Below are 56,485 nucleotides of genomic sequence, written 5' to 3'. Positions count from 1 at the left end.
AGAAGCCCTAGCCGGACGCCCCCTCGGGATTGTCCGGCTGGCCGGGCCTCACAGGTGGTGGGGTGGCTTCTCTTCCAGGAAGCGGGCCAGGTCCGCGGCGCCATCCGCGTGCTGCCCACCGGATGTGCCGCCCGCGGCGCCGCCTTCGCCGGCCCGGACTTCGCCCCAGCCGCTGTCGGTGTCGTCCGCGGAGCGGAGGCTGAGCGGATCGTCGAAGTGGAGCCGCGCGGCGGGGTCGGCGGGCTGCTGCGAACCGGTGGTCATGCATGAAGCGTACGGCGTCCCCGTACGCCTGGTATCCATGGCTCATGACTACTCAGGACGCTCTGACGGACGTACCGGGCGTGCGGGTCGGCCATGCACAACGGGCGGGAGACGGCCACCCGGGCTGGCTGACCGGCACGACCGTGGTCCTGGCTCCGGAGGGCGGCGCGGTCGCCGGTGTCGACTGCCGTGGCGGCGGCCCGGGCACGCGGGAGACGGACGCGCTCGATCCGCGGAACGTGGTGGAACGCATTCACGCGGTGGTGCTCACCGGTGGCAGCGCCTTCGGGCTCGACTCCGCCGCGGGTGTGGTGAGTTGGCTGGAGGAGCAGGGCCGGGGCGTTCCGGTGGGGCCGGATCCGGCGCAGGTCGTGCCCGTCGTCCCGGCGGCCGTCCTCTTCGATCTGGGGCGTGGTGGCCGCTGGCAGGCCCGACCCGACGCGGAGCTTGGGCGGGAAGCGGTCGAGGCCGCGGCGGCCACCGGGCCCGGATCGCCCGTCCAGCAGGGCAATGCGGGTGCGGGCACGGGCGCGGTGGTGGGTGGCCTCAAGGGCGGTACCGGCACCGCGAGCACCGTGCTCCCCTCGGGAGTCACCGTCGGTGCGATCGCTGCTGTCAACGCGGCCGGTTCGGCGGTGGACCCGGTCACGGGGGTGCTCTACGGCGAGATGTGGGACGGGCTTCCTCCTGTGCCGGACGAGGGCAGGCACGCGCAGGCACAGCGCCGGCTGGCGGAGGCGCGCGAGGAGACGGGCAGGCGGGCGGCGGGTGCGCTGCGTCCGCCGCTCAACACGACGCTGGCGGTGGTCGCCACGGATGCCGTGCTGACCCGCGCACAGGCGCGGAAGACAGCGGGCACCGCCCACGACGGGCTGGCCCGCGCGGTGCGGCCGGTGCACCTCATGCACGACGGCGACACCGTCTTCAGCCTGGCGACCTGCGAACGCCCCCTGGCGGACGGCGAGTTGAACGACGTCCTGGCCGCCTCGGCGGATGTTCTGACGCGGGCCGTGGCCAAGGCGGTGCTCGCCGCGGAGAGCGTGGACGGTCCGGGCGGCGTCTTCCCGTCCTACCGGGACCTGTACGGGCAGCGGGACTCGTAGGGACGGCGGGAGCCGCACGGGCGGTGCAGCCCGAGGGGGCGTCCGCGCCCTCGGGCTGCACCGCGGGGGCCCTCCCGACGGGGGCCCTCCCGCTCCGGCGCCGGCCCACAGGACCGGCGCGGGGCGGAAGGCTCCCGGGCGGGCGGCGTCCGGACAGGCCGCGCCCGGGTGGGCGGCGGTCAGGCGGCTGCGGTCGCGCCCGCCGGCTCCTTGCTCTGGTCCTGCGGCTGCCCGTCCGTACCGCGCGAGGCCGCATCCCCGCGGGAGCGGGCTCCCTTGAGGAGGACGACGAGCACCGTGGTGACAGCCGTGCCCGCCGCGATCGCGACGAGGTACAGCAGCGGGGAGCCGATGAGCGGCACGACGAACACACCGCCGTGCGGTGCCCGCAGCGTGCTCCCGAATGCCATCGTCAGCGCACCCGTCACCGCTCCGCCCGCCATGGACGAGGGGATGACGCGCAGCGGGTCGGCGGCGGCGAACGGGATGGCTCCTTCGGTGATGAAGGAGCCACCGAGCACCCACGCCGCCTTGCCGTTCTCGCGCTCGGCCGTGGTGAACAGCCTGCCGCGTACAACGGTCGCGAGAGCCATGCCCAGCGGAGGCACCATTCCGGCTGCCATGGCGGCGGCCATCACGGTCAGGCTTCCGTTGCCCGGGTCGGAGGTGGCGATGCCTCCCGTGGCGAAGGTGTAGGCGACCTTGTTGACGGGGCCGCCCAGGTCGAAGCACATCATGAGCCCGATGAGCAGGCCCAGCAGGACGGCGTTGGTGCCGGTGAGGCCGCCGAGCCAGTCCGTCATGGCCTTCTGGGCGCCGGCGACGGGCTTGCCGATGAGCAGGAACATGAGCGTGCCGACGACGGCCGAGGAGAGCAGAGGTATGACGACCACGGGCATGATGCCGCGCAACACCGGCGGGATCGCGATCCGTTGGACCGCCATCACCAGGGCGCCGGCCAGCAGGCCCGCGACCAGGCCGCCCAGGAAGCCCGCTTCGATCTCGACGGCGACGGCCCCGCCGACGAAGCCGGGCACCAGCCCCGGCCGGTCGGCCATGCCGTAGGCGATGTAACCCGCGAGCACCGGTACGAGGAAGCTGAAGGCGAGCTGGCCGATCTGGTTGAACAGGGCTGCCCAGCTGGGGAGTTCGGTCCAGTCGAAGTGGTCGGCGACGGACTTGGCGTCGGCGATCCCGTAACCGCCGATCGCGAAGGAGACCGCGATGAGCAGACCGCCCGCCGCGACGAACGGGACCATGTAACTCACGCCGGTCATCAGCCACTTGCGCAGCCGGGTGCCGTAGCCGTCCCCGGGCTCCCCCGCGGTGTCCACGGGCGAGCCGGTGCGGGCGGGCCCGGAGACCTCGCCGCGCTCGGCCTTGCCCCGTACCTCGGCGATGAGTTCGGCGGGACGGTTGATCGCCGCCTTGACTCCCGCGTCGACGGTCGGCTTGCCCGCGAACCGCTCCTTCTCGCGGACCTCCACGTCGTGCGCGAAGATCACTCCGTCCGCGGCTTCGATGACCGCGGGATCGAGGCGGTCGAATCCGGCGGATCCCTGTGTCTCCACGGCGACTTCGGCTCCCGCTTCCTGCCCGGCTCGCTCCAGGGACTCGGCGGCCATGTAGGTGTGCGCGATCCCGGTGGGGCAGGAGGTGACGGCGACGATGCGGAAGGGGCGACGCTCCCGGCCATCCCGGCCCTCCCGGCCATCGCCGCTGCCCTGCTCCGGCACAGGCGGCTGAGCCGGCGAGGATTCCCCGGAAGACGGCGGCTCTCCGGCCCCGGCTTCGGCCCCAACTGCCCCTGCTGCGGCTTCAGTCGACGGTGCGTCGCCGCGTATGAGGGCCGCGGCCCGCTCGGGGTCGGTGACGGTGCGCAGGGCTGCCGTGAAGTCCTCGTCCGCCAGGTGCCGGGCGAGGCTGGAGAGTATGCCGAGGTGATCGCTGTCGGCCCCGTCGGGAGCGGCGATCAGGAAGACCAGGTCGGCGGGCCCGTCCGCGGAACCGAAGTCGACGGGGCGGGCGGGGCGGCCGAACGCGAGCGTCGGCTCTGTGACGTGTGCGCTGCGGCAGTGAGGTATGCCGATTCCGCCTTCGAGGCCGGTCGGCATCTGGGCCTCCCGGGCGGCGACGTCCGTGAGGAACCCTTCGAGGTCGGTTATGCGGCCTTCCGCGAGCATCCGCTCGGCGAGCGAACGTGCGGCTTCTTCCTTGGTGTCCGCGGTCAGGTCGAGGTCGACCAGGTCCGCGTTGATCAACTGGCTCATCGCACGGCTCCATCGGCGCTGTCGGGCAGGGCAGGGCCCAGGGGTCGGCCCAGGGGGTGGTCCAGGGGAGGTTCGGTCGTCACGGCGACGTGGTCGGGGTGCAGATCCGCGGGGCGTGGCATGCCGCTCCCGGGCAGCTGCACGGCGGCCAGGCCATGTGCGACCGCCGAGGTGAGTGCCTGCGGACCGGCACCGCCCGCGGCGAGGAAGCCGGCGAGCGAGGCGTCGCCGGCACCGACGTCGCTGCGTACGGGGACGGACGGGGCAGAGCCGAAGTATGTGCCGGTGGCGTCGACCAGCAGCTGCCCCGTGACCCCGAGGCTGGCGAGGACCGCACCGGCGCCCGCGTACCGCAGGTCTTCGGCGGCCTTGAGTGCGTCGCCCACGGTGGCCAGGGGGCGGCCGACGGCCTCGGCGAGTTCGTCGGCGTTGGGTTTGACGACGTCCGGCCGCTCGCGCAGGGCGGCGGACAGGGCGGGCCCCGAGGTGTCCAGGGCGATGCGTACGCCCTGTTCGTGGGCGCGTGCGACGAGCTTCGCGTACCACGCGGGCGGCAGTCCGCGGGGAAGGCTCCCGCAGCAGACGATCCAGGCGGCGCCGGCCCCGGCCGCGCGTTCCCCGACGGTCTCCATGAGCGCCCCGGCCTCGTCGGAGCTGATCTCCGGACCGGCGGCGTTGATCTTGGTGAGGCTGCCGTCCGGCTCGGCGAGTGAGATGTTGACACGGGTCGACTCGCGTACGGGGACGCCCGCCACCTCGATGCCCCGCCGGCGCAACAGCTCGGCGAGCAGCGCCCCTTCGGGCCCGCCGAGCGGCAGCACCGCGACGGTGCTCCGCCCGGCGGCGGCCAGCGCACGTGAGACGTTGACGCCCTTGCCGCCGGGGTCGACGCGGTCGTTGGCGGCACGCAGCACGGCTCCCCGGGCCAGCCCGGCGATCTCGTACGTGCGGTCCAGGCTCGGATTGGGGGTGACGGTGACGACAGCCCCGGCGACGTCACCCGTGGTCGCGGCGGCAGCGGTTGCGGCGCGGTCGCCGGTGCGGCCGCCGGCGGCGGTCTGCGTCGCGGCGCGGCCGCCGCTCCGGCCGTCGCTCCGGCCGCCTGCCCGGTCGCCGGTCCGGTCGCCGGTCCGGTCGCCGGTCCCGTCGCCGCTCATACCCGCTTCACCTGCGGACCCTTGCGCTCGATGGCGTCGGCGTCGTCGGCGCTGAGGCCGGTGTCGGTGATGAGCAGGTCGACGTCGTCGAGGCCGCCGAAGCGGGCGAAGTGCTCGCGCCCGTACTTGGTGGAGTCGGCGAGCAGCACGACCCGTCGCGCCGCTCCCATGACCGCGCGCTTGACGGCCGCCTCGGCGAGATCGGGGGTGGTGAGTCCGCCTTCCAGGGAGAAGCCGTTGGTGGCGAGGAGGAGCAGGTCGGCGTTGATCTCTCCGTACGTGCGCAGGGCCCACGTGTCGACCGCGGCGCGGGTGCGGTGCCGTACGCGCCCGCCGACGATGTGCAGGTCGATGCCCGGATGGTCGGCCAGCCGGGCGGCCAGCGGGAGGGCGTGGGTGACGACGGTGAGCGTCGCGTCGACGGGCACGGACGCGGCGAGGCGTCCGGTGGTCGACCCGGCATCGAGGAGGACGCTGCCGTCGGAGGGCAGTTCGCCGAGTGCGGCCCGCGCGATGCGGTCCTTCTCGTCAGGGGCCGAAGCTTCGCGTTCGTTCAGATCGGGCTCGAAGTCGAGCCGGCCGGCCGGGATGGCGCCGCCGTGCACGCGACGGATGACGCCGGCTCGGTCGAGTGCCTTCAGGTCGCGCCTGACGGTCTCGGCCGTGACCTGGAACTCCTGCGCGAGCGCAAGCACCTCCACGCGGCCCCGCTCGTGTGCGAGGCGGAGGATCTCCTGCTGGCGCTCCGGTGCGTACATGTGACTTCGATTCCGTTCCATGCCCGAACATGTGGCTTCGCGGGCACGTTACGAGCATGAGCGCGGAAAGTAAACACACCTGGGCATGCGAACAGACACGTACGGACAGCCGCGGCACCTCGTGCGGAGGGGCATCACCGCCCTCCGCCGGACAGAGAAGAGTCCCGGCGCTCGGGGGATGGCACCGGGACTCGTTCTGGGAGCGGCTCGGGGAGCCGCTGTTCTCTGTGCGGCTGTGCGGCTGTGGGGCTGTGCGGTTGTGCGCGGTTGTCCTCTGCCGCCCGTCAGGCGGCCGCGTCGAAGCCGGTGTCCGACGCGAGCTTCTTCAGCTCCAGCAGGGCGTGCTTCTCGATCTGCCGGATGCGCTCACGAGTCAGTCCGTGCTGCTTGCCCACCTCCGTGAGCGTGCGCTCGCGCCCGTCGACCATGCCGTAACGCGCCTTGATGATCGAGGCGGTACGGGAGTCGAGGCGGCCGATGAGCCCGTCCAGCTCCTCGCGGCGCAGCAGCGTCAGCACCGACTGCTCGGGCGAGGCCGCGGAGGTGTCCTCCAGCAGGTCGCCGAACTGCGTCTCGCCCTCCTCGTCGACGGACATGTTCAGGCTGACCGGATCGCGCGCCCAGTCCAGTACGTCGACGACGCGCTCGGGCGTGGAACTCAGCTCGGCCGCGACCTCCTCGGGCTCCGGCTCGCGCCCGTGCTCCCTGTTGAACTCGCGCTGGACGCGCCGGATGCGCCCCAGCTCCTCGACGAGGTGCACGGGAAGCCGGATCGTCCGGGACTGGTCGGCGATGGAGCGCGTGATGGCCTGGCGGATCCACCACGTCGCGTACGTCGAGAACTTGAAGCCCTTGCGGTAGTCGAACTTCTCGACGGCGCGGACCAGGCCGGCATTGCCCTCCTGGATCAGGTCCAGCAGGGGCAGCCCGCTGCGCGGATACCGCCGGGCCACGGCCACGACAAGACGGAGGTTGGAGCGGATGAAGACGTCCTTGGCGCGCTCACCCTCGGCGACGATCGCTTCCAGCTCCTCGCGGGTCGCGTTCGCGCTCGCGGAGTCGGCGCTCAGCGGCTCCTCGTCCTTGTCCAGTATTCGCCGGGCGTAGACCCCCGCCTCGATGGCGAGCGAGAGCTCTACTTCCTTTGCCGCGTCCAGCAGCGGTGTACGGGCGATCTCGTCGAGATACATGCCGACCAGGTCGCGGTCCGCGACTTCGCTGCCTGCGGCGCGAACACTGCTTGCCGTGTCAGTGACACCGGTCGCGGTGGCCTGACGACGGGCGACGGCACGGGTTGCCATGCGTGCTCCCTTGCGAGTGGACTCAAATCAATCTGGTCGGTGGCTTGGGTCGGGCACTGCCCGGGTGCCCCCATCCGTAGGAAACAACGAGCGGAAACCGGACTTAATTCCCAACCGCCGCGTCATTTTCCTGATCATGCAGTACCCTGTCTGGCCGCCAGGAGCGGCCCGGAGCCGATGGGGCCCGGAGGTACTGGTCGGAGCGGGTGCCGTGGGAGGAAGCCGCGGCGGCGCCGCGCGGAGTCCGGGATCCGCCATCCGGGACGGGATGCGTACTCCGGGACGGTTCCGTGATCCGTGATCCGTGCGGCGAGCCGTCCGCCGTCTTCGGCACCGTTCGTCACGCCTGCTGAGCAGCGTCGTGACCGACCGCTCTCCCCCTACAGACGGCCTGAGGGCGCGGTTGGTTGCACGACGACGCCGGATCGTACGGAAAAAGTCGGCTCTCACGCGTTTCGTGAGCCTTCGAGGGTGCCGGGCGGCTGGACCTCGAGACCCGAAGCGGAAGCGGCAGGGCCGCATCCGGCCAATCTCCAAGTGGACAACGTGAACCGCACTCCCGCGTATTCCGCACCGCCCGCACCGCTCGCGCCATTCGCACCACTCACCTGACTCGCGCTGTCCACATCACTCGCCTCACCCACATCAACTGTGGCCTGCGTCACGGTGATTGACCGCCGGAGGACCGGGTAGTTGCGGCTTCAACGACCCTCTACGCTGAGGGACGTGTACGAGCGTGTGCCGCTGGCACCGCAACACACGGAAACCGCAAGACACTTGGACAGGAGTTCCATGAGCACCCCGACTCCGGCCGACGCCGCCTCCGCCCACCTCAAGGTCGCCGTCATCTACTACTCCTCGACCGGCACCGTCGCAGCCCTCGCCAGGGAGATCAGCGAGGCCGCGGAGAAGGCGGGCGCCGAGGTCCGGCTGCGCCGCGCACCCGAACTGGCGCCGCAGTCCGCGATCGAATCCAACCCCGCGTGGGCCGAGAACCAGCTGGCCACCGCCGGCACGGCCGAGGCCTCCGCCGACGACGTCGACTGGGCCGACGCCGTGCTCTTCGGGACGCCGACCCGCTTCGGCAACGTCTCGTCCCAGCTCAAGCAGGTGCTGGACCAGCTCGGCGGCCTGTGGGCCCAGGGCAGGCTGGCCGACAAGGTCTACAGCGGATTCACCTCTTCCGCCTCCCCGCACGGTGGCCAGGAGTCGACTCTGCTCGCCCTCTACAACACCTTCCACCACTTCGGCGGCCTCATCGTCTCCCCCGGATACACCGACCCGTCGAAGTTCGTGGACGGCAACCCCTACGGCACCTCGCACACCGACGCACAGGGCGACAACCCGGTCGACGAGACCGCCCGTACGGCTGCGCGAGTGCAGACCGAACGCGTGGTCCGTATCGCCCGCGGACTGAAGGCGGGCCTCGCGGCCTGACGGACGGGTGGCGGACGCCTGACGAACGCCTGCCAGACGTTTGACTGGCGGCCGCCGGCGGGCTCCGGGTCGCCGCGGCCGCGCGTACGCATACGAGTCGTGCGTACGCGTGCGAGTCGTGCGTACGCGTGCGAGTCGTGCGTACGAGAGGTGCGGACGCGGGACGGCGGGAGGGGGCGGGCCGCGCACGGGACGCGTCCGGACGGCGTCCGGACCGGCCCCCGGAGCGGCCCGCGCCCTCCCCCGCCCACGCACCCCACGCGCACAGACGCACACACACGAGAAGCGCGCCGTCCGCCAGTGGTCTGGACCGATGAACATCAGCGCGGCGTCTGGCCCTCCATACGCCCCGCTGCAACGATGTGCGCTCCCGTATGCCTGTAGGCCCGTATGCCCGGCTCCATGTGGCCCCCTGTGAGGAGCACTCGTATGCAGCAGACGCCGCCACCGCAGTCCACCACCCGCAGACAGATCCTCGCCGGAGCCGCCGGAGCAGCCGGCATCGCGGCGGCCACCGCCCTCCCGTCCGGCACGGCGCACGCGGCCACGGCCGCCGGAGACCCGAAGCGCGCGGCCCGCGCCCTGCTCAAGCGCATGTCGCTGAAGGAGAAGATCGGGCAGCTCTTCGTCGTCGAGGTCTACGGAAAGTCGGCGGACTCCGCGCACGCCAAGAACAAGGAGCTGTACGGGGTTTCGACGCCGGCCGAGGTCGTCGCCAAATACCGCCCGGGCGGCGTCATCTACTTCGACGCACGCCGCGGCCCCGACAACCTCAAGCAGCCGCGCCAGATCGCCGGGCTCTCCAACGGGCTGCAGCGCGCCGCCCTTCGCACCGGCGCCCGCATCCCGCTCCTGGTCTCCATCGACCAGGAGGGCGGCAGCGTCGTCTACCGCATGCTGGAGCCGGCCACGCAGCTGCCGGGCAACATGGCGCTGGCCGCGGCCCGTTCACGCGCTGACGTCCGCCGCTCGTCCGAGATCATCGGGACCGAGCTGGCCGCGATGGGCATCAACCAGAACTACGCGCCCGTCGCCGACGTCAACATCAACCCGGACAACCCGATCATCGGCGTCCGCTCCTTCGGCTCCGATCCCGCTCTCTGCTCGGAGCTGGTCGCCGAGTCCGTACGCGGCTACCACCGCGGCGAAGTGGCCAGCGCCGCCAAGCACTTCCCCGGTCACGGCGACACCGACGTCGACAGCCACACGGGCCTTCCCGTCATCAAGCACACGCGCGAAGAGCTGGAGAAGATCGACCTTCCGCCCTTCCGCTCCGCCATCGCCCGCGGCGTCGACACGATCATGACGGCCCACATCGTCGTCCCTTCCCTGGACTCCAGCGGTGTCCCGGCCACCATGTCGAAGCCCATCGTGACCGGGCTGCTGCGCGAGGAGCTCGGCTTCCGCGGCCTCATCGTCACCGACGCCCTGGACATGGGCGGTGCGACCGAGGACTTCCCGCCGGACGTCGCTCCCGTACGGGCGCTGAAGGCCGGCTGCGACCAGCTCGTGCTCGCGCCGAAGGCGGACACCGCGCACGCCGCGGTGCTCAAGGCCGTCGAGAGCGGCGACGTGTCCGAGGACCGGATCGACGCGTCGGTGCTCCGCATCCTCGAACACAAGCTGCGCGGCGGGCTCTTCCCGCGTCCGTACGTCGACGAGGACCGCGCCGCCCGCGTCGTCGGCAGCCGTCGCCACATCGCGGACGCCGCCCGCATCACCGACCGCACGGTCACGCTCGTACGCAACGAAGGCGGCACGCTGCCGCTCTCCTCCGGCGCCCGTACCGTGCTCGTCACCGGCTGGGACACCGACCGGGTCGGCGTCGTCGCCCGCACGGTCGGCGAGCGGTCCGGCCAGGAGGCCACCGCGCTGGCGACCGGCCCGACGCCCGGCGAGACACAGATCGAGGATGCCGTCGCCGCGGCCGGCGACCACGACGTGACGGTCGTGCTGACCAACGCCGCGGCGTCCGCCAAGGACAAGGGCGCCGCCCAGGCGGATCTGGTCAAGGCCCTGGTGAAGACGGGGAAGCCGGTCGTGGCGGTCGCGGTGCGCAACGCGTACGACATCCGCCGCTTCCCCGGCGTGCCCGCCTGCCTCGCCACGTTCTCGTACGGGAAGCCGTCGCTGGCCTCCGTGGTACGCGCGCTGTACGGGGACGTGAATCCGAGCGGCAAGCTGCCGGTCGGCATCCCGGCCCTCGACGAGGGTGAGGGGACGCTCTACGAGTTCGGGCACGGGCTCAGCTACTGACAGGCCGGATCGCGCAGGGCCTGCAGGCCCGAGGGGCGTCCGGCCCGCCTGACCGCCTGACGGCCTGATCGCTGAGCACCACCCGGGCAGCGCCCCGTCCACCAGAACGCAAGGCGGACGGGGCGCTGTCCTGTGCGCGCCGCCGGTTCGTCCTCGTACGGGCCACGGGCCCGTGGCCCGTACGAGGACGAACCGGCACAAGGGGACGTTCGGCCCTCCATCGGGACCTCCCGGGCCCTCGGCGCCGTCCGGCGCCGGCAGGAGGCTGGCTGGTGAGACACGCGCACGCGATCCGGACCGTGACCCGGCCCGGGGCCGGGGGCCCGCCCGGAGTCCGGAGCTGGGAGACCGAAGCCCATGCCCGGGAGTCCGGAGGCGTGGCAGCGGCTCATGGCCCGTAACCCCGACGAACGGAACCGCAGGGGGTAGCTCATGCCTTCCACCTCATTCGCACGCGGCGAGGTGGTCGAGAGTCTTGTCCGCGACGCATGCATGGCACCGTCGATGCACAATGCGCAGCCGTGGATCTTCCGCTACAGCCGCCGCGGTGAGGCGATAACGCTGCGCATGGACACGGAGCGGGCCATGCCGCTCGCCGATCCGCAGCTGCGTGCGCTGCATCTGAGCTGCGCGGCGGCGCTGTTCAACCTGCGGGTGGCCGCGCAGAACGCCGGATTCCGTCCCGTCGTGACACTGCTGCCCGACCCGGACGACCGGCGGACCCTGGCGTCCGTGTCGCTGAAGGAGCCGGCCGGGACCCCTGACCCCGACCTGTCGCTGCTCTACACGGCGATCGCGGAGCGGCGCACGAGCCGCTACCCCTTCGCGGAGCGCCCGATACCGGCCGCGCTGGCGAAGGTGCTGGTGGAGCAGGCGCGCGCGGAGGGTGCGGTGCTGGAGTTCCTCTCCGGCTGGCACCTGTCCCTCGTACTCGACGTGATCGAGGAGGCGGAGCTGAGCGCGGAGTACACCGGCGACCCGGACGAGCAGAGGTGGGTCCGTACGGGCGTGAAGCTCTCGGACGCGATCACGGACGGCGTACCGGAGTACAGCTTCGGCCCCCGCAAGGGCGACGGCAGGGCGCCGGTGCGGGACTTCGCCCGCGGACGGAGCGACTCCGACCGGGGTTACGAGCCGGGACACGACCCGGGCAGGGCCGAATTCGAGCACATGCCGCATCTGGGGCTGCTCTGCACCGAGCACGACCACCCGGCCGACTGGCTGGTGGCGGGGCAGGCCATGGAGCGGATGCTGCTGATGGCCACGCGGGAGGGCCTGGCGACCTCGTTCGCGACGCAGGCGCTGGAGCGCTCCGAGCTGCGCTGGCTGCTGCGCGATCCGGTGTGGGGCGCGGGCCCGGTGCAGATGGTGGTCCGTCTGGGATTCGGATCGCTGGGGCCCTCGACACAGCGCCGCCCGGTGCGGGAGGTGCTCCAGTTCGTTCCCTGAGGGAGCGAACAGGGGCTCCGGCCTGAGGGAACCGGGGGCTCCGGACACCCCCTGGTCGCGTAGTCGCGCTAGTCGCGTCGGCTCCATCTGGGGCCGACCGTGGCCCACTCCCGTTCCCAGTCCTTGTCGCGTACGGCGTCCATGCGGCGCCGTACCACCCACGAGGCGCTTCCCACGAGGAAGCAGGTCGCCACGGCGACGGCACCCCCCGCGGCACCGCTCTCGACGCTCACCTCGGTGGCGTCGGGCGGCGGCTGGTGCGGCAGGCCCCGCCCGTCCAGCCACACCTGGACGCGGGTGCCCTCCGGTGTGCCCGTCTCGACCGGCGCCCGGCCGGACCGCGAGCGGCCGTCCGCGGTCTCCCATCTGACCTCTGTGAGCACCGTCGGGTCGTCGGAGACGGTCGAGATGCCGTCCGTCCTCGGCGCGTCCTCACGCAGTACGGCGGATGTCCGGTGGAGGCCCGGCTGGTCGCGGAGGTTGCCGGCGACAGCGTCCGAGGCCAGCGCACCGGTGATCGGGGCGGTCACCGCCATGATCACCCCGGCGGCGAGCCCCGCCCACGCCTCGGCACGGTCGGAGCGGCGCCTGAGCGGGTTGTCCCGCCAGCGCCACAGCCATCTCCTCGTCCTCATGTGCCGACTCCCCTCACGGCGTAAACCGGACACGGGAGCGAGGTGACCGGCGGGCCGTTCGCTAAGGGGGCCGGAAGGTCCACCGATGGTGGTACGAGTGGCCCCCTCCGCTGCCCGTCGGGGGCCGTTCGGCCCTATTCGGGCGGTGCCCGGCGGGGCGACGATGCGGACAGCACCCGTTGCGAGGGGAAGCAGTGCGACATGAGCGAACTGCGGACGTACTCCGAGCAGAACCCCATCAGGGTCCTGCTGCTCGACGACCACGAGGTGGTACGGCGCGGCGTGCACGACCTGCTGGAGGCGGAGTCCGACATCGACGTGATCGGCGAGGCGGCCACAGCCGAGCAGGCGCTCGCCCGCGGACCCGCGCTCCGTCCGCACGTGGCCGTCCTCGACGTGCGGCTGCCGGACGGCGACGGCGTGACCGTCTGCCGCGAGCTGCGCTCCCGCATGCCCGAGCTGGCGTGTCTGATGCTGACGTCCTTCGACGACGACGAGGCCCTGCTGGACGCGATCATGGCGGGCGCCTCGGGTTACGTCCTCAAGCAGATCAAGGGCTCGGACCTCGTCTCCGCCGTACGTACGGTCGCGGCCGGGCAGTCCATGCTCGACCCGGCGACCACCGCCCGGCTCATGGGCAGCCTGCGCGGCCCGGACGCCCACGAGGAGGACGACAAGGACGACGCGTTCGCCGGCCTGTCGCCGCGCGAGCGGGACATCCTCGACCTCATCGGGGAGGGGATGACGAATCAGGAGATCGGCAACCGGCTGTTCCTGTCGGAGAAGACGGTGAAGAACCACATCTCGCGGCTCCTGGCCAAGCTCGGCGTGGAGCGGCGGGTACAGGCGGCCGTGCTCGCGACGCAGGCGCACGCGCAGGAGCGGGACGGCCACCGCCGCCCCTGACGGGCGACCCCGCCGGGCGCCCGTCACGGATCGGTGCCAGGCCTCAGCGCCTGCCCGCGCCCCGGCCGTGGGCACGGCCCGGCGTCCGACCGCCGGGCGGTCCGGCGCGGGATCGCGCACGGCCAGGGGACGACCAACCGGTGCCACCCCACCGCACGCCGGTGCCGGGCGCCGCCGCCTGCCGGCCGAGGCGGCACTCCCCGGCGCCACCGGCCGCCGGGCCCAGCCCGGCACCTGCCAACCCACCCCGCGCCGCTGCAGAACCCGCCGGTTCCATCGCCCCGCACTCCCCGGCGCCCCCAGCCACCGGCACTGGCCAGAGCCACTGCCCGACCGCGCTACCAGCTCCCAAGCGCGCACGGCCAGGGGACGACCAACCGGTGCCACCCCACCGCACGCCGCTGCCCGGCGCCGCCGCCTGCCGGCCGAGGCGGTACCGACCGGCGTCCCCGTGCGCCCCGCCTGCCGGACGCGGCGGCGCCCGGCACCGGTCCCGCGTCCGCGCCGCTGCCGCTGCCGCTGAGCCCCGCTCAGTCCTCGCTCAGCCCTCGCTCAGCGCTCGCTCGGCCCTCGACCGGCCCGATCTGCCCGGTCGGGCCGGGCGCCCGGCTCCGCCGCTCCGGCGCCGTCCGTTCCGTGTCCCGCCGGGGCGCCCGCGCCCGCGCCGTCCAGCGGGATCCGCCAGATCATCCTCGTACCGCCCCCGGAGGGCGCGCCGAGACGCATGGCGCCGCCGAGGCGTTCCGCGCGCTCGGACAGATTCTGCAGTCCGCTGTGGTGGGCGCCTTCCGGTATTCCGATGCCGTCGTCCACGACCGTGAGCGTGAACGCCTCCCCCGTCGTCTCCGCCGCGACCTCCACCCTGTTCGCGCCGGCATGCCGCGCCACGTTCGACAGCGCCTCTCGCAGCACCGCCACGGCGTCGTCCGCGACCCCGTCCGGCACCTCCGTGTCGAGCAGGCCCTCCATGCGCAGCACGGGCGTGAAGCCCAGAGCGGACGAGACGTCCTGCACCGCCTCGGTCACGCGGCTGCGCAGTCCGTCGCCGTCCGAGTCGTTGTCGTGCGCACGCAGCCCGAAGATCGTCGAACGGATGATCTTGATGGTGGCGTCGAGATCGTCCACGGCTCTCAGCAACCGCTCGCCCGCCTTGGGGTGGTCCACGAAACGTACGGCGCTCTGCAGCGTCATGCCCGTCGCGAACAGCCGCTGGATGGCCAGATCGTGCAGGTCACGGGCGATGCGGTCGCGCTCTTCCAGCAGCGTGATCTGCTCGGCGTCACGGCGCCGCTCGGCGAGCTCCATCGCCACGGCCGCCTGCCCGGCGAAGGCGCTCAGCGGCGCGATCTGCGGCTCGGCGAAGGGCGGGCGGGGCTTGGCGCGGGCGAGCAGCAGCACGCCGCTGGGAGCGTCCTCGGCGATCATCGGTACCGCCACCGCGGGCCCGAGCCCGGCCCAGCGCGGCGGTCCGGCCGTGATCCGCGGGTCGTGCTCCACGTCGACGCTCGTGATGACCTCCCCGGCGTTCATCGCCGCACCCTCGAAGGAACCCTCGCGGGGCAGCAGCAGCCCCCTGTGCTGCTCGGCGTCGGTGCCCGCCGCCACGACCACCCGGAAGGCCCGGCCGCCCTCCTCCGGGAGTGCGAGTACGCCGAGGTCGGCCGAGAGGATCGTGCGCGCCAGCTCCACGATCAGCCCGAGTACGCGCCGCTCTCCGACGCCGGAGAGCAGCGCTCGCGTGACCTCGGCGTTCGCCTCCATCCAGCGCTGGCTGTAGCGCGCCTCCTCGTAGAGCCGCGCGTTCTCGATGGCTACGCCCGCCGCGGCGGCCAGGGTCGACAGCACAGTCTCGTCCTCGCTGTCGAACTCCTCGGCGTCCCGCTTCTCGGCGAGATAGAGGTTGCCGAACACCTCGTCCCGTACCCGGATCGGCACCCCGAGGAAGGACCGCATCGAGGGCTGGTCCGGCCCGGAGCCCGGCCCGGAGCCCGGCGAGGACGGATGCCGGCCGAGTTCGGGCAGCCGCACCGGCAGCGGGTTCCGGATCAGTTCGCCCAGCGGCCCGCGTCCCGTCGGCAGGGAGCCGATCGCCTCGGCCTGCTGCTCTGTCACACCCACGGGGATGAACTCGGAGAGCTGTCCGTCCTCCCCGATCACCCCGAGTGCGCCGTACTCGGCGTCGACGAGCAGCACGGCCGCTTCGGCGATCCGCCGCAGCACCTGGGAGAGCTCCAGCTCACGGCCGACGGAGAGCACCGCGTCGAGCAGGCTGTGGATGCGGTCCCGTGTGCCGCGTACCGCATCGATCCGCACCTGCAGCTCTTCCAGCAGGTCGTCGAGTTGCATACGGGGCAGATGGCCGGGACCTCCGCCGTCCATGTCATGCACAGCGCCGCTGTCGCTCATCGGCCCTCCGCACGGATTGGGAGGATTTGTCTGTTCCTCTAGTCCAAACAGTAGCCGCTGAGTAGGCCGAACGGCACCGGAGCGGCGGTCCCCGGGCGGCCGGGCGGGCCCGCGCGGACGGGACGACCGGCGGCACATCGGGGCTCCTCCGCCCCTCCTCCGCGCACCGTTCGCGAGCGGACACTGAACCTCGGGGAGACCTGGGGGCTTTGGGACAGCTGGGAGAGCCTGGGAGAACTTGGAAGAGCCTGGGAGGCGGGGCCGATGCCGAACCGCACCGTCGGCGATCTGATGGCCGAGCCGGGCATCCGCGTCCACCGCGGCACCGCCGTCGACGAGGTGACCGGGCTGCTGGACGAGCACGCCATATCCGCCGTCCCCGTGGTCGACGACGAAGGGCGCCCCGTGGGCGTCGTCTCACGAGGAGACCTGCGCGCGGCCACGCGTCGACACCGGGCGCACGGCGGCGCCGGCCCGTACGCTCCTCGCCGCCCCGGTCCCGGCGCGGGCGGACGGCCGCCGTACGCCGCCACGTCCGCGGGCGAGGTCATGACCAGCCCCGCCGTCACCGCCCGCCCCGGCTGGGCCGTCGCGCAGGCAGCCCGCACCATGGACCGCCGCGGCGTCAAGCGGCTTGCCGTCGTGGACGGTACGGACCGGCTCGTCGGCTTCCTCAGCAGGGCCGACCTCCTGCGCGTGTTCGTACGGCCGGACCGCGCCGTGCGGCAGGAGATCGCCGGGGACGTCCTGGGCCGCACGCTCGGCTTGGGCCCCACGCAGGTGGCGGTCACCGTGACCGAGGGCCGAGTGACGCTCCAGGGCATCGTCGAGCGCCGGGCTCTGCTGCCGCTCGTGGACCGGCTGACGTGGGGCGTGTACGGCGTCGTCGAGGTCCGCAACCATCTCGCGTGCCTGACCGACGCGCCCACGGGCGTCCCGTCCCGCGGCGGCCGAGGCTGAGCTGACGGGGGCGTCGTGCCCGTGGAGGGCGCGTAGGACGCGGGGCGCGGAACGCGAGGCGCCGGTCGCGCGGCACGGGAGGCTCGTGCGGATGGTCCGTAACGGCTCCGGACAGTCCATAACGGCCAGACCTGAGGCACCGCCCCTGGTCAGGGGTGTTCTCCGACGCCCGTCCGCAGCTCCCGCAGCCGTCCGCCGCGCAGCCTCCCCCGCAGGGTGGGCGTGTCCATCCCCGCCACGTTCCGCAGTCCGGTGAGGAAGGCCGCCACCGCCTCGTCGGCCGTCCACCGCGGCGTCCAGCCCAGCTCCTGCCTCGCACGTCCCGCGTCCATCAGCGGCAGCCGCAGCACCGCGTCGAAGAGGTGCGGGGAGGCCGGCAGCAGATGGGAGTGCCAGCCCGCCGCGAGCGCCGTACGCACCGGACGCAGCGGCATCCGTACGACACGGGCGCCGAGCAGCCCTGCGAGCACCTCCGGGTCGACGACGGGATCGGCCGCGAGGTTGAAGGCGCCGCGCGCCTTGCCGACGACGGCGAGACGGTAGGCCTCGGCGGCGTCGTCGGTGTGCAGCGTCTGCATGCGCAGTCCGGGAAGGTCGGGCACCAGCGGCACCAGACCCGGCAGTACGAGGCGCTGTGGCAGGAGAGGTCCCGCGAAGAGGCGGCGCTGCTCGCTCGCCGCCTCCTCCTTGAAGAGGAAGCCGGGGCGCATGCGCACCACGCGGATGTCCGGGTGGTCGAGTTCGAAGCTGTCCAGCGCCCTCTCCAGATAGGACTTCTCGCGGCAGTAGGCCGCTTCGGGCCAGCCGTGCGTCGGCCAGCTCTCGTCCACCTGACGGTCCTTCGGGCCGGGCGAGTACGCGCCCACGGATGAGGCGTGCACCAGTGCGGGCACACCGGCCTCCGCGACGGCGGCGAAGACGCGGAGGCTGCCGAGCACGTTGGTGTCCCAGGTCGTGGTGGGACGGTGCGTGGGCTGGAAGAGCCACGCGAGGTGTACGACCGCGTCGGCGCCGCGGAAGAGCCTGGTCAGGCCGTCGGAGCGCCCGTCACGCTGGGCGTCTTCGCGCCCGACGTCCGCGGAGGCCCATGTGGTCTTCGGCGGCGACCAGCCCGGGGTGCGGCGCGCGATGCCGAGCACGGAGCCGACCTGCGGGTCGTCGGCGAGGGCTCGCACCACGCTCGTACCGGCGTTTCCGGTGGCGCCGACGACGACCACGCGCAGCCCGGCGCCGTCCGCGCCTCCGGCCGACGCGCCGCTAGAGCCTTCGGTGGAGGGGTCAGGGTTCATCAGGGGTTCCTCTCGTCGCTCGTCCGTCGCTCGTCCGTCGCTCGTCCGGAGCTCGTCCGTCGCTCGCCCGTGGTCGCTCGTCCTCGCCGCCGGACCGTTCAGCCGCTCGCGCGGCCCGAGGGCAGCACGTCGCGGATGTCCGGCGGAAGGACGTCCTCCAGCTTGCGCATCAGTTCGGGCGCCACTGCGGCGTCCAGTACCTCCAGGACCGCGCACGCCCGGCGCAGGGCCTCCTCCTCGGACGTCTCCGCCCGCCACGCCACCCGCCCCGCGAAGACGGGCAGGTCGAAACGCTCCCCGCTCACCCGCCCCTCGGCGCGCAGATGGGGCGAGGTCTCGTGTACGGCGACGACGCGGCGCAGCGATTCGGCGGCCTCGTGCGGGAGCTGCGCGGCCAGGTGCGCGGCGACCCCGTCGGGAACCCGCTCCCCGACGGTCTCCAGGGTCGCGCGCACGGCCTGTTCCGCCGCCTGCCTGCTCCCGAGGTCGGCGCGTGCCTGCACCTGCCCGGTGAACTCCTCGTAGCGCATCGCTCCTGCCATCCCTCCGGTTCCGGTGGGTTCGGGTCGCTCACTCGTTCCGTCCATGGGCCTCGATTGCCGTACGCGAGCGTCCCTGCCGTGCCGTCCGCTCGTACGCCGTCCGTCCCCGTGCCGCCCGGGTGACCGCGAGCCCCCGTTCCGACACACCCACCGCCCCGGCGTCAGGCTTCCGGTGTCACGCCCGCCCGTCGGCCCGCCCACCGGCCCGCCCGAAGCCCGCGAGTATCTGCTTCCGCGCCTTGTGCCCCTCGGCGACGGGCCACAGGGGATAGACGTGCACCTGCTCCGGCTCCTCGTGCAGCTCGACGGGGACCCCTGCCGCCGTCGCCCGATCGCGGAAGCGCCGCGCGTCAGCGAGAAGGATGTCCCGCGTGCCTGCGAAGACCTGGGCCGGGGGAAGCCCGGCCATGCCGCCGTTCAGCGGACTGACCGCGGGATCGGACGGGTCCAGCGCGCCGGCCCACAGTCCGCCGGTCCAGCGCAGCGGCTCCCTGGCCAGCATCGGGTCGCGCGGCTGTATCCCGTCCACCAAGGGATCGTCGAGTACGGCGTCCAGCCAGGGCGAGATGAGCACCAGCCGGTCGGCGGTCGCCTGCCCCCCGTCCCGCAGGCGCTGTGCCGTGGCGAGGGACAGGGCGCCGCCAGCCGAGTCCCCCATGAAGACCGAGGGCAGGCCCGAACCCGAGGTCAGCCCGCGCGCGAGGGCCGTGAGGCCGGGCAGTACGGCTTCAGCCGTGCCGGCGGGCGCGAGCGGATACACGGGCACCACGACGCTCCCCCTGGGCCTTGCGGCCCGGGAGGTACCCCCAGGCACATCGACGGCCAGCTACCTCACCAGCGCCCAGTGGTTGTAGCCGACCTCCTCGATGTAGGCACCGCCGTGGAGGTAGAGCACCTGCGCCGCTGGGGAGCGCCCGCGCGGGGCGATCTCGTAGCAAGGCCAGCCGTGTCCGAAGGAGAGCGTGACGGTGCAGGACTTCCGCAGCCGCTTCGGCGGTCCGAAATGGGCGGGCCGGGTCCGCTGCCGCTCGACCTTGCGGCGCACCTCGTCCAGGTCGCGGTAGCCGAGCCGGTGCCCGAGCCCCGGCATCGCAAGTCCCAGCAGCCTGCTGCTCACGCTGGGCATCGCGCCGCCTCCGCACGCGGGGCCGTGCCGACGGCCTGCTCCATCACGTGGCAGGTGTGCTCGACCTCGTCCAGCAGCCGTACGGCCTCGGCCAGGAGGATCCCGAAGGGCCGGGAGGGGTCGCTCAGCGGCAGCGACGATCCGCCCTCGGCTGCGTCGGCGAGCCGGTTGCTCGCCTGGCGCGCCTCTTCGCCGGCCGCGCGCAGTTCACGCAGCTGTCCGTCGAGCCTGTCCTCGTCGAGACGGCCGTAGATCCCGGCGATGTCCGCGAAGCAGGCGAGGAAGTCCCCGTAGCGCCGCATGAATTCGCGGTGTTCCGGATTCTCGCCGGCCTCGTGCCACTGGTCGAAGCTGCGCGTCATGGACGCCATCTGGTAAGTGACCCGCTCCAGGGCGTCGGCGAGCTGCTGATAGGCGGTGAACGAGGTGCTGTCGCGGTGCCGCCGCAGCAGCCGGCGCGGATGGTAGAAGGTGCTCTCCCAGGCGGTACGTACGGCCGCCTGGGCCTGGGCGGCCATGGGCCCGAGCTGCTTCGCGCGGCGGCGCCATTGCTCGGTGCGCTCCTTGTCCCACTCGCCCGCACGGAGGGCCGCGCAGATGTCCGCCGCCAGGTCGCACAGGCTGTGGCCCAGGGCGTGGATGCCGTACTCGGCGCTGCGGTAGCGCATCGGCGGCAGCACCAGCACGTTCACCACTACGCCCACGCCGCATCCGATGAGCACGAGCAGGACGATCTGCGCGAGTTCGCTCAGGCCCTGGCGCTCACTGGCCGCCGCCGCGTAGGTGGAGAAGGCGAAGAAGGCGGCCGTCGCCACCTGCGGTCCCTGTTCGCCGAGCCGCCCCCACCGCCCGATGGTCACCGCGACCAGTGCGACGAGTACGAAACTCACGAGGTTCGGGCCCGCCAGGGCGCCGAAGAAGCCCTGCAGGGACACACCCACCGTCACGGCGGCGACGTAACGCAGAGCCTGGAGCACCGACTTGTACGCGGTGACCTGCACGATCAGCACTGCCGAGAACGGAGCGAACGCGGGCATCTGCGCTCGCATCACGACGTGCGCGATGAACCACGAAACGCTCGCGACGAGCGTGCACTTGGCGATGAGCGTCAGCGTGTGCCGCTCATGGCTGCTCGGGTTCCTCGCTCTGCGCAGCCACTGCGACGCGCGTGCCGCACGCCCCTGCGACGCCACCGGTGCCGGCTGTGCCGCCTGTGACGGTGCCGAGGCCTGGGCCTGGGCCACGGGATACCTCCCCCTGAAGTCGGTTCGACGGTCTCGGCTGAACGCCGTGCGCGGCTCCGCGTACCCGCGTGCCGCCGGTTCCGACTCCGGTGTGACCGACATCGCACAGCCCTCGCGAACGGCCCACGTACGGGTGAAATGCCCCGATCCTGCAGGGCGAACGGTACGAACGTCCTAGTGCCCCTCCCGGCAAGCCTTGCCCTGTCGCGCCGCCCTGCACGCCCGCTCGCTGCGTTGGCCGAAAGCCCTGGTAGCTCCGCTACAAGGACTTCCGGCCGCCTTGCGATCGCACGCACCGGACGACGCTCCTTGACGGGCAAACATTGCCGGTCACGGCACTGGCGTCCGGCGGTGCACGAGCCGCCCAGGACTCCGCAGCCGGTGCCCCTGCCGGCACACGAGAAGGACAGTGACCGAAAGGGCCGCGCGATGCCTGTAGTGACCGGACCGCCGCCGCAGGACGAACGGCGGGCGAGGACCCGCGGCCGCAAACCCGGCGCCGTGCTGGTCGTCTGGCTCTCGACGACGGACCACAAGAAGATCGGCGCTCTCTACATGGCGAGCGGCTTCGTCTTCTTCCTCCTCGGTGGCCTGCTGGCGCTTGCGATGAGAGCCGAACTGGCCCGCCCGGGAATGCAGTTGATCTCCGCCGAGCAGTACAACCAGGCGTTCACGATGCACGGCACGATCATGATGCTGTTCTTCGCCACCCCGCTCTTCGCGGGCTTCGCCAACGCGATCATGCCGCTGCAGATCGGATCGCCGGACGTCGCCTTCCCCCGTCTGAACATGCTGTCGTACTGGTTCTACCTCTTCGGCGGCGTCATCGCGGTCATCAGCTTCCTCACGCCCGAGGGCGCCGCGAGCTTCGGCTGGTTCGCCTACACCCCGCTCTCCGACGCGGAGCACTCCCCCACCATCGGCGGAGACCTGTGGGTGATGGGTCTGGCGCTCTCCGGGTTCGGCACGATCCTCGGCGCGGTCAACTTCATCACCACGATCATCTGCATGCGTGCGCCGGGAATGACGATGTTCCGGATGCCGATCTTCACGTGGAACATCCTGCTGACGAGCGTGCTGGTGCTGCTGGCCTTCCCCGTGCTGGCCGCCGCGCTCTTCGCGCTGGAGGCGGACCGCAAGTTCGGGGCGCACATCTTCGACGCGGCCAACGGCGGCGCCCTGTTGTGGCAGCACCTCTTCTGGTTCTTCGGCCACCCCGAGGTCTACATCATCGCGCTGCCGTTCTTCGGGATCGTCACCGAGATCTTCCCCGTCTTCAGCCGCAAACCGACCTTCGGGTACGTCGGCCTCGTCGGGGCGACCATCGCCATCACCGGTCTGTCCGTGACCGTCTGGGCGCACCACATGTTCGCCACCGGCGGGGTGCTGCTGCCGTTCTTCTCCTTCATGTCGTTCCTGATCGCCGTGCCGACGGGCGTGAAGTTCTTCAACTGGCTCGGCACGATGTGGCGCGGTTCGCTGTCGTTCGAGACACCGATGCTGTGGAGCGTCGGCTTCCTCGTCACGTTCCTCTTCGGCGGTCTGACGGGCGTGCTGCTCGCGTCGCCTCCGATGGACTTCCACGTCACCGACAGCTATTTCGTCGTGGCGCACTTCCACTACGTCGTCTTCGGGACGGTCGTCTTCGCGATGTTCGCCGGCTTCTACTTCTGGTGGCCCAAGTTCACCGGGCGGATGCTCGACGAGACCCTCGGCAAGATCCACTTCTGGACGCTCTTCACCGGCTTCCACACCACCTTCCTCGTCCACCACTGGCTCGGTGCCGAGGGGATGCCGCGCCGGTACGCGGACTATCTGGCCGCAGACGGATACACCGCCCTGAACGTGGTCTCCACCATCGGCGCCTTCATCCTCGGCCTGTCGACGCTGCCCTTCCTCTACAACGTGTGGCGGACCGCCGTCTCCGCACCGAAGGTCGAGGTGTACGACCCATGGGGATACGGCCGTTCCCTTGAGTGGGCCACGTCCTGCCCTCCGCCGCGGCACAACTTCGACGCGCTGCCGCGCATCCGCTCCGAGTCCCCGGCCTTCGACCTTCACCACCCGGAGGACTCGGAGGCCGGCCCGTACAGCATCTAGTGCCCCTCCCGGCAATAGCCGAGTTGCGGCCTTCGTGGGCCCGCCACATCGTGAACCCCATGGCGACCACCGCACACCCGCGGCTGATCAGCGCGCTTCCGCCCGAGGGCCGCGATCGGCTCCTGGAGCTGAGCAGACAGGTGCAGTTCTCCGGAGGCACGCGCATCTTCGACGAGGGCCGCCCGGCCGACAGGTTCTGGATCATCCGCACCGGCTCCGTCACCCTCGACATCCACGTCCCCGGACGCCGCCCCGCCACCGTCGAGACGCTCGGGACGGACGATCTGCTCGGCTGGTCGTGGCTCTTCCCGCCGTACGTCTGGCAGTTGGGCGCCTCCGCGTTCGCGCCGGTGCGGGCGCTGGAGTTCGACGCGCGGGAAGTACGGGCGCTGTGCGAGGAGGACGCCGTGCTCGGGCGGGCGTTCTGCCATCAGGTCGCCGGGGTCGTCGCCCGGCGTCTGCACGCCGCCCGCACCAGACTGCTCGACCTGTACGGTCCGCTGGGCACCGCACCCGGCGGCTGACGCCCCGGCCTGTCCCCCGGGCCTTGCCCGTCGTACCGGCGGCTCCTCCCGGTTCCGCTCCCGGTACGCTCCCGGTTCCGCTCGCGGCTCAACCGGCGGCCCGGCCGCCGGCCAGGGTCACCAGCGAAGAGCTGGCCGCCCGGTAGATCTGCTCCCCCTTGAGCGCGATCTTCAGTGCGCCCGTCTCGGCCGCGCCCGCGAACACCTCGTACGCCTCCTCGATCGCCGCGAGTTCGAAGACGTGCGTGACCATCGACGACGCCGGCAGCCGGCCCGCGGCGAGCATGCTCAGCAGCATCGGCGTGGAGGACGTGTCGACCAGGCCCATCCGTATCGTCAGATCCTTGATCCACAGATCCTCCAGGTGGAGGGCCGCGGGCTTGCCGTGCACGCCGACGTTGGCGACGTGGCCGCCGGGCCGGACCATGCGCGTGCACATCTCGAACGTCTCCGGCGCACCGACCGCCTCGATCGTCACGTCCGCACCGAGACCGTCCGTGAGGTCCTCCACGAGCTGTTCGGGCTTGTCCGCCGCGAGCACCTTCGCGTCCGCTCCGAAGCGGCCCGCCGCCTCCAGCCGTCCCGAGGTCAGATCGACGGCGACGACCCTGTCGGGCGAGTACAGCCGTGCCGTGGCGATCGCGGCGAGCCCCACCGGGCCCGCCCCGACCACGACGACGGTGTCTCCGGGACGTACCTGCCCGTTCAGCACCCCGACCTCGTACCCGGTGGGATAGACGTCGGCGAACAGCACCGCGTCCTGGCTGTCTATGCCGCCGGGCAGCAGGTGCAGCGAATGGTCGGCGAAGGGCACGCGCACGTACTCCGCCTGCGTGCCGTCGATGAGATGCCCGAGTATCCAGCCACCGCCGCCGCGGCACTGTCCGTAGGAGCCCTCGCGGCAGTAGCGGCAGCGGCCGCAGGCGGTGATGCACGGGACCAGGACACGGTCGCCGGGCCGCACCGTCCGCACGTCGCCGCCCGCCTCGACCACTTCGCCGACGGCCTCGTGCCCCAGGACCGTGCCGGGCCGCACCGCCGGGACGTCACCGTTCAGGATGTGCAGATCCGTGCCGCAGACCGTGGTGGTCTCCACCCGTACGACCACGTCCTGGGAGTCCTGGACGTCCGGATCGGCGACGCTCTCCCAGGCGGCGCCGCCGGGCTCGTGAAAGACCAGCGCCTTCATGGCCACGCTCCTCCCGTGTCCCTCCGGCCCCTTGGGCCCCTTGGGCTCCTTGAGCTGCTTGTCCCGGACCGGCCCGTACGTACGTACGCGGACCCCCCGGACCCTGGAACCAGCCTGGCCCCCGGCGCCCCGCGCCCGTACAGGGACCTTCGGCCCTTCCTCCGGTCCGCCCGGCCCCTCGGCCGTACGGCCGGCCCGCAGGACGCTTTGACTGAGGACGCACGCGGCGTGCGGGGCCCCGGCGCCGGAGGGAGGACGCCCAATGTTCCAGTACGTCACGGTGGGCCTGGACGGTACGCGCGAGAGCCTGGCCGCCGTCGACTGGGCGGCCCGTGAGGCGCTCGCACGGGGGGTCACGCTGCAGCTCATCCAGGTCCGTGAGACCGGTGCGTATCCCTACTCGCCCATCGCGGACGACGAAGTCGAACGGGAATGGGCACAGACGATCACGAGCGAAGCCCTCGACGATCTCAACAGCCGCATGCCCGACCTGGCCGTCACGGTCGACATGGTCGCCGGGCGTCCCGCACACGTACTCGCGGACGCCTCCGCCGAGACCGACCTGCTCGTACTCGGCTCTCGCGGCCTCGGCACCGTCCTCGGCTTCATCGTCGGTTCGACCGCACTGCCCACCGTCGCGCACACCGTGTGCCCCGTCGTCCTGGTACGCGCCCGTCCCCACGACAAGGACGGGAGCGACGCCGACGACGGAGGGGAGCGGGCGGGAGCACGGACAGGATCGCGGATCGCCGGCAGCAGCACGACAGGCGGGGCCGCGGGCGCCGCCCGCCCGGCGTCCCACGCCAGCTACCCCGCGTCCGAGACTCCCGGCGGCGAGATCGTCCTCGGCCTCGACCTCGGCCGTCCCTGCGACGAACTCATCGCCTTCGCCTTCGACGCCGCGGAACGCCACTCCTCGCCGCTGCGCGTCCTGCACGCCTGGGACCTCCCACCGACCTACGGCATGCGGCCCCTGCCCGTACCGCCCGCGATGACCAACGAGCTGCTCGCCGCCCAGAACCAGGCGCTGACCGCGGCACTGCGCCCCTGGCAGGACGCGCAGCCCGACGTCAAGGTGCACGCCGACGCGGTCATCGGGCAGCCCTCGCGGCTGCTGGTCGAGGCGGCTTCGCAGGCGTCGATGCTGATCGTGGGCCGCCGCAACCGCCGCTCGCGGCTCGGCACCCATGTGGGCACCGTCGCCCACGCCGTCATGCACCACGCACGTGCGCCGGTCGCGGTCGTGCCGCACGACTGAGACGGGCCCGGCCGGCCCGGCCGCCGCCCGTACCCCCCAGGAGGTGCTCACAGATGTCCGAGGCGAGGAAGACGGACCTGTACGAGCTGACGATGGCCATGTCCTACGTGCGCGAGGGGATGACGGAACCCGCGACCTTCAGCCTCTTCGTACGCGATCTGCCGCCCGAGCGCGGCTTCCTGGTCGCCGCCGGGCTCGAACCCGCGCTGGACTACCTCAGCGGCTTCCGCATCGGCCCCGAGGACCTGGACGCCTTCGGCAAGGCGCTCGGCCGTCCGGCCCGCGATCTGGTGCCGCTGCTCGGAACGGCCTTCAAGGGCGATGTGCGCGCCGTCCCCGAGGGCACCGTCGTCTTCGCGAACGAGCCGCTGCTGGAGGTCACCGCGCCGCTGCCGGTCGCCCAGCTCGTCGAGACGTACCTGCTCAATCTGATCAGCCACCAGACCGCCGTCGCCTCCAAGGCGGCGCGGTGCGTGCTCGCCGCGGCGGACCGTCCCGTCATGGACTTCTCGATGCGCAGGACCCACGGGCTCGCGGCGGGCTACGAGGCCGCGCGGACGGGCGCCCTCGTGGGCTTCGCCGGCACCAGCAACGTGGACGCGGCGGCATCGCTCGGGCTGCCCGCGATCGGCACGATGGCCCACTCGTACGTGGAGGCGTTCTCCTCGGAGGAGAGCGCCTTCCGGGCCTTCGCGCGCGCCCACCCGGACCGTCCCGTGACGTTCCTCGTCGACACCTACGACACGGACGCGGGCGTGCGCACCGCGGCACGCGTCCTCAAGTCCCATGGGGCGAGCGCCGGTTCGGCGGTCCGGCTGGACAGCGGCGACCTGGGCGAGCAGGCGGCACGTGCGCGGCGGATCCTGGACTCGGCAGGCCTCACGGACGTACTGATCGTGGCGAGCGGCGGGCTCGACGAGTACGGGGTGGACCGGCTGGTGCGCGCGGGCGCACCGATCGACGTCTACGCCGTGGGCACGCGGGTCGGTGTCTCGGCCGACGCGCCCTACCTGGACTCCGCGTACAAACTGGTCGCCTACGCCGGACGCCCCGTCATGAAGCTGTCCTCGGCGAAGACCACCGCACCCGGAGCGAAGCAGATCTTCCGCAGCCACGGCTGCTCGGACGTGATCGCTCTGCTGCCCGAGCATCCCGCGTCCGACGTACGGCCCCTGATGCGCCCAGTGATGCGGAACGGACGGCGCGTCAGCGAGGCACCGCCACTGCGGGAGGCCCGGGAGCGCCTCACCGCGGACCTCGCCCAACTGCCGCCGGAGGCACGGCGGATCACCGGGCCGACGGCACCACGACCTGCCTTCTCCGACCGGTTGAAGGCACTGTCCGAGCAGGTCCGTCACCGGATCGAGAGCGAAATCCTCGCTCCGCAGCGGGTCTGACACCGAGGAGGTCACCATGCCGAACACACGCGAATGGAACGTACGGATCTTCCTCTACGAGGACGAGGGGACCACGACCGCACGTGCGGTACTCGACACCGGCGAGACGACGCTCACCGGCAGAGGAGTCGCCCGCTGCAATCCCGAGGACGTGGACATCCCGGAGATCGGCGACGAACTCGCCGCCAGCCGCGCCATGGCCGAACTCGGCCGGCAGATGATGCGCGCCGCCGACCGCGACCTGCAGGGCGTGGGCGCCGGGCCGCTGCCGCCCAAGGCACGTGACGCCTTCGGCTGGCCCGACGTGACGCTGTGACGCGCACGGCGGCTGCCCTACCGGTCACTGTCGGAGTCGACGGCTCCGCGGAGAGCCTCGTTGCCGTGGAGTGGGCCGGCGCGGAAGCGGTCTCGCGGAATGTGCCGCTGTGGATCGTGTGCGCACGGAGACCGGCCGCCACCGACGAGTGGCAGCCGTGGCCGCAGCAGCAACTGCACGCCGCACACCGGCTGGTGGCCACGCTGTACCCCTCGCTGAAGATCACCGAGGACGCGGTGTGCGAGGCACCGGCCAAGGCGCTGATCACCGCGGGCGATGAGGCGGACGTGCTTGTCCTCGGCTCACGGGGACTCGTCCCACCGGCCGAGGGCTTCGTCCTCGGCTCGGTGGGCCTGTCCGTGATCGCCCACGCGCACCGGCCGGTCGTCGCCGTACGGGGGCGGATGCCGGGCGGTGCCGCCGGGGATGCGGCGGGCGCGGGTGCCGGTGGGTCGGGGGCGGGTGCCGGTCGGGATGCGGCGGGTGCCGGTGGGGCGGCGTGGCCTGTCGTCGCGGCGGTCGACCTGCGCCGCGGCTCCGACGACGTGCTCGACTTCGCCTTCCGTACGGCGGCCGCCCAGGGCAGGACCCTCCGGGTGGCGCACGCCTGGAGCGCACGCACGCTCCAGTCCCTGCCAGGCGGGACGGGCGGCGCCGCGGGCGCTGTGGGTGATGCGGGCGCCGCGGTCGGTGTGGGTGGTGTGGGTGGTGCGGCCACTGTGGACGATGCCGACGCTGCCGGACTCCGCGTGAAGCAGGCGCTGGGGCAGCTGCTGCACCCCTGGAGGGAACGCTTCCGCGATGTCGACACCGAGATCTGGACGGCGGACCTGGCGGTCGCCCCGTACCTCCTCGAAGTCGGCGCCGACGCCGCCGTACTGGCCGTCGGCCGCCGCATCCGCGGCCACCCCTTCCCGACCCGCATGGGCCCCGTCGTACACGCGCTGCTCCACCACTCGCCCCGCCCGGTCGCGGTGATCCCGCACGGCTGACCGCCCGGTCAGCCTTCGTACTCGTCGGACGGGGCCTTGACCGGTGTGGCCCGGCTGACGTCGAAGAACGGTATGACTCCGTCGTTGACGGGGTCCTTCGTCCGCTTGCTGCTGTACGTGCCCGTGACCTCCAGCCACGTGTCGGGCTGCAGGGTCGGCGGAAGCTGTCCCGACAGCCGGACCTTGACGGGCTGGGCGTCGGCGGCACAGCAGTTGAGGGTCATGCGCGTCAGGTGAGGTACCCCGCTGCGGTCGAGGGCGACGAAGCCTGTCATCTTGATCCGCCGGTCGCGGAGGTAGCGCCCGTCGTCGTAGGCGGCGCGCCCGGCGTAGTCGCCGACACCGAGCCGGAGGGTGCCGCTGCCGGGGAGCGCGGGGAAGGCGGGGAGCGGCTTGAGTGCCGTACCGGCGCGCATGGCGCTGTAGGAGCCCGGCGCGGGCGGGGCGACCAGGATCAGCGCGAGGAGCGGCAGAACGAGGAGCCAGGAGACACGCGGCTCCCGGTGCCCGTGCTCGTGGCCGTCGTGGCCGTGTTCGTGGCCGTGCTCGTGGCCGCCGGCCCGATTCCTCCGGGCCGCGCGCAGTGCTCTCAGCTCGTACCAGACGGTGGCAAGGGCGGCGACGATCAGGATGACCCCCGCGACCATCAGCAACGGCCGCAACTCGGCCTTCACATAGCGCAGATAGAGGTCGGTGAAGCTGGCGCGCAACACGGCCACGCCTATGAGGAACAGCACCGCTGCCTGCGCCTGCCGGTTCACAGCAGCACCGCCCCGACAAGGGCCGACACCACAACGGCCAGCGCGAAGGTGACGGGAGCGAACCGCAGCGCGAACCCGCGGCCGAACGTCGCCGCCTGCATGGCGAAGAGCTTCAGGTCGATCATCGGTCCGACCACCAGGAACGCCAGCCGCGCGGTGAGCGAGAACTGGGTCAAGGAGGCCGCGACGAACGCATCGGCCTCGGAGCAGATCGACAACAGCACCGCGAGAATCCCCAGAACGAGGACCGACACCACGGGGTTGTCCGCCGCCGCGCGCAGCCAGCTCGCCGGCACCACGGCCTTGAGCGTCGCCGCGGCCATCGCACCCACGACGAGGAAGCCTCCGGCGTGCATCACGTCGTGCCGCACGGACCCCCAGAAGGCGGCCCCCCTGCCGAGGCCGTCGAACGAGGGGCGGACCGGTGGACGCATCCACTCGGTACGGCCCAGCCGCTGCCACAACCAGCCCATCGCGCAGGCCACCAGCAGACTCGCCACGAAGCGGGCGAGGACCATCTCGGGATTGCCGGGGAACGCGACGGCGGTGGCGGTCAGCACGATCGGGTTGATTGCGGGAGCGGACAGCAGGAACGTCAACGCCGCCGCGGGCGCGACGCCCCGGCGCACGAGCGCCCCCGCCACCGGTACGGAAGCGCACTCGCAACCGGGCAGAACCACCCCGCCCACGCCGGCCACCGGCACCGCCAGGCTGGGCCGTCGCGGCAACGCACGTACGAAGAACGACGGCGGCACGAACACCGCGATCGCTGCCGACAGCAGCACTCCGAGAACGAGAAAGGGCAGTGCCTGGACCACCACCGCGACGAACACCGTCATCCAGCTCTGCATCACCGGCGCGGACAACGCCCGGCCGATCGGAGCCTGCAGCACCACCACCAGGAGCAGCAGCACGGTCAGCACGAGAGATGAACTGACCCGCCGGCTCCCCTGGTTCTCCGCGCCGCGGTCGCCGTGGCCGTCGCTGTCGTCTGCGCGAGGCGGGGCTATTTCGCTGGTCGGCACTGGTGAGGTACCTCCGGTATGGCGTGCGCGCCGCCGTCGCCGGGGTGGGTCTTCGGCACGGCCGTCAGCGTAGCGGGAGGCTCGTCCTCATGTCCTTGAACAGCCTGATCAGACAAATACGGCGCCTGCGGTGGCCTGGTCCGGGGCGCGGGGACGGGGTGAGGGGACGGGGTGAGGGGACGGGGTGAGGGCCAGGCTCGGCGGGGGCGGCGCCAGGGCTGGGCGGGGGCGGCGCCAGGGCTGGGCCCCCTGCCGGGACCCGGGCGGGTTCCGGCCCATCCCGCCCTCCCAACTCACCGCCCGCCTCGCCACCCTGGCATATCAGCTAACCTGTCCTGGGTCGCCCTCCCGGGGCGGCCCAGGAGCTTGTGCACCGCCGCTGATTCCCCACCAGGACTTCATCGCGGCTCACAAAGCCCCGCCTCCGTAGCTCAGGGGATAGAGCACCGCTCTCCTAAAGCGGGTGTCGCAGGTTCGAATCCTGCCGGGGGCACCAGCGAAAAGGGCCCCGGACCGATCAAGGTCCGGGGCCTTTCACATCCAAGTCCGGCATCAACGGGGACGGGATGCGTGAGACGTGACCAGGGACGAGGCGCTGAAACAACTGAGAACGCTGGCACAGGCCCGAGCGCTCGGACGTCACGTTGGTTCCGATCGCCTCATCCAAGCTGCCGTCGACGCAGTGCTTGCCGAAGTCGACGCTCCGTCGCTTCCGCTGCTGGCTGGCCTGGGGCGTCACGAGGAGCCCGAAGCACAAGAGTTGTTCGGCCACGTAGCAGAAGAGCTGGGCATCAGCTTCCAAGCCCCCGCATCTCCGACAGCCGCCAAGTGGGCCTTGGCCCACTGGCTGGCTACCCAGATCGTCGACGGCTCGCTGGACCCGGCCAGGGGCGCCGACATGATCTGGGCTGAAGTGGCGATCGACCTCGATTACCCCGACGAATTGCAGCCGATCGTCGAGTGCGCCATCCAGCTGGCCGACTGGGACGACCATGGTGATACCCCGATGAAGCGGCTCAAGAAAGACGCTCTATCTGCTGCTCGCACACTGGTTGCGCACCGAGGTCCAGACATTCCGACGCTTGAATGACTCAGCCCCGTAACCGACCACGGCCCGGGGCTTCGTCTTCCTCACAACAGCGATCAGGCGGGACGGCGCTTCAAACAGCCGATCCATGTGACTGATCGCCTCGCGCTGGGTGTCCCTGCACAACGTGTGTGTAGACGTCCATCGTGATGCTGATCTGGCTGTGCCCCAAGATCTCCATCACCACGCGAGGAGCGACGCCGACCGCAACGAGGAGCGTCGCACCCGTGCCGGGCGTCATGCAGCCGAACGACGCGGGTGCCGGCGTCCTTCGCGACCCGGGTGAAGGACCGATAGACGTTCCGCGGCTCGACCGGCCGACCATTCCTGGTGGTGAAGACGTAACGGCAACGACGGCAATTGAAGCCCGACTTTCACTGACAAGGAGTGCTTTGCTTTAACCAAACCTCTCTCCATATCAGCAAATGCCGTCCAATAAATTCCTCTGTCACGGCCTTGGCGACCGCCGGGTTGCCACGCTCAGGATCTCTTTCTATTTGCTCGCGGATCGCCAAGGTAAGAGCGTGCTGAAATCTATCGAAATGGGAACGCATATGTGCAGGGGGATGGGATACCGCGTGGCCGTCGGCCGGGAACGGCGCGCAGGGCATCACCTCCCCCGAATAAAGGGAGCTACTCCGCCGGGCCCGGCATCGCGCCCTCGGCAAGCTTGATGCGGGTCCAGACGTTCATGTTGACGACGACTGCGACGATCTCGAGCATCTCCGCCGGCCTGAAGTGCGCAGCGAGCGCGTCGTGGAACCGCTGGAACGTCGCGTCGCCGTCGGTGTCGGCTGCGCGGGTAAGCGCCTCGGCGTAGCGGAGCGCCACCTGCTCGGCCTCGGAGTGAAGCTCGGTCTCCCACCACGCGGTCAGGGTGTCGATCTTGGCCCGGGGGATGCCAGCCTCGCGCGCCGCCTTGTAGTGCAGGTTGAGGCAGTAGGTGCAGTTGTTGAGCTGCGAGACCCGCAGGCGCAGGAGCTGGGCGAGGCCGCGGTCGATGAGCAGCTCCGCCGTGTATCCGAACGCATCCGCGCCCATCTGTGCCATGCCGATGAGCGCCTCGTTCCCGGTCGCGTCAAGCCGACGGTTCGCGATCTGGACATCGTCAGTCATCTCGACCCTTTCGGTCATCGTCGTTCCCATGCCCGCGCTTCTGGATCCGAGCCGCTCGGCCATCTATGACGAAACCCCTGTTTTCGGCCGATCGGGGGACGCGCCCGCGGCGTCGGGCAGCTCGGCGAAGGCGATCAGGGTCTCTGTGAACGGACTGTCGTTCCAGTGTCGTCTCGGTATGTCGTTTTCGACACGCGAAATTGAAACGTCGGCCTCTGCCCCGTGAACCACACAGCCAGCCCTAATGGATGTCTCGGGCCGTGAAGGAGACTACGGTCCGTAGTCGCCAGAAGGTGAGCACCACAAAGCCCGGAATCACTGCGAGTTCTGAGGTCAGCCCGTGCCCCTGCTGGTCGGCCAAGAGCCGCTCCTCCGCGCACGGTTCGATTAGAACAACCGGCTTGGCACGGCCGGAGCCCTCCTTGAAATAGGGCTCCCAGTCCTGAAGTTGCACGCCGTTCGCAACGAGACTGGGTGGGGGGATGCCGGGCTTGAGCCGTTCACGGTGGGGGAAGCCGAGAAGACGGCGACGTCCGCGGCTACACCGAGTCGGCCAGCAATGCTGACTCTCTGTTCACTTAGATAGGCCCGTTGACGGTGACGACTGGAATCTCAAGGGCCGCCAGTGACCTGAATAAGACATTCTCGGCAGTCTGCGGCGACTTTGTCACCGCCGCTCAGCCGGGCCTGCTCCCGGACCCGGGATGAAACCCCCAGGAACCTGGGACTAAAAACGGTTCCATCCGGTGTTTGCATCAGTGAGGTCGCAGCCAGCGAAGCTGGAAGAGGAGGCATCGTGTCACGCGACTACAGGAAGACTTCCGAGGCGCTGAGCCGCCTTACCGAGAGTCAGTACCGTGTCACGCAGGAGGACGGGACGGAGCCGGCATTCCGCAACGAGTACTGGGACAACCACGACCCCGGCATCTACGTGGACGTGGTCTCCGGACAACCGCTGTTCTCGTCGACCGACAAGTACGACAGCCGCACCGGATGGCCGAGCTTCACGAAGCCTGTCGTTTCCGATGCAGTTCGCACGGCGACGGACAGGTCGCTCGGGATGCCCCGCACGGAGGTGCGGTCCACCGGGGCCGACAGTCATCTCGGACACGTGTTCGGTGATGGCCCAGCCGATGCCGGCGGTCAGCGGTACTGCATGAACTCGGCGGCGTTGCACTTCGTCCCCGCCGACGAGCTCGAGGCGCAGGGCTACGGCGAGTACCGCTCGCTGTTCGACACGGCCAACACCACCAACGTAGAGGGGTACCGATCATGACGAGTGGGATCCATGACACCGGAGAGATCACGCGCACCCCGGGGACGGAGACGGCAGTCCTAGGCGGCGGATGCTTCTGGGGCATGGAGGATCTGATCCGCCGACAGCCCGGCGTGTTGAACACGCGCGTCGGATACACCGGCGGCGAGAACGACCACGCCAACTACCGCAACCACCCCGGTCATGCCGAGGCCGTGGAGGTCGTCTTCGATCCCACGAAGACGACCTACCGTGACATCCTGGCGTTCTTTTTCCAGATCCACGACCCGTCGACACTGAACCGCCAGGGCAACGACATCGGGACAAGCTACCGGTCGGCCATCTTCCCGGTCACCCCGGAGCAGGAACAGATCGCTCGCGACGCCATCGCGGACGTAGACGCCTCTGGCCTCTGGCCAGGCAAGGCGGTGACGACGATCGAGCTGGCGGGCCCGTTCTGGGAGGCTGAGCCCGAGCACCAGGACTACCTGGAGAGGTATCCAAATGGCTACACTTGCCATTTTCCTCGCGCAGATTGGGTGCTGCCCCGACGCGGTGCGACCTCCGTCTGACCGTTCGACTACGAGGGCGCGGGGTTCATCGAGGAGAATCCCGAAAACGTGCAGCTGATCGGCCTCGACTAGCCTGGCAACTGGGACCGGTCTGCGACGTAGAGTGCGGCGGGGCAGCTATGGGGGCGTCCTCACCACTCGGCTGGGGCTCACGGCTTGCCGGCTTGCCGGGAAGCCGTGCCTGATAGACGCCTCGTCGACATCCGGCCGCTTGAATCGCTTCCTCTCGCCGCGCAATCACTGATCACCGAGATGTCGCGGAGCTCCGACGGAATGGAGGCAGCCGTGATGACTTCACCCGACAACTTCCCGCCTTACGAAGATCTGGCCGCGTCCAATCCTCTGCGCTCGCAGGAGGAGTACGACGAGGACGAGCTGGGAGAGGATGTCCTGGACCGGGGTTACTCACCCGCCAATACGCCCCTCGCCGTGACCGGCTGGGGCGTCACTGCGAGGGAGGCCGCCGCCCACGAGGACCTCACGCATCGGCTCAGGCGCGAGGCACCGGAAGTCAGTGCATCCGACGAGGGCGACGGCCTGGGCGACATCATCGGCACAGACGGTGAGCTCATTGACGACCAGGTCGGCGACGAGCGCTCGGGACGCCTCGTCAGCTGGGACACGGACGTTCTGGCTGCAGGATACGACGGCGACGACTACTGGGCCCGGGACGTGGGCGTCGACAACGGTGGCGCCTCCGCCGAGGAGGCGGCTGTCCATGTGGTGCCTGACACCCCAGAGGCCCATGAGCGGCCGTCAGCCCTCTGCCGGACTACGCGAGAGTCCGAACTGCCCGGCCCCGACGGGCGCTGAGCCAATGAGGATTCGATGACCCTCCGCAGCCGACATGTCGGGCGCCCGACCAGGACGGGCGCATCCACGGAGCGCCGGGACGGTGGGTGTCGTTCCCCGCACTTTGGACCCGGCAGCGGCTGCCAACTGAAGTATGTCAAGAACCTCTGCAGGCGTTTGGGCCGCTCGGACCCGGTCAAAGTGGCTGACCGGCACCGCATTCGCCGCCCACACCGCCCATCTGTGAGCAGCCCTGCCAATCCAATCTCCCTGCTCGGCGTACGGCGCGAACAGCGGTCTTGTAGCCCGTGGGCCAGATGTGGGCCAGGGGGGCTGACACGCCATCACCTAGAGCTTTGACCTGCGGAAACTGCTGGACTTCGAACGGCCTCCGGAGCCGTGTGCGTCGGCCCGCCTGACATCCATGACAAGCAGCGATTTTCGCGGTCGGGTCGTACTGGATCTGCAACTGGAGTACTTCGACCCGGCTTGTCCGAACATCTGCCGTTGGAGCATCTTGATCCGGTTGACGTGTCCCTCGGCCACAGGGCGCTATCTGCTGAAGCCGGCGGTGAGGCCACTGATGAGCTGGCGTCGGCCGATGACGTACAGGGCGAGGATCGGGAGGGTGGAGAGGACGACGGCAGCGAGGATGGCGGGGACGTTGATGGTGAAGTCGCCCTGAAAGCTCCAGACGAACAGTGGCAGGACACGCTTGTCGGGGCTCTGGGTGAGGATCAGCGGGAAGAGGAAGCCGTTCCAGACGTTGAGCGCGTCATAGATCGTCACGGTGATCAGGGCGGGCCGGGACAGCGGCAGCGCCAGGTGCCACAGCATGCGCCAGTGCCCGGCGCCGTCCGCGCGCATGGACTCGTACAGTTCGTCGGGGATGTCCCGCATGAAATTGACGAGGATGATCACGGTCAGCGGGATCGCGAACGCTGCGGAGGGCAGCACGACTGCCGCCAAGGTGTCGTACATGTGAGCCTTGGCGATCAGGTAGTACACCGGGATGATCGTGGCCTGGAGCGGGATGGCCAGCCCGAGCAGGAAGAGGCTGAAGGTCCATCGCAGCGCCCGGCCGGTTCCGCGCACGATCGCGTTCGCCGCCAGGAAGGACACCGCCAGGGTCAGCAGCGTGGCGCCCGCCGTTACTACGAGGCTGTTCCACAGGTAGTGCGCGAAGTCGTTGTCCAGGACCTGCCGGTAGTTCTCCAAGGTGGGGTCCGACGGAACGGCGAGCGGGTTGGCGTCGAAGAAGCCCTCGCGGGTGCGGAGGCTGGACACGACCACCCAGTACACCGGGACGATGACGATCAGCAGCCAGACCAGACCGCCCAGCGCGCCGATCGGGTTGGTGCGGCGCATGGCTGCGAGGCGGCCTCCAGGCGGTGCGGCGGACGTCTCCTTCTCCGGTGGTACGGGGACCTTCCGGTCGGTTGAGGGGGTGCGGGAGAGCACGGACATCACATACCTGCCTGCTGACTTCGCATGCGGGAGAAACCTGAGAATCGGACGAGGAGAAGGGAGAGGAGGAGTCCGGCAGCGACCAGGAGCACGGAGATGGCGCTGGCCAGGCCCATCTCGTTGCGCTGGAAGCCGGTGATGTACATGTCGAGGGGAAGCAGCCGGGTGGCGTAGCCGGGGCCGCCGCCGGTGAGGACGAATACCAGGTCGAAGTAGGTGAGCGACCCCACGAGCATCAGCGTCGAGGATGTGACGACGGTGTGGCGCAGCTGGGGCAGGGTGATGAGCCAGAACTGGGCCAGCCGGCCGGCACCGTCGATTGCGGCGGCCTCGTACAGCGAGGTGGGGATCTGCCGGGCGCCGGCTTGGTAAAGCAGCGTATGGAAGGGCACGAACTGCCAGGCGATGATGAACACGACTGCGTAGAAGGCGAGTTCCGGGTCGCCGAGCCAGTTCTGGTTCAGCAGAGGCAGGTCGAGGGCTGCGCCGAGACCGAAGGTGGGATCCAGCAGGTTCTTGTAGATGATCGCGATCGCGGCGGCGGATATGAGCAGGGGTACGAAGTAGAACACCGCGAGCAGGGCGCGGTAGCGCTGCCTTCCGGCGACGAAGACGCCGAGGAACAGGCTGATGGGCGTCTGCACCAGCCAGGACAGGAGCATGAACTTGAGGGTGAGGCCCAGCGCGTGGCGGATGACACCGCTGTTGAGTGCCTTCTCCCAGTTTTCGATCCCCGCCCATGACGGGCTGCCCAGGCCGTCCCAGCGGGTGAAGCTGAGGTAGACCACGATCGCCATGGGGACGAGGGCGAACACGGCGAACAGCAGGAGGGCGGGCAGCGCCATCACGAACGGTGGACCGCCCTGCCGGGGCGCCGCATTGGGCTTGCCGGTGGTCAACTGGCCGCCTTGTCCATCTGCTGACAGAACTTCGCCGGGCTGATCTGGCCGAGGAAGAGCTGTTCGAGGTTGGTGAGCAGGTCGTTGCCGAGCTCGGGCCTCAGCGCCTGGTCCCAGGAGAGCTGGAAACTCTTCGTGTCACGGGTCATGTCGTAGACATAGGAAAGCCAGTCGGCGTTCTTGGCGCGCTTGACCTTGGTGTCGAGGTCCTTCACGGGCGGGACGTTGCCCGAGGCGAGAAGGTGGTCGACGTAGGCGTCGTTGTAGACGCCGTCCTTGAGGTACGACACCGCGGTCTTCTTCTCCTTGGCTCCGGCCTGGGCGGACAGCGAGTGGAAGTTGGCGGGGTTGCCGACGACGTTGGCTGCCGCTCCCTTGCCGCCCTCGACGGCCGGGAAGTCGGTCCAGCCGAGGTGCCCCTCGGAGATGAACTTCGGGGCGCCTTTCTGCATATTGGCGTATGCCCAGCTGCCCTGAAGGAGCATCGCGGCCTTGCCTGTGTACATCTGGGCCTCCGCCTGGCCGGTGTCGGCGGAGACGGACGCGAAGCCCTTGGCGAAGCCGCCCGCGTCCGTCAACTGCTTGATTTTCTCGGCCGCTTCGAGGACTGCGGGGTCGGACCACGCGTTCTTCTTGCCGGCGGCGATGCGCGCGAAGACCTCGGGTCCCCCGATGCGGTCGACGAGGTACTCCAGCCACATCAGGTAGGGCCACTTCGAGGAGCCGCCCATGGACAGCGGGTCGATGCCCCGCGCCTTGAACTTCTTCACCAGTGCGAGCAGGTCGTCCCAGGTCTTCGGCGGCTGGGCGTCCGCCTTCTCGAACAGCTGCTTGTTGTAGTAGAGGACTACCGGCTGGACGCCGTTGATCGGTACGCCGTAGACCTTGCCGCCGAACGTGGTGCTCTCCAGTACCGAGGGGATGATGCGGTTCTTCCACTGCGGGTTCTTGTTCAGCTCGGGTGTGAGGTCGGCGACCTTGCCCGCCTTCACATAGCTCTTGAGCACCCCGCCGCCCCAGTTCTCGAACAGTACGGGGCCGTTGCCGGCGCCGACGGCCGCGCGGAGCTTCTGCTTGTAGGGGTCGTTCTGGAAGTACTGGATGTCGATCTTCTGGTTGGGGTGGGCCTTGTTCCAGTCCTTGGCGGAGGCACGGAACGTCGCCTCGGTTCCCTGGCTCAGGGCCCACACGAGCGTCCCGTCGCCGGAACCGCCGCCCTCGCTTGTGCGCCCGCTCTTGCCGCAGGCCGAGGCCGTCAGGGCGAGTGCCGCCGCGCAGGCGGTGACCAGGATGCGACTGGGGATCCTCGTGGCCATCGTGAGCTCCTTCGCTCTTCAGAGGCTCGAAGACGCATCGGCGGCCCGAAAAGTTTCGAAACCTCTGCATGCAATGGCCGATAAAGTAGAAGGCGCCGAGGACCGGGTCAAGGTGTCTGCAGGAGCTACTTACAGAGGAGTTGGCGTCTGGACCAGGTCCGAAAGATTGCGCTACCGTCCTCGTAATTTGCGAAAGGACCAACATGGCGAAGAGAGCCGTCGAGCGGAGCCGGACGACCCTGACCGGCATCGCCCAAGCGGCCGGGGTGTCCGTGGCCACCGTGTCGAAGGTGGTCAACGGCCGCAGCGACGTGTCCCCCGGGACCAGGGCGCGCATCGAACGGCTGCTGGTCGAGCACGACTACGTCGCCCGCGGACCGGGTGGCTCCCGGTCGCCGGTCCGCACCGTCGACCTCACCTTCGACAAACTGGTGGCCTCGAACAACCTGGTGATCACCCGAGGGGTGACCGAGGCCGCGGCGGAGGCCGGTGTCGACGTGGTCATCGGGGTGACTCCCGACGATCCGGCGGGTGCCGCCTGGTCCCGGAAGATCACCAACGCCGGGCGGGAGGGCGTCATCCTGGTGACCTCCGAACTGACGCCCCGGCAGCGCGCCCAGTTCGCGAAGAACGGCATCCCCCTCGTGCTGATCGACCCGATGGGCGTGCCCGACGAGAGCGTGCCGAGCATCGGCGCCACCAACTTCAGCGGCGGCATGGCCGCCACCGAACACCTGCTGAGCCTCGGTCACCGGCGCATCGCGATGATCGAGGGCAAGCACGACGCCCTCTGCAACACCGCCCGGCTGCACGGCTACCAGGCCGCGCTCCGGAGCGCCGGCATCACTCCCGACCCCGGCCTCATCAAGGTGGGAGCCTTCCACTTCGAACCCGCCTACGAGGCCGCCATGGAGCTCTTCGGTCTCGATGACGTGCCCACGGCCGTTTTCGCCGCCAACGACTCCGAAGCGTTCGGCGTCATCGAGGCCGCCCGGGTCCGCGGGCTGCGCGTACCGCAGGACGTGAGCGTCGTCGGCTTCGACGACACCGACGCTGCCGCCACCTCCGCCCCTCCTCTGACCACCGTCCGCCAGCCCTTCGCCGAGATCGGCCGTGCCGCACTCCGCACCCTGCTACAGCTCGCCGCGGGGCGGCCCCTGGACAGTCACCGGGTCGAGCTCGCCACGCAGTTGGTGGTCCGGGCGTCCACGACGTCACCGCCCAGCCACGCCCCGACTCCCGCCCCGGCCCCGAGCGCCGCCATCTCAAGGGACGCACCATGACCACACGCTGGTCCGATCCGGCATGTCCGCGCGACGAGAGGGCCGAGTCGCTCCTCGCCGAAATGACCCTGGAGGAGAAGCTCGCCCAACTCGGCAGCGCCTGGCCCGGCGTCGAGCGCATCGGCGGCGACGTCGCACCGATGCAGGACCTCTTCGCCCGCCACGCCGAGTCCTCCTCGGCCTGCAAGCACGGCCTGGGCCATCTCACCCGGCCGTTCGGCACGCGACCCGTCGAACCAGCCGAGGGCACACGCCAACTCGTAACCTTCCAGCGCGAGTTGATCGACAGCACCCGCCTGGGCATCCCCGCGATCGCGCACGAGGAGTGCCTCACCGGCTTCACTGCCTACCGCGCGACCGTCTTCCCCACCGCCCTCGCCTGGGCAGCCGCCTTCGACACGGACCTGGTCGAGCGGATGGCGCACGCGATCGGCACGAGCATGCGCCGCGTCGGCGTCCACCAGGGCCTCTCGCCCGTATTGGACGTGGTGCGCGACTATCGCTGGGGGCGGGTGGAGGAGACGCTCGGCGAGGACCCCTACCTGGTGGCCATGACGGGCACCGCCTATGTGCGCGGCCTGGAGAGCGCCGGAGTCATCGCGACCCTCAAGCACTTCGCCGGATACTCCGCCTCGCGCGGCGCCCGCAACCACGCACCCGTCTCCATGGGACGCCGGGAGTTCGCCGACGTGATCCTGCCACCGTTCGAGACGGCGCTGCGGGACGGCGGCGCCCGCTCGGTGATGAACTCCTACGCCGACGTCGACGGGGTCCCGGCCGGCGCCGACCCGCTCCTGCTCACCCGGCTCCTGCGCGAAGAGTGGGGATTCCAGGGCACGGTCGTCTCCGACTACTGGTCCGTCGCCTTCCTCCGTACGATGCACCGGATCGCCGCGACAGACGGCGAGGCGGGCGCCCGGGCCCTGGAGGCCGGCATCGACGTGGAACTGCCCAACACGCTCTGCTACGGCGAACCCCTCGCCGAACTCGCTCGCAACGGCGTCGTCCCCGAGGAACTCGTCGACCGCGCCGTGCGGCGCGTCCTGCGTCAGAAGGCCGAACTCGGCCTGCTCGACGCCGGCTTCAGCCCGGACGGCGCCGGCAAGGAGCCGATCGACCTCGACCCACCCACACACCGGGCCATCTCCCGTGAACTTGCCGAGCGGAGCATCATCCTGCTCGGCAACCACGACGGCATCCTGCCGCTCGCCCCGGACACATCGCTCGCCCCGGACACATCGTCCATCGCTCTCATCGGCCCGTGTGCGGACGACCCGAATTCCCTCTTCGGCTGCTACTCCTTCCCCAACCACGTCCTTCCCCATCACCCCGGCCACGACAACGGCATCGAGACGCGCTCCCTGCGGGAGGCGCTCATCGCCGAACTGCCCGCCGCCGGGATCGCGTACGAACGCGGCTGCACCGTCACGGACATCGATCGCAGCGGCTTCGACGCGGCAGTGAGCCAAGCCCGCCGCGCGAAGGTCTGCATCGCAGCGGTCGGCGACCGCGCCGGGCTCTTCGGCCGCGGCACCTCCGGCGAAGGATGCGACGTGGAGGACCTCGCCCTGCCCGGTGTCCAGGGCGAGTTGGTCGAGGCGCTCCTGGCCACCGGCACCCCGGTCGTGTTGCTCGTCGTATCCGGCCGGCCCTACGCGCTCGGGGCCTACGCCGACCGCGCGGCCGCCGTCGTCCAGGCCTTCTTCCCCGGCGAGGAGGGCGGGCCGGCCATCGCCGGGGTGCTCTCCGGCCGCGTCACCCCCTCGGGCAAGTTGCCGGTGCAGATACCGCGGACGCCCGGAGGCCAGCCCGGCACGTACCTGCACGCCCCGCTCGGCGGGAACAGCCAGGGCGTGAGCAACCTCGACCCCACACCGGCCTACCCCTTCGGACACGGCCTGTCGTACACCACGTTCACGTACGAGGATCTGCGCCTGACCGCGGCGGAGATACCCACCGACGGACAGGTGGAGATCAGCTGCCAGGTACGCAACACCGGAGACTGCCCCGGAGCAGAAGTCGTCCAGCTCTACACCGCCGACCCCGTGGCCCGACTTCCGCGTCCTGTGGCCCAGTTGACCGGATTCGCGCGCGTCCCCCTGGCCGTGGGCGAGCAGCGCCGGGTCACCTTCCACCTGCACGCCGACCGGCTCTCTTACACCGGACAGGACCTGCTGCGCATCGTCGAACCCGGTGAGATCACCATCATGGTCGGATCGTCCAGTACGGACATCCGCCTGCGCGGCACGGTTCACCTCACCGGCCCGGTCCGTACGGTCGGCCACGAACGGCGCCTGCACACCGCGGTACACACCGACTGAGCGCTACATCAGGTCCTTCGTCATGAACACACGACTCGTTCCGGGGGGATCGCAGGGGACCTCGCCGAGAACGCGCCAGCCCTGCCTGCTGTAGAAGCCGGGTGCCTGGAAGCTGATCGTGTAAAGCACCCCTGCGCGGCATCCACGCCTGCGGGCCTCGTCCTCCGCCTGCCGCAGTATCTCGCTGCCGAGGCCGGTGCCGCGGAGCGCGGTAGGCAGATGGAAGAGGTCCACGAACAGCAGACCTAGCGAAGTACGGCCTGTCAGCCCGCCGACCACTCGTCCGGTTGCCGGGTCCCTGACGAGCACCGCCAGCGAACGCCCGTCATCGGTGCCGGTCTCCTGAACGTTGAAGTCATCGAGCGCATCCGAGATCAGCGCGACGTCCGCGGCGTCGGGATGATCGGTGACGAAGACGGACGGCGGCGCAGTTGCGCGGGGAGCCACCGGGCCGCCCTCCCTCGGCGCTGAATCGGGCTGCATGTCGGTCGTCGGATCGGTCATGACTCCGACCGTAGTCACGGGGTCTGACAACGCCGCTGCCACGGAGAAGCCGGACCACATCCCTGCCGCGGCGGTGCGTTCAGCAACGCGGCGGGAGCCATTGCAGTGCAGCAGCGAAGTACAGCAACCACCGCGACCGCTGCCGTACGCCGGTGGCTCCAGATGGCCAACTGACCGAACTGAACGCCGCGTTGACCGTCGCCGCGCGGTGGTCGTCGAGGTCACCATCACCCGGACGTCTGGCACCCGGACGTCTGGCACTCGGAAGGAACCCTTGATCACCGACTGTCCGGCCAGGAAGCCCGGTTCGGCGCCCTCATCCTGCTGTGTGGACTCCTGCCGGTGGTGCTGACGCGTTGACAGCACCGTGCCCCGTTGCTTGGATACGGCGAGCCTTTTCCGGCATACGGTCGAAAAGTGGAGCGCCCCATGGAGCTGTCGCGCCGCGCCCTGTTGACCATGGTTCCCGCGAGCGCGCTGCTCACCCTCGCCGAGCCGCTGCGCGCACGGGCGGCAGGCGCCCCGCACGACCCGGCCCCCAAGGACACGGCCGGTGACCTGGCCCGGCTCGTCGGCAACACCGTCGCCGTCTTAGCGGGCACCGCCCAGGTCAACTCCCGTCCCGAGGTGGCCGACAAGGTGACCGCCATCACCGGCGCCGCGCAGGACCGTCTGGACGCGATGGACGCGGCCGGCGACGGCGAGCTGTTCCAGGGGCTCGGCGACCTCGGCACCAGCGACCCCAATCTGACGAAGTCCTTCGCGTACCTCTACGAGATCGCGCTCGCCACCCGCACCCCAGCGGACGACAATCCCCTGCACGGCGACGAGGCCGTCCAGCGGCGCGTCATCGACGGCCTGACCTGGCTCTACGACCACTACTACGGCGACCAGTCGAAGGGGTACTACGGCAACTGGCACAACTGGGAGATCGGCATCTCCCAGCAGGTCAGCAAGGTCCTGGTGCTGCTGCGGGACCAGCTCGCCGCCTACCGCCCGGACCTCACCGCCACCTACGTCGCCGCGATGGACGGCTATCTGCGCAACGGCAAGAACGGCGACGTCGATCTCGACTCCCGCTTCCACACCGGCGCCAACCTCGCCGACATCACCACCGACCGGATCATGCAGGGCGCCGCCCTCGGCGACGACGCCCGGGTCAGCAAGGCCGTCGCCGACCAGCTCACCGTGCTCGCCACGATCGACCCGTACAACCTCCAGCACGGTGTCACGGACGGCTTCTACGCCGACGGCTCCTTCATCCAGCACGCCTCCGTCGCCTACACCGGCACGTACGGCACGGGGTTGCTCAGCCGTGTCGTGCAGACCCTGAAGATCCTGGACGGCACGGCCTACCTGCCGCAGGACGACATGGCCGGGGTCGTGCGCGGCTGGGTGGTGGACGGCTTCGCGCCGGTGATCTTCGAGGGCTGGATGATGGAGGCGGTCAAGGGCCGGGGAGCTTCGCGCGCCAAGAGCGGATACGGCGACGCGACCACCGTGCTGGAGGCCGTCACCGACCTCGCCGCCCACTCCTCCGGCGACGATGCCACCGCTCTCAAGGGGTATGTGAAGTTCGTCCGCGAGGCCGCGAAGGCGCCACTGGACCCGACCGCGTTCGTCTCCCCCGTGACCGTCGCCCGCTACGCCGACATCCTCGCCGACGGCTCCGTCCCCGCCCGTGACCTCAGGGACGCCTCGTACACGACGGCGTTCAACGCCATGGACCGCACCGTCCACCACCGACCCGGCTGGGCGTTCGCGCTGGCGCGAAGCTCACGGCGGATCAGCAAGTACGAGTACATGAGCGGCGAGAACCTCAAGCCGTGGTTCCAGGGCGACGGCGCCCACTACCTGTATCTGTCGGAGCAGGACCAGACGCATGCCTTCGGCGTCGACTACTTCACGGCCGTCTCCCCGTACCGGCTGGCCGGTGTCACCGCCCCGGTGGAGACCCGCAAGACGATCCCCGAGCTGTACGGCGCCCTGTGGTACGACAACCCGGACGCCGGGTTCACCTCCTCGTCCGAGAAGCAGAACACCTATGTCTACTTCCCGTGCGGCACTGGCTCCCACTCCGGCGGCGCCACGCTGGGCACCTACGGAACGGCGTCGCTGGTCCAGTCCGACGACGTCGCCTACGCGGCGAAGCAGGCCGGGCGGCTTCCGGACGACTTCGTGGCCTACCGCAACGCCCGCGCCACCAAGTCGTGGTTCCTGCTGGACGACGAGATCGTGGTGCTGGCGGCCGGGGTGGACGACCCGGCGGGCCGGGCGGTGACCACCACGGTGGACAGCCGGATCGCCGCCGAGTCGGACAGCATCTCCGTCACGGGACGCCTGCGCGACGGCACGCGCTGGCGGCGCCCCGGCGCGGCGCCACTCGCCTGGCTGCGCTACGCCAACGCCGACGAGAAGACAGCCGTCGGCTACGTCTTCCTCGATGCCCCGGGCGCACCTCGCGGCCCCCGGCCCAGCGTCACGCTTGAGACCGTCACCCGCAGCCGCCAGGACGTCAACGCCGCCAACCCCGACACCCGGATCACCAAGCAGGTCTTCAGCGTCGTCTACGAGCAGCCGCCCGGCGCGCCCGCCGGCACCCTGGCCTACGCCCTGGTGCCGGGCGCCACCGAACGGCAGTTGCTCCGCTACGCGCACGGCCCGCTGGCGGTCCTCGCCAACACCCCGGACCTCCAGGCGATCGCTCGGCCCAGCCTGGGTCTGCTCGCCGCCAACACCTTCGCTCCCGGCACCCACACCGCCGGGCCGCTCGCCGTAGACGGTCCCGCGTCGGTACTCGTGCGGCGCGGCGGCGACGGCATCACCGCGGTCGCCGTCGCGGATCCGACCACCGAACGCGACATGGTCACCGTCACCCTGCACGGCCGCTCCCTGCGCCCGGTCTCCGCAGACGACGGTGTCCGCGTCACCTGGCCGCCCGGCGCCACCCGTATCGAGGTCACCACCCGGCACGCGTACGGGCGGAGCTTCGCGGCACGGCTGCGGTAGGGGCCGCCCGGGCCGGGTGGGCCGGTCGGGTTCTGGCAGGACGAAGACCGCGAGACCCAAGGCGACGGTGACCGGAGTGCCTTGCTCGATCAGCAGCACGCCGCGTCTGCCGGCCGGCACGAAGTAGCCGATCAGCACTGCCGCGAGCGTGAAATACGTGATCTCAACCCGCCCTCTGTCACCCGTCCAGGTCGAGGAAGTTCTCCAGTCCGTAGGTGAGCCCCGGTGCGGAGCCGATACGGCGCACTCCCAGCAGCACACCGGGCACGAACGAGCTGCGGTGCAGCGAGTCGTGCCGGATGGTGAGCGTCTCCCCTTCGCCCCCGAAGATCACCTCCTGGTGCCCGACGAGTCCGCTCAGCCGCAGCGCGTGCACATGCACGCCGTCGACGTCCGCGCCGCGCGCACCGTCCAGGGCGGTACTGGTGGCGTCCGGCTGTGCGGGCAGCCGGGCCTCCTGCCGGGCCTCGGCGACGAGCTGCGCGGTGCGTACGGCAGTCCCGCTCGGAGCGTCGGCCTTGCCGGGGTGGTGCAGCTCCACGACCTCGGCGGACTCGAAGAAGCGCGCTGCCTGCTGTGCGAAGCGCATCATCAGTACGGCGCCGATGCCGAAGTTGGGAGCGATGAGCACGCCCGTGCCCGGCGAGGCGTCGAGCCAGCCGCGTACGGTGCGCAGCCGCTCGTCGGTCCAGCCGGTGGTGCCGACGACGGCGTGGATGCCATGTGTGACGCAGTGCTCCAGATTGCCCATGACGGCGTCCGGGTGCGTCAGGTCCACAGCGACCTCGGCGTCCGAGCCGGTGAGCGCGTCGAGGCTGTCGCCCCGGCCGAGGGAGGCGGCCAGCTCCATGTCGTCGGCGGACTCGACGGCCCGTACGGCCTCGGAGCCCATGCGTCCCTTCGCGCCGAGTACGGCCACACGCAGCTTGCTCACTGGTTCGTCCTTCGCGGAGATGTCGGCAGGGTGACGGAGTTGGTCAGGGCGGCCTCAGGCGACCTGAGGCGACCGCCTCGTGCAGCTCGCCGGCCTGGCCGTCATGGGCCGGATTCCCGGTCCGTGGGGTCGGGGTCCGGGCGGCGGCACGTCACCGGGGGCCCTCGGTGTCGCGGGCGGCGGTCAGATGCTGCCGGGCGGAGTTTTCGAGGTGGACGACGTCGCTGGCGACGGTGGCGAAGGTGAAGCCTTCGGCGATGCGCTTGGCGGCGCTGGCGCCGTCCGGGTTGTGGATGCCGGCGGCGATTCCGGCGGCTGCGGCGGCCTCTCGTACGGTGACCAGGGTGGTCTCGAACTCACCGGCGACGGCCGGGTCGGTGGAGGTGGCGCCGCCGATGGCCAGCCGCAGGTCCGACGGTCCGACGTAGATGCCGTCGAGGCCCGGACTGGCGCAGATCTCCTCGACGTTGGCGAGGCCGTCCGCCGTCTCGATCATGGCGAGTACGACGGTCTGGTCGTGGGCCTCCGCGGGGTCGGGCCCGATGCGCAGGCCGGAGCGCATCGGCCCGTAGGAGCGGTTGCCGAGCGGTGGGTAGCGGACGGCGGCGACCGCGTCGGCGGCGTCCTGGCCGCTGTCGACGAGGGGGACGATGATGCCCATCGCGCCCGCGTCCAGTGCCCGGCCGATCGGCGCGGGGTCGTTGGCTTCGACGCGGACCATGCCCACGGCGGTGCTGCCCTTGGTGTCGATCGCCATCAGGTTGTTGAGCATGCCCTGATAGCCGAAGAGGCCGTGCTGGGCGTCCAGGGCGATGTAGTCGTAGCCGACGCGTGCGAGACGTTCGACTGCGACAGGCGCGTCGAGGAGCGACCAGTAGCCGATCAGCTGCCTGCGGGCGCGGAGGGCCGCCGTGAACTGGGCGGGAGTCATGAGAGGGCTAGCTCCTTCTCTCTGTGTGCGGTCAGCGGTTGTACGCGGGCATGGGACCGCGCAGTGCCGCTCCCACGGCATCACAGGCCGCTGCGACGTCCGCCGGAAGCGGTCCCGCCTGTGCGGCGTCGATGTTGGCGCGCAGATGCCCGGTCCGGGAGCCGCCGAGCAGGAGCGCGTCGGTGGAGGGGCGGCCGACCAGCCAGCGCAGGGCGAGTTCGGTGAGCGGGAGGCCTGCGCCGTCGGCGATGCCGGTCAGTTGGCCGACCGCGGTGAAGAGGCGCTCGTCCCAGTAGCGCTGCTTGTACATCGCCGCGACCTTGGAGTCGCCGAACCTGCCTTTCGCGGGGGCCTGGTCGAAGCGGTGGCGGCCGGTGAGCAGCCCCCCGCCGAGCGGGTTGTAGACCATGGTGCGCAGGCCACTGGTTGCCGCGTACTCGACGTACTCCTCCTCGATGCGGCGGGCCAGCAGATTGTGCAGCTGCTGGGCGACGACCGGGCGGGGAGCGCCCGTCTCGTCGGCGACACGTGTGAGTTCGGCGATCTGCCAGGCCGCGTAGTTGGAGACGCCGAGAGCGAGGATCTTGCCTTCGTTCGCGAAGTCGGCCACGGCGGCGAGTGTTTCGGCGAGCGGTGTGGCCCGGTCGGGCTGATGCAGGTAGAAGAGGTCGACGTGATCGGTGCCGAGCCGCTTCAGGCTGCCTTCCAGGGCGGCTCGCAGACCCGCGGCGGACAGCGGAGCGTGCCCGCCCTGGTCCGGGTGCGGGATGCCGGCCTTGGTGGCCAGCACCATCCGGTCACGGCGGCCGGGCAGCAGTCCGGCGAGGATGCGCTCGCTCTCCCCGCCCGCGTAGCCGTTGGCGGTGTCGACACCGGTGACGCCGGCTGCGAGTGCCGCGTCCAGCATGGCGGCGGCGCCCTTGGCGTCGACGGTGTCGCCGAAGGTCATCGTGCCCAGGACGAGCCGGGAGAGCGGAACGGGGACGTTCGGCAAGGCTGTGCCGGTGTTCACGGACGCGGCTCCTTCCAGTGAAGAGCGACGAGATTGCGGGGCCTGCGCGCCCCACACCGATGAAGATGCCGAAGGTGGCGCCGCCGCCCTGGGGCGCGGGGCTTGGAGTTGTACGGCGTGTTTCGTTCCGGAAAAAGGTGGCACGATTGCGTGTTTCGCGCAAGAGCCATCGCGCATTTTGTGCAGGCTGTGTCATCATCGGTTCTCAGGGCAGCTCACCCCGACCAGTCCAGGAGGTTCGATGTGTCCCCTGTGACCCGCAGCCGGCGGGCACCCCGTCCTGCGCTCGCCCTCGCGGACGACCTGTCCGGCGCCGCCGAGACCGCCGCGGCACTCGGCCTCCGCAGCCGGCTCGTGCTGGGCCCGGCAACGGTGGCGCCCCCGGCCGGTGGTGAAGCCATCGTGATCGACCTCGACACCCGGCGGTCTCCGGCGGACGAGGCGGCCCGCGCCGTACGCACCTCGCTGGCAGCCGGGACGCCGGACGACGCGGTGCTGTTCAAGAAGGCCGACTCGCTGCTTCGCGGGAACCTCGCCGCCGAGACGGCTGCCTACGCGGTGGGTGCCGAGGCCCTTGTGATCGCGCCCGCGCTGCCGGTCGCCGGCCGGACCGTTCTCGACGGCGTCATGCATCTGCACGGCACGCCGCTGCACGCTGCAAGCGCGTGGCGGGCCGAGTCCGGTCCCGTGCCCCGTTCGATCCAGGGTGCGCTCGGCGCGCTGCGCACGGCGACGGTGCCGCTCGCTGACGTGCGGGCAGGTACGAACGTGCTCACCGAGCGGTTGCGCGCCGCCGTCGGAGACGGACGGCACCCGCTCTGCGACGCGGAGACGCAGTCCGATCTGGACGCCATTGCCGAAGCGGCCCTCCAACTCGGTCCGGGAATCCGGCTGTTGGGCACGGGCGGGCTGGCACTCGCCCTCGGACACAGCCTCGCGGCAGACCGGCCGGACCACCCGGAGGAAGACGAGAGCCCCCTTTCACCCGCCCCCTCGGCGGACCGCCCGCTCCTGATCGTGGTGGGTACCGCGGAACCCGGCGCCGTTGCGCAGATCGCGCAACTGACATCGAACGGAGTAGGCCACATAGCCCTTCCACCGGACATGCTCGGAAACGCTGCCGCGCTCCCCCGGCTCGATGTGGCGCCGTCCGGAATCACGGTGGTGAGCATCGACAACTCCCAGGGCATGAGCCCCTGTTCGGGCCGACGCCTCGTGACCGCACTGGCCCGTACCGTGGCCGGCGTACCGATGCGGACCGATCTCGTCCTCACCGGAGGCGAGACCGCCCGGAGCGTCCTCGACGCACTCGGCATCACACAGCTCACACCCGTCGGCCAGATCCACCACGGCGCCGTATGCGCACACTCACCGGACGGCCGGACGATCGTCACTCGCCCCGGAAGCTTCGGTGACGCTGATTCCCTCCTGCGGATCGCCCGCGCGCTGCGACCGCTCCACCGCCCCCGGACGACGGCACCATCCCCCACCCTCGCGGCAGAACCACCGCCCGTAGCGCAAGGAGAAACCCTGTGAACGCAGCACCCGCCGCCGTCCCGGCCAAGCGGTCCCCGACCCCCGGACGTCCGCTCCCGGTCATCGCTGTGACCATGGGCGACGGCGCCGGCATCGGCCCCGAGGTCATCGTCCCGGCACTGCTACACCCGGAGACTCTGCGCGGCTGCCGCCCCGTCGTCCTCGGCGACGCCGAACGCCTCCGGCAGGCGGCCGCGATCCGCGGTATCGACTGCACGGTGGTCCCCGTCGACAGCCCCGACGACGCCCAGTTCGGCCCGGGCCGCGTCAATGTCATCGACCTCGGGCTGCTTCCCGCCGAGCTGCCGTGGGGAAGGCTGTCCCCGGTGGCGGGCGACGCGGCCTACCAGTACGTACGGGGCGCCGCCGAACTCGCCGTGGGTGGAGAGGTACAGGGCATCTGCACCGCACCGCTCAACAAGGCGGCCCTGCACGCCGCCGGTCACGACTTCCCCGGCCACACAGAGCTCCTCGCCCACCTCACGGGCGTCGACGAGGTGTCGATGATGCTCTCCACACCGAAGGTGAAGGTCATTCACGTCACCACGCACATCGGTCTCCTCGACGCCGTCAGGCGCATCGAGCCCGGACTCGTGGAACGCACGGTGCGCCGCGGTCACGAGGCGATGGAGCGGGCCGGGACCGCACGACCCGTCATCGGCGTGTGCGGCATCAACCCGCACGCCGGCGAGAACGGCCTGTTCGGATACGGCGAGGAGGAAGAGAAGATCATTCCGGCCCTGGAGGCCCTCCGTGCCGACGGCATCGACGCCCGCGGACCGCTCCCCGCAGACACCGCCTTCTTCCTCGCCTCCCGCGGTGACTACGACTTGATCGTGGCCATGTATCACGACCAGGGCCACGGTCCCGTCAAGGTCCTCGGCATCGAGGCAGGCGTGAACCTGACCGTCGGCCTCCCCGTCATCCGCACGTCCGTCGACCACGGCACCGCATTCGACATCGCAGGTACGGGTGTTGCCGAGGCCGGTAGCATGGTCGAGGCTCTGCGGCAGGCGGCCGAGATGTCATCCTCGCCCGCCCGTTGACCACCGGCACATTGCCCCAGAGGACAGAAACCAATGGCTGCCATCGGATCCCAGGCCCGACGCGACCGGATCGTCCAGCTCGCCAACACCACAGGACTCGCGAGCGTCGAGGAGCTCTCCCGGCTGTTCGACGTGACCGCCTCCACCATCCGCCGGGACCTGGCGAAGCTCACCACGAACGGGCAGCTGGCACGCACCTACGGCGGAGCCATGGCCCTGACCGCCCACCCGGAGGCATCCCTGCGGCAGCGCACCGGTGAGGCGTATGAGGCCAAGCGGGACATCGCGCGCTGGGCGGCGGCGCAAGTGCAGGCAGGCGAGTCGTTGTTGCTCGACGCCGGCTCCACCGTGGGCGCCCTCGCCCACGAATTGCGGACGGCCCGGAAGGTGACCGTGGCGACCACAGGGCTGACGGCGCTTCAGGAGTTGTCCGATGTCGAGACGGTGCACGTGGAATGCCTCGGCGGCACGCTGCGGCCACTGAGCCAGGGGTTCGTCGGTCCGCTGACCGAGGCCGCCCTCGAACGCATGACCTTCGACCGCGTCTTCCTCGGCACGGACGGGGTCTCGCACGAGCACGGCATCTGTGAGGCCGACCTGCGGCAGACCCGGCTCAAGGAGCTGATGGCCCGCAAAGCCGAACACGTCTACGTCCTGGCCCACGCGGCCAAGCTCGGCCGCCGCCCGTTCCACGCCTGGGCGACCCTCCCGGCCGGCTGGACCCTGGTCACAGACACCTCAGCGGACTCCGCGAGCGTGAAGGCCCTCCGCGCCAAAGGCGTCGAGGTGGTACTCGCGGAACCGCTGGAGGCCTCGCCGCTACCCGCGCAGAGCCCCGATGCCCCCGTGCCGGACGACGTCGCGGACTGAACAACTCCCCCGAGTTGCAACGATCAGCCGTGCGACACCGTCCCAATCACGGCAAGCACCAGTTCGTACGTCGCCCAGATCCCGATCGCGCCGATGCCTGCGAGCACCAGGTTCTCCCACCACCTGTTGGCGTGGCCGGGAAGCATCAGGTCCTTGCGCATCGTGATGGCCACCAATCCGACCATGAGGGCCGGCACGGTAAGCACGCTCAGTCCGTTGCCGAGCAGCGTGAGGACGATCAGGTCAGGCGCGAACGGGAACGAGAAGATCACGGGCGTGAGCATGATGAACAGCAGCACCGACTTGAACAGCTTGTCAGTGTGGTGCAGTTGGCCCGTGGCCGTGGCCGGAGACTTCGCTTGGAGCCGACGGAGCCGGTCCGGCCGGGACTTGTAGATCGACTCTGCCAGCATCTGCACGAATACGCGCGGCTGCGTCACGATGTTGTCGAAGACGACGAAGAAGATGGCCAGCCACATCAGAGTCGGTCCCACCGGCCCGACTGCGCGCTCCATCATGAGCACGAGGCCCTGCTCGGAATCCACGCTGGCGCCTGTCCCGTGCAAGGTCTCGGCCGCCACCACCCACACCGCGAGCACCAGGCCGAACATCACTGTGGTGCCGGTGATGAGGTCGTACCGCTGGAGTCGGCGGAACTCCGGGCCTCGCCAGCCCTTCTCGTGCATGAGATACGGGTAGAGCAGGTTCGCCGCCGATCCGCCGACAGCGCCGATGAGGGCAACCGCAGTGGTGACGGCCGTGATGTACCCGCTCTCTCCCGGCGGGAGGTCGAATGCCAAGCCCTTGACGAAGGCTGACAGATCGATGCCGGTGCCGATGAGCGCGACGAGGAAGCACACGACGAGTGCCGCCATGGTCAGCTGCGCGAGGATCTCGAGTCCCCGGTAGTGGGTGCGCTTGAGGAAGGCCAGACAAGTCGCCGCTGCGGCAGTGACGATCGCCCACGCGGGCGTCCCCCAGTCACCGAGATGAATCAAGCCGTCAGCGAGGTGGTTCAGAGCGGTGCCGGCTGCGACGAGCAGGAACGAGACATAGACGAAACCGAGGATGCTGGTGGTGACCCCGATGTAGAGGGGAAAGCCCTTCCACAGCCGGCGGTACCCGTCGAGGATCGTCTGATCTCCAACGGCATTGCACAGCTGGTACTTCGACATCGTCGAGACGATGAAGTAGCGGGATCCCACGGCCAGGACCAGTGTCCATATGAGGGCATAGCCGTACGTCGATCCGGACACCGCGGAGCTGATGAAGTCGCCTGTTCCGAGCCAGGAGAGCACGACCACGATGCCGGGGCCCATGCCCTTGAGGAAGCCCATGAAGGTGGTCGGCGGCAGGGGATTGCGTTGCTTGTTCTCTGTTGAGGCTTCGCGATGCGCGCTTTCTGTTGAGGCTTCGCGGTGCACAGTCATGGTGACTCCAGGGCGTGGACAAGGTACGTGGGTTGCAGGGCCACGAACGGGTCGCGGCGGGTCAGGACGCTCAGCCGTCGAGCCACGAGGGGTGCAGCCGCACGTGCTTGATGGCTTGACGGAAATGCGTGTAGGCGAGGTGCAGCAGACCGTCGGCGGTCTGCACGAGCGAGGGGTAGGACAGTTCGCGGTTGAGTCCCTCTCGGGAGTTGTTGGTGAGGCAGTAGCCATCGCCCTCCTCGACGTTCCTGCTCACCGGCCACGTGAGGCCGCCGTCGGAGGACACGGCCAGCGTGAGTGGCGCCCGTGGCGCCCCCCAGAAGGCCGGCCCGGGGGGTGCAGGCGTCTCCGTACTCGAGCCGTCGATATCGTCGTAGAGAGAGGAGCGGCGTTCGACTGCGTCTGCCGCGCTGCTGTGGTTGTAGGCCACGACGACGCGGCCGTCGTGGAGCACGACCGCTTGGACCGACGAGTTGTTGTTGGGGAGGTCCGTGGGCACCGGTGCGCTCCACGTGACGCCGTCGGTCGAGTGGCTGCGGTGGATGAAGTCGGCCTGCCGTCGCCGGAAGAGAGCGAGGAACGAACCGTCGTGCAGACGCAGGACGTTCATGTGCACGCAGCCCGTACTCCCGGGGACTTGGCAGGCCGTCCACGTCGACCCGTCGTCCGGCGAAACCAGCACCCCGCTGTAGTCGGCATCACCGACCCAACGACCGTTCTCGGGCCGGGGGCAGTAGAAGGCGGGCAGCAGCAGCCGGCCGTCGTCGAGGACCAGCGGTGGCTGGCGGATGTAGACGCCGGTCCCGGCCTTGGCAGGCACCGCGGTCCGCCCGGGTTCCCACGACCGTCCACCGTCGCCGGAGGATGCCAGCCGGACCTCCGCTGTGTCCTGGTCTCCCGCGTTCTGGGCGGTGAAGTAGACACGTAGTTCGTGTGGCCCGGCAACGAAGGGCACCGGATTCTGTTCCGAGCGTGTCGCGTCGTCACTGACCTTCACAGGCGTGGCCCAGGCGCCGTCCGCTGAGAGGACGGAGAACCAGACGGCGATGTCGGAGAGACCCTCCTGCGTGCCGCCGAACCACGAGCAACCGAGCGACCCGTCCGGCAGCAGGACAAGGTTCGCGGCGTGGCACTGCACTGTGGGAGCCGGGAGGAAGCTCTCGGCGCGCTCGGCATCGCTCGCGTCGAAAGCGCCGCGGGCAGCGCGACCAGTGTTCTCAGAGCTGCTCGACCGACTGTTCATCTTCGCCTCCGCGCTGATTCGAAGGGGCTCGTGGTGGCTTGTCGTAGGTGGACCACCCGGGCCCACGAGACCCCACAGCGCCGTGAGGCGGCTGACGCCGGCAATTCCCATCGCGTCTCCTTCGTCCGTGATCCGCCAACGGGACTGTGTGGTAGTCACGCACCATGGCACTGCTGCGCGAATCACGCAATAGAAGCGCGCGTATTTTACGCACACCCTGTTGTGCTCACCGTGGGACGCACAGTGACAGTGCATCTCTCAGCCCTCGCGAACCGTTAAGTAGTCCGAAGGCACTGAGCTGAGATCACCTACTGAGCAAGCTCGGTGTCAGTTGGCATACGTAACCCCAGTTCTCCTCAGGCCCGGTTGAGCCACCCCCGGTGCGCGTTTCACGCATCAGTGGGCCCAACTCAACGACTGCACTGAACCCTCCGCGAAGCATCGCCCTTGGCGACGCAGATCCTCTGGGCGCCGGCCGGCACCTGACCGAGACAGCGCTGCCGTTCAAGGGCTGTGTCCTGGGCAGTGGTGTGCGGGCCGGAGGCTGCCGGCCACCCGGGCGCATATGGAGGCCAGTTGACTGGCTCGCCCGGCAGTGCATGGCCGGCCGCGAACAGGTCGCGCCTGATGGCCGTCCGCTGAGCGCGCCGCCAGTCGCACGGGAGCAGCCGCCCAGTCCACCCCTTGTGCAGGAGTACGCGCGAGCGCCTACTGTCCTGTGCAGCGGAAGGTCACTTTGAGTGTCTGAGGAAGGTGCGAAGTCTCGTGGAGATCGCTGGCTTCATCGACGCGCTGCGTCAGGACGGCCAGGTGCTGGTTGACAGCTCTGTGCGCGCAGGGTGGGACACCCTGGTGCCTACCTGCCCCGAGTGGCGGGTACGTGATCTCGTCGCCCACACCGGCAGCGTGCATCGTTGGGCCGGCGGTTACCTCGACGGCAGGACGCAGGGCCGGCCCATCGAGATATGCGCTCCCGACGACGTCGACGCCCTCGCGGCCTGGTTCCGCGACGGACACCGGCAACTGCTGAACAGGCTCACCACGGCCCCTGCGGATCTGGAGTGCTGGACGTTCCTTCCCGCACCGACGCCCCTGGCCTTCTGGGCCAGGCGCCAGGCCCACGAAACCGCGATACACCGAGTGGACGCGGAGAGTGCGCTAGGGGGCAACTCAGGGGAGTTCACCGCTCAGTTCGCC

At 70.5% G+C, this 56,485-nt stretch carries 49 protein-coding genes, 1 tRNA gene and 1 pseudogene (2 of these 51 cut by a window edge); 25 read left to right on the top strand and 26 right to left on the bottom strand.

Annotation, left to right across the window (positions count from 1 at the left end):
• Positions 1–11, top strand: partial view of a large conductance mechanosensitive channel protein MscL gene (mscL, locus tag ACSMXX_RS19515; protein ID WP_473184862.1) — the final stretch only. The gene continues 556 nt to the left of window position 1, outside the view; 11 of the gene's 567 nt are visible here — the last part of the coding sequence; its start codon lies off the left edge, out of view; its stop codon occupies positions 9–11.
• 37 nt (positions 12–48) lie between these two features.
• On the opposite strand, the gene ACSMXX_RS19510 is transcribed toward mscL, so the two are convergent.
• Entirely contained in the window at positions 49–264 is a 216-nt protein-coding gene (locus ACSMXX_RS19510; RefSeq protein WP_473179986.1) for a hypothetical protein, read from the bottom strand.
• A 44-nt stretch (positions 265–308) separates the two neighbouring features.
• Here ACSMXX_RS19510 and ACSMXX_RS19505 point away from each other — a divergent pair, with 44 nt between their 5' ends.
• Positions 309–1,367 (top strand): P1 family peptidase, encoded by a 1,059-nt coding sequence (locus tag ACSMXX_RS19505; protein WP_473179985.1) that lies wholly within the window; start codon positions 309–311, stop codon positions 1,365–1,367.
• Positions 1,368–1,546: 179 nt separating this feature from the next.
• Here ACSMXX_RS19505 and ACSMXX_RS19500 read toward each other — a convergent pair whose 3' ends face one another.
• From ACSMXX_RS19500 to ACSMXX_RS19485, 4 genes are all read right to left on the bottom strand, one after another.
• Positions 1,547–3,637, bottom strand: coding sequence for a PTS fructose transporter subunit IIABC (locus ACSMXX_RS19500; protein WP_473179984.1), 2,091 nt, complete (start codon positions 3,635–3,637; stop codon positions 1,547–1,549).
• Entirely contained in the window at positions 3,634–4,794 is a 1,161-nt protein-coding gene (pfkB, locus tag ACSMXX_RS19495; protein WP_473179983.1) for a 1-phosphofructokinase, read from the bottom strand. The genes ACSMXX_RS19500 and pfkB overlap by 4 nt, the downstream gene beginning before the upstream one ends.
• On the bottom strand, positions 4,791–5,552 hold the full coding sequence (locus ACSMXX_RS19490) for a DeoR/GlpR family DNA-binding transcription regulator (RefSeq protein ID WP_473179982.1): 762 nt from the start codon (positions 5,550–5,552) through the stop codon (positions 4,791–4,793). The genes pfkB and ACSMXX_RS19490 overlap by 4 nt, the downstream gene beginning before the upstream one ends.
• 284 nt (positions 5,553–5,836) lie before the next feature.
• Complete coding sequence (locus tag ACSMXX_RS19485) at positions 5,837–6,853, bottom strand: sigma-70 family RNA polymerase sigma factor (RefSeq protein ID WP_473179981.1); 1,017 nt, start codon at positions 6,851–6,853, stop codon at positions 5,837–5,839.
• Positions 6,854–7,645: 792 nt separating this feature from the next.
• On the opposite strand from ACSMXX_RS19485, the gene wrbA reads away from it, so the two are divergent.
• From wrbA to ACSMXX_RS19470, 3 genes are all read left to right on the top strand, one after another.
• Positions 7,646–8,290, top strand: a complete 645-nt coding sequence (gene wrbA / locus ACSMXX_RS19480; protein ID WP_473179980.1) for an NAD(P)H:quinone oxidoreductase — start codon at positions 7,646–7,648, stop codon at positions 8,288–8,290.
• 429 nt (positions 8,291–8,719) lie between these two features.
• Entirely contained in the window at positions 8,720–10,546 is a 1,827-nt protein-coding gene (locus tag ACSMXX_RS19475; RefSeq protein ID WP_473179979.1) for a glycoside hydrolase family 3 protein, read from the top strand.
• 432 nt (positions 10,547–10,978) lie between these two features.
• A complete protein-coding gene (locus tag ACSMXX_RS19470; protein ID WP_473179978.1) occupies positions 10,979–11,995 on the top strand; it encodes an Acg family FMN-binding oxidoreductase in 1,017 nt (338 codons plus the stop codon).
• Positions 11,996–12,063: 68 nt separating this feature from the next.
• Here ACSMXX_RS19470 and ACSMXX_RS19465 read toward each other — a convergent pair whose 3' ends face one another.
• Positions 12,064–12,630: an Rv1733c family protein gene (locus ACSMXX_RS19465; RefSeq protein ID WP_473179977.1), complete on the bottom strand. Its 567-nt coding sequence runs from the start codon at positions 12,628–12,630 to the stop codon at positions 12,064–12,066.
• 201 nt (positions 12,631–12,831) lie between these two features.
• Here ACSMXX_RS19465 and ACSMXX_RS19460 point away from each other — a divergent pair, with 201 nt between their 5' ends.
• The gene (locus tag ACSMXX_RS19460; protein ID WP_473179976.1) at positions 12,832–13,536 is read left to right on the top strand and encodes a response regulator; all 705 of its coding nucleotides are present in this window, start codon (positions 12,832–12,834) and stop codon (positions 13,534–13,536) included.
• Between the two features lie 552 nt (positions 13,537–14,088).
• On the opposite strand, the gene ACSMXX_RS19455 is transcribed toward ACSMXX_RS19460, so the two are convergent.
• Positions 14,089–15,942, bottom strand: coding sequence for a sensor histidine kinase (locus ACSMXX_RS19455; protein WP_473179975.1), 1,854 nt, complete (start codon positions 15,940–15,942; stop codon positions 14,089–14,091).
• Between the two features lie 264 nt (positions 15,943–16,206).
• On the opposite strand from ACSMXX_RS19455, the gene ACSMXX_RS19450 reads away from it, so the two are divergent.
• Positions 16,207–16,902, top strand: coding sequence for a CBS domain-containing protein (locus ACSMXX_RS19450; protein WP_473179974.1), 696 nt, complete (start codon positions 16,207–16,209; stop codon positions 16,900–16,902).
• Positions 16,903–17,051: 149 nt separating this feature from the next.
• Here the strand turns inward: ACSMXX_RS19450 and ACSMXX_RS19445 are convergent, their stop codons facing one another.
• The 5 genes from ACSMXX_RS19445 to ACSMXX_RS19425 all read right to left on the bottom strand — a co-directional run bounded on the left by ACSMXX_RS19445 (position 17,052) and on the right by ACSMXX_RS19425 (position 21,103).
• Entirely contained in the window at positions 17,052–18,191 is a 1,140-nt protein-coding gene (locus tag ACSMXX_RS19445) for an NAD-dependent epimerase/dehydratase family protein (RefSeq protein WP_473179973.1), read from the bottom strand.
• A 98-nt stretch (positions 18,192–18,289) separates the two neighbouring features.
• Positions 18,290–18,733, bottom strand: a complete 444-nt coding sequence (locus tag ACSMXX_RS19440) for a DUF2267 domain-containing protein (protein WP_473179972.1) — start codon at positions 18,731–18,733, stop codon at positions 18,290–18,292.
• A 175-nt stretch (positions 18,734–18,908) separates the two neighbouring features.
• Positions 18,909–19,547: an alpha/beta hydrolase fold domain-containing protein gene (locus ACSMXX_RS19435; protein ID WP_473179971.1), complete on the bottom strand. Its 639-nt coding sequence runs from the start codon at positions 19,545–19,547 to the stop codon at positions 18,909–18,911.
• 12 nt (positions 19,548–19,559) lie between these two features.
• Positions 19,560–19,859, bottom strand: coding sequence for a hypothetical protein (locus ACSMXX_RS19430; protein WP_473179970.1), 300 nt, complete (start codon positions 19,857–19,859; stop codon positions 19,560–19,562).
• Positions 19,847–21,103 carry an FUSC family protein gene (locus ACSMXX_RS19425; protein WP_473179969.1) on the bottom strand — a complete coding sequence of 419 codons (1,257 nt, stop codon included), beginning with the start codon at positions 21,101–21,103 and terminating at the stop codon, positions 19,847–19,849. The genes ACSMXX_RS19430 and ACSMXX_RS19425 overlap by 13 nt, the downstream gene beginning before the upstream one ends.
• A gap of 429 nt (positions 21,104–21,532) precedes the next feature.
• Here ACSMXX_RS19425 and ctaD point away from each other — a divergent pair, with 429 nt between their 5' ends.
• The gene (ctaD, locus tag ACSMXX_RS19420) at positions 21,533–23,203 is read left to right on the top strand and encodes an aa3-type cytochrome oxidase subunit I (RefSeq protein ID WP_473179968.1); all 1,671 of its coding nucleotides are present in this window, start codon (positions 21,533–21,535) and stop codon (positions 23,201–23,203) included.
• A 59-nt stretch (positions 23,204–23,262) separates the two neighbouring features.
• The gene (locus tag ACSMXX_RS19415; protein ID WP_473179967.1) at positions 23,263–23,727 is read left to right on the top strand and encodes a Crp/Fnr family transcriptional regulator; all 465 of its coding nucleotides are present in this window, start codon (positions 23,263–23,265) and stop codon (positions 23,725–23,727) included.
• An 88-nt stretch (positions 23,728–23,815) separates the two neighbouring features.
• On the opposite strand, the gene ACSMXX_RS19410 is transcribed toward ACSMXX_RS19415, so the two are convergent.
• The gene (locus ACSMXX_RS19410; protein WP_473179966.1) at positions 23,816–24,916 is read right to left on the bottom strand and encodes an alcohol dehydrogenase catalytic domain-containing protein; all 1,101 of its coding nucleotides are present in this window, start codon (positions 24,914–24,916) and stop codon (positions 23,816–23,818) included.
• A gap of 262 nt (positions 24,917–25,178) precedes the next feature.
• On the opposite strand from ACSMXX_RS19410, the gene ACSMXX_RS19405 reads away from it, so the two are divergent.
• From ACSMXX_RS19405 to ACSMXX_RS19390, 4 genes are read left to right on the top strand one after another with little or no spacing between them, the layout of a single operon-like run.
• Positions 25,179–26,174: a universal stress protein gene (locus ACSMXX_RS19405; protein ID WP_473179965.1), complete on the top strand. Its 996-nt coding sequence runs from the start codon at positions 25,179–25,181 to the stop codon at positions 26,172–26,174.
• Positions 26,175–26,227: 53 nt separating this feature from the next.
• Complete coding sequence (locus tag ACSMXX_RS19400; RefSeq protein ID WP_473179964.1) at positions 26,228–27,571, top strand: nicotinate phosphoribosyltransferase; 1,344 nt, start codon at positions 26,228–26,230, stop codon at positions 27,569–27,571.
• A gap of 16 nt (positions 27,572–27,587) precedes the next feature.
• Positions 27,588–27,887, top strand: a complete 300-nt coding sequence (locus ACSMXX_RS19395) for a DUF1876 domain-containing protein (protein ID WP_473179963.1) — start codon at positions 27,588–27,590, stop codon at positions 27,885–27,887.
• Entirely contained in the window at positions 27,884–28,879 is a 996-nt protein-coding gene (locus ACSMXX_RS19390; RefSeq protein ID WP_473179962.1) for a universal stress protein, read from the top strand. Before ACSMXX_RS19395 ends, ACSMXX_RS19390 begins: the two co-directional genes overlap by 4 nt.
• A gap of 8 nt (positions 28,880–28,887) precedes the next feature.
• Here ACSMXX_RS19390 and ACSMXX_RS19385 read toward each other — a convergent pair whose 3' ends face one another.
• Positions 28,888–29,640: a TIGR03943 family putative permease subunit gene (locus ACSMXX_RS19385; RefSeq protein ID WP_473179961.1), complete on the bottom strand. Its 753-nt coding sequence runs from the start codon at positions 29,638–29,640 to the stop codon at positions 28,888–28,890.
• Positions 29,637–30,665 (bottom strand): permease, encoded by a 1,029-nt coding sequence (locus ACSMXX_RS19380; protein WP_473179960.1) that lies wholly within the window; start codon positions 30,663–30,665, stop codon positions 29,637–29,639. Before ACSMXX_RS19380 ends, ACSMXX_RS19385 begins: the two co-directional genes overlap by 4 nt.
• A gap of 420 nt (positions 30,666–31,085) precedes the next feature.
• Between ACSMXX_RS19380 and ACSMXX_RS19375 the strand changes: the two genes are divergently transcribed.
• Positions 31,086–31,161: transfer RNA gene (locus ACSMXX_RS19375), tRNA-Arg, on the top strand.
• An 81-nt stretch (positions 31,162–31,242) separates the two neighbouring features.
• Positions 31,243–31,755, top strand: a complete 513-nt coding sequence (locus ACSMXX_RS19370; protein ID WP_473179959.1) for a hypothetical protein — start codon at positions 31,243–31,245, stop codon at positions 31,753–31,755.
• A 69-nt stretch (positions 31,756–31,824) separates the two neighbouring features.
• Here the strand turns inward: ACSMXX_RS19370 and ACSMXX_RS19365 are convergent.
• Positions 31,825–32,096: pseudogene (locus ACSMXX_RS19365) on the bottom strand (tyrosine-type recombinase/integrase); the annotation flags it as partial.
• 289 nt (positions 32,097–32,385) lie between these two features.
• Entirely contained in the window at positions 32,386–32,931 is a 546-nt protein-coding gene (locus ACSMXX_RS19360; protein WP_473179958.1) for a carboxymuconolactone decarboxylase family protein, read from the bottom strand.
• A 733-nt stretch (positions 32,932–33,664) separates the two neighbouring features.
• Here ACSMXX_RS19360 and msrB point away from each other — a divergent pair.
• The 3 genes from msrB (at position 33,665) to ACSMXX_RS19345 (ending at position 35,508) form a co-directional block, all read left to right on the top strand.
• Entirely contained in the window at positions 33,665–34,144 is a 480-nt protein-coding gene (gene msrB / locus ACSMXX_RS19355; RefSeq protein WP_473179957.1) for a peptide-methionine (R)-S-oxide reductase MsrB, read from the top strand.
• Positions 34,141–34,695 (top strand): peptide-methionine (S)-S-oxide reductase MsrA, encoded by a 555-nt coding sequence (gene msrA / locus ACSMXX_RS19350; protein WP_473179956.1) that lies wholly within the window; start codon positions 34,141–34,143, stop codon positions 34,693–34,695. The genes msrB and msrA overlap by 4 nt, the downstream gene beginning before the upstream one ends.
• Positions 34,696–34,983: 288 nt before the next feature.
• Entirely contained in the window at positions 34,984–35,508 is a 525-nt protein-coding gene (locus ACSMXX_RS19345) for a DUF5709 domain-containing protein (RefSeq protein ID WP_473179955.1), read from the top strand.
• Positions 35,509–36,039: 531 nt separating this feature from the next.
• Here ACSMXX_RS19345 and ACSMXX_RS19340 read toward each other — a convergent pair.
• The 3 genes from ACSMXX_RS19340 to ACSMXX_RS19330 are packed head-to-tail and all read right to left on the bottom strand — an operon-like array spanning position 36,040 to position 39,169.
• A complete protein-coding gene (locus ACSMXX_RS19340) occupies positions 36,040–36,954 on the bottom strand; it encodes a carbohydrate ABC transporter permease (protein WP_473179954.1) in 915 nt (304 codons plus the stop codon).
• On the bottom strand, positions 36,954–37,799 hold the full coding sequence (locus ACSMXX_RS19335; protein WP_473184861.1) for a carbohydrate ABC transporter permease: 846 nt from the start codon (positions 37,797–37,799) through the stop codon (positions 36,954–36,956). The genes ACSMXX_RS19340 and ACSMXX_RS19335 overlap by 1 nt, the downstream gene beginning before the upstream one ends.
• A gap of 50 nt (positions 37,800–37,849) precedes the next feature.
• A complete protein-coding gene (locus ACSMXX_RS19330; RefSeq protein WP_473179953.1) occupies positions 37,850–39,169 on the bottom strand; it encodes an extracellular solute-binding protein in 1,320 nt (439 codons plus the stop codon).
• Positions 39,170–39,372: 203 nt separating this feature from the next.
• Between ACSMXX_RS19330 and ACSMXX_RS19325 the strand changes: the two genes are divergently transcribed.
• Complete coding sequence (locus ACSMXX_RS19325; protein WP_473179952.1) at positions 39,373–40,452, top strand: LacI family DNA-binding transcriptional regulator; 1,080 nt, start codon at positions 39,373–39,375, stop codon at positions 40,450–40,452.
• Complete coding sequence (locus ACSMXX_RS19320) at positions 40,449–42,773, top strand: beta-xylosidase/alpha-l-arabinosidase (protein WP_473179951.1); 2,325 nt, start codon at positions 40,449–40,451, stop codon at positions 42,771–42,773. The genes ACSMXX_RS19325 and ACSMXX_RS19320 overlap by 4 nt, the downstream gene beginning before the upstream one ends.
• 3 nt (positions 42,774–42,776) lie before the next feature.
• Here the strand turns inward: ACSMXX_RS19320 and ACSMXX_RS19315 are convergent, their stop codons facing one another.
• Positions 42,777–43,277: a GNAT family N-acetyltransferase gene (locus ACSMXX_RS19315; RefSeq protein WP_473179950.1), complete on the bottom strand. Its 501-nt coding sequence runs from the start codon at positions 43,275–43,277 to the stop codon at positions 42,777–42,779.
• A gap of 429 nt (positions 43,278–43,706) precedes the next feature.
• Between ACSMXX_RS19315 and ACSMXX_RS19310 the strand changes: the two genes are divergently transcribed.
• Complete coding sequence (locus tag ACSMXX_RS19310) at positions 43,707–46,286, top strand: polysaccharide lyase family 8 super-sandwich domain-containing protein (RefSeq protein ID WP_473184860.1); 2,580 nt, start codon at positions 43,707–43,709, stop codon at positions 46,284–46,286.
• Positions 46,287–46,464: 178 nt separating this feature from the next.
• Here ACSMXX_RS19310 and dapB read toward each other — a convergent pair whose 3' ends face one another.
• From dapB to ACSMXX_RS19295, 3 genes are all read right to left on the bottom strand, one after another.
• Positions 46,465–47,220 carry a 4-hydroxy-tetrahydrodipicolinate reductase gene (dapB, locus tag ACSMXX_RS19305; RefSeq protein ID WP_473179949.1) on the bottom strand — a complete coding sequence of 252 codons (756 nt, stop codon included), beginning with the start codon at positions 47,218–47,220 and terminating at the stop codon, positions 46,465–46,467.
• 151 nt (positions 47,221–47,371) lie between these two features.
• Positions 47,372–48,151: an HpcH/HpaI aldolase family protein gene (locus tag ACSMXX_RS19300; RefSeq protein WP_473179948.1), complete on the bottom strand. Its 780-nt coding sequence runs from the start codon at positions 48,149–48,151 to the stop codon at positions 47,372–47,374.
• 31 nt (positions 48,152–48,182) lie between these two features.
• A complete protein-coding gene (locus ACSMXX_RS19295; RefSeq protein WP_473179947.1) occupies positions 48,183–49,163 on the bottom strand; it encodes an aldo/keto reductase in 981 nt (326 codons plus the stop codon).
• Positions 49,164–49,406: 243 nt separating this feature from the next.
• On the opposite strand from ACSMXX_RS19295, the gene ACSMXX_RS19290 reads away from it, so the two are divergent.
• The 3 genes from ACSMXX_RS19290 to ACSMXX_RS19280 are packed head-to-tail and all read left to right on the top strand — an operon-like array spanning position 49,407 to position 52,615.
• Positions 49,407–50,699 carry a four-carbon acid sugar kinase family protein gene (locus ACSMXX_RS19290; protein ID WP_473179946.1) on the top strand — a complete coding sequence of 431 codons (1,293 nt, stop codon included), beginning with the start codon at positions 49,407–49,409 and terminating at the stop codon, positions 50,697–50,699.
• On the top strand, positions 50,696–51,745 hold the full coding sequence (pdxA, locus tag ACSMXX_RS19285; protein WP_473179945.1) for a 4-hydroxythreonine-4-phosphate dehydrogenase PdxA: 1,050 nt from the start codon (positions 50,696–50,698) through the stop codon (positions 51,743–51,745). Before ACSMXX_RS19290 ends, pdxA begins: the two co-directional genes overlap by 4 nt.
• 33 nt (positions 51,746–51,778) lie before the next feature.
• Positions 51,779–52,615, top strand: a complete 837-nt coding sequence (locus tag ACSMXX_RS19280) for a DeoR/GlpR family DNA-binding transcription regulator (protein WP_473179944.1) — start codon at positions 51,779–51,781, stop codon at positions 52,613–52,615.
• A 23-nt stretch (positions 52,616–52,638) separates the two neighbouring features.
• On the opposite strand, the gene ACSMXX_RS19275 is transcribed toward ACSMXX_RS19280, so the two are convergent.
• Both ACSMXX_RS19275 and ACSMXX_RS19270 read right to left on the bottom strand, forming a co-directional pair.
• A complete protein-coding gene (locus tag ACSMXX_RS19275; protein WP_473179943.1) occupies positions 52,639–54,045 on the bottom strand; it encodes an Nramp family divalent metal transporter in 1,407 nt (468 codons plus the stop codon).
• Positions 54,046–54,115: 70 nt separating this feature from the next.
• Positions 54,116–55,288, bottom strand: coding sequence for a sialidase family protein (locus ACSMXX_RS19270; RefSeq protein WP_473179942.1), 1,173 nt, complete (start codon positions 55,286–55,288; stop codon positions 54,116–54,118).
• A 765-nt stretch (positions 55,289–56,053) separates the two neighbouring features.
• Here ACSMXX_RS19270 and ACSMXX_RS19265 point away from each other — a divergent pair.
• A protein-coding gene (locus tag ACSMXX_RS19265) for a maleylpyruvate isomerase family mycothiol-dependent enzyme (protein ID WP_473179941.1) crosses the window boundary here: on the top strand, positions 56,054–56,485 show its 5' portion. It continues 327 nt past the right edge of the window; only the first 432 of its 759 coding nucleotides appear in the window; its start codon is at positions 56,054–56,056; its stop codon lies off the right edge, out of view.

This window comes from Streptomyces sp. DSM 116795, from assembly GCF_055792905.1.
The sequence above is the reverse complement of the archived record's forward strand: the minus strand, read 5'-3'. Positions and strand labels throughout refer to the sequence as shown.

Bases quoted from the DNA above. Each gene is read 5' to 3' on its own strand.
- ACSMXX_RS19510 (WP_473179986.1), bottom strand. From the start codon at position 264: ATGACCACCGGTTCGCAGCAGCCCGCCGACCCCGCCGCGCGGCTCCAC.
- ACSMXX_RS19505 (WP_473179985.1), top strand. From the start codon at position 309: ATGACTACTCAGGACGCTCTGACGGACGTACCGGGCGTGCGGGTCGGC.
- ACSMXX_RS19500 (WP_473179984.1), bottom strand. From the start codon at position 3,637: ATGAGCCAGTTGATCAACGCGGACCTGGTCGACCTCGACCTGACCGCG.
- pfkB (WP_473179983.1), bottom strand. From the start codon at position 4,794: ATGAGCGGCGACGGGACCGGCGACCGGACCGGCGACCGGACCGGCGAC.
- ACSMXX_RS19490 (WP_473179982.1), bottom strand. From the start codon at position 5,552: ATGTACGCACCGGAGCGCCAGCAGGAGATCCTCCGCCTCGCACACGAG.
- ACSMXX_RS19485 (WP_473179981.1), bottom strand. From the start codon at position 6,853: ATGGCAACCCGTGCCGTCGCCCGTCGTCAGGCCACCGCGACCGGTGTC.
- wrbA (WP_473179980.1), top strand. From the start codon at position 7,646: ATGAGCACCCCGACTCCGGCCGACGCCGCCTCCGCCCACCTCAAGGTC.
- ACSMXX_RS19475 (WP_473179979.1), top strand. From the start codon at position 8,720: ATGCAGCAGACGCCGCCACCGCAGTCCACCACCCGCAGACAGATCCTC.
- ACSMXX_RS19470 (WP_473179978.1), top strand. From the start codon at position 10,979: ATGCCTTCCACCTCATTCGCACGCGGCGAGGTGGTCGAGAGTCTTGTC.
- ACSMXX_RS19465 (WP_473179977.1), bottom strand. From the start codon at position 12,630: ATGAGGACGAGGAGATGGCTGTGGCGCTGGCGGGACAACCCGCTCAGG.
- ACSMXX_RS19460 (WP_473179976.1), top strand. From the start codon at position 12,832: ATGAGCGAACTGCGGACGTACTCCGAGCAGAACCCCATCAGGGTCCTG.
- ACSMXX_RS19455 (WP_473179975.1), bottom strand. From the start codon at position 15,942: ATGAGCGACAGCGGCGCTGTGCATGACATGGACGGCGGAGGTCCCGGC.
- ACSMXX_RS19450 (WP_473179974.1), top strand. From the start codon at position 16,207: ATGCCGAACCGCACCGTCGGCGATCTGATGGCCGAGCCGGGCATCCGC.
- ACSMXX_RS19445 (WP_473179973.1), bottom strand. From the start codon at position 18,191: ATGAACCCTGACCCCTCCACCGAAGGCTCTAGCGGCGCGTCGGCCGGA.
- ACSMXX_RS19440 (WP_473179972.1), bottom strand. From the start codon at position 18,733: ATGGCAGGAGCGATGCGCTACGAGGAGTTCACCGGGCAGGTGCAGGCA.
- ACSMXX_RS19430 (WP_473179970.1), bottom strand. From the start codon at position 19,859: ATGCCCAGCGTGAGCAGCAGGCTGCTGGGACTTGCGATGCCGGGGCTC.
- ctaD (WP_473179968.1), top strand. From the start codon at position 21,533: ATGCCTGTAGTGACCGGACCGCCGCCGCAGGACGAACGGCGGGCGAGG.
- ACSMXX_RS19415 (WP_473179967.1), top strand. From the start codon at position 23,263: ATGGCGACCACCGCACACCCGCGGCTGATCAGCGCGCTTCCGCCCGAG.
- ACSMXX_RS19410 (WP_473179966.1), bottom strand. From the start codon at position 24,916: ATGAAGGCGCTGGTCTTTCACGAGCCCGGCGGCGCCGCCTGGGAGAGC.
- ACSMXX_RS19405 (WP_473179965.1), top strand. From the start codon at position 25,179: ATGTTCCAGTACGTCACGGTGGGCCTGGACGGTACGCGCGAGAGCCTG.
- ACSMXX_RS19400 (WP_473179964.1), top strand. From the start codon at position 26,228: ATGTCCGAGGCGAGGAAGACGGACCTGTACGAGCTGACGATGGCCATG.
- ACSMXX_RS19395 (WP_473179963.1), top strand. From the start codon at position 27,588: ATGCCGAACACACGCGAATGGAACGTACGGATCTTCCTCTACGAGGAC.
- ACSMXX_RS19360 (WP_473179958.1), bottom strand. From the start codon at position 32,931: ATGGCCGAGCGGCTCGGATCCAGAAGCGCGGGCATGGGAACGACGATG.
- msrA (WP_473179956.1), top strand. From the start codon at position 34,141: ATGACGAGTGGGATCCATGACACCGGAGAGATCACGCGCACCCCGGGG.
- ACSMXX_RS19345 (WP_473179955.1), top strand. From the start codon at position 34,984: ATGACTTCACCCGACAACTTCCCGCCTTACGAAGATCTGGCCGCGTCC.
- ACSMXX_RS19340 (WP_473179954.1), bottom strand. From the start codon at position 36,954: ATGTCCGTGCTCTCCCGCACCCCCTCAACCGACCGGAAGGTCCCCGTA.
- ACSMXX_RS19335 (WP_473184861.1), bottom strand. From the start codon at position 37,799: ATGGCGCTGCCCGCCCTCCTGCTGTTCGCCGTGTTCGCCCTCGTCCCC.
- ACSMXX_RS19330 (WP_473179953.1), bottom strand. From the start codon at position 39,169: ATGGCCACGAGGATCCCCAGTCGCATCCTGGTCACCGCCTGCGCGGCG.
- ACSMXX_RS19325 (WP_473179952.1), top strand. From the start codon at position 39,373: ATGGCGAAGAGAGCCGTCGAGCGGAGCCGGACGACCCTGACCGGCATC.
- ACSMXX_RS19320 (WP_473179951.1), top strand. From the start codon at position 40,449: ATGACCACACGCTGGTCCGATCCGGCATGTCCGCGCGACGAGAGGGCC.
- ACSMXX_RS19315 (WP_473179950.1), bottom strand. From the start codon at position 43,277: ATGACCGATCCGACGACCGACATGCAGCCCGATTCAGCGCCGAGGGAG.
- ACSMXX_RS19310 (WP_473184860.1), top strand. From the start codon at position 43,707: ATGGAGCTGTCGCGCCGCGCCCTGTTGACCATGGTTCCCGCGAGCGCG.
- ACSMXX_RS19300 (WP_473179948.1), bottom strand. From the start codon at position 48,151: ATGACTCCCGCCCAGTTCACGGCGGCCCTCCGCGCCCGCAGGCAGCTG.
- ACSMXX_RS19280 (WP_473179944.1), top strand. From the start codon at position 51,779: ATGGCTGCCATCGGATCCCAGGCCCGACGCGACCGGATCGTCCAGCTC.
- ACSMXX_RS19275 (WP_473179943.1), bottom strand. From the start codon at position 54,045: ATGACTGTGCACCGCGAAGCCTCAACAGAAAGCGCGCATCGCGAAGCC.
- ACSMXX_RS19270 (WP_473179942.1), bottom strand. From the start codon at position 55,288: ATGAACAGTCGGTCGAGCAGCTCTGAGAACACTGGTCGCGCTGCCCGC.